We start from the raw sequence: 57,671 nt of genomic DNA on the forward strand, positions 1-57,671 counted from the left end.
CCGATCGCGACGACCGCGAACACGAACTGGCCGTTGTATTCGTTGAGAAACGCCTGGATCCCGGCAGGCAGGATGTTCGAGATGCCGAAATACCAGAACAGGATCTGCACGAGCATCGGCACGTTGCGGTGATACGCGACGAACGCGGCGACGAAGCGCTCCGCGATCCGGATATTCGTCATGCGAATCAACGTGAGGGTCAGCCCTATCACGAGCGACAGCAGCCACGCCGAGACGGCCATCATCAGCGTCAGCTCGATGCCGTGCAGAAACAGTGCGCCGTAGTCGCCTCGCAGCACTGCAGAAAGGTCAAAATGCAGCTTCATAGTCCGCGCCTCTGGAATGAATCCGGATCGTGGCGTACCGCAATGCCGGATCCGCCACCACTTCGTTGTTCAACGCGGCGGTCGGCATCGATGACCGCGTTGAATTCATACTAGCTCGCAAAAAAACCGGCTTGCAGACGCCTTTCGTCTGGTGCGATAAGTTTGGTCGATGACCTGCCGGCACGGCCGCCCGAGCCCCGCCCGGCGGCGCTGCGCGCCGTGTTCCCGTCGATCGGAAAGCCGCCTGTGCCGCGACGCCGCGGGGTAAACACCCACGCGCCGAACGCAGCTACGCCACCATGCGGCGACCGGTACAACAACGGCCGCTATCGACCGATGCGCGGCGCATCGGTCAACACCTGAGGATTGACGGGTGTCGGCGGCCGGCCGGCATGCGGCCCCGCTCCCAGCGCCGCAATCAGGTTGTCGACGGCGAGCGACGCCATCGCTCGCCGTGTCGCCACCGATGCGCTGCCGATATGCGGCGTCAGCACCACGTTCCGTTGCGCGAGCAGTGCCGGGCAGACGACGGGCTCGCCCTCGAACACATCGAGTCCCGCCGCGGCGATCGCGCCTTCGGCGAGCGCGGCGGCCAGTGCGCTGTCGTCGACCACGCCACCCCGTGCGATGTTCGTCAGCGTTGCCGTCGATTTCATCTGCCTGAGTTCGTGCGCGCCGATCGCATGATGGGAGGTCGACGAATACGGCACCACGACGATCAGGTGGTCGGATTCGCGCAGCAGCGCATCCTTGTCGACATGGCGCGCACGGCAACTCGCCTCCAGTTCCGGCGACAACCGCGAGCGGTTGTGATAGATCACCTTCATGCCGAAGCCCAGTGCGCCGCGACGCGCGATCGCCTGGCCGATGCGGCCCATGCCCAGTATCCCGAGCGTCGCGCCATGAACGTCTGCGCCGACGAACATGTCGTAGCGTCCCGTTTTCGTCCACGCGCCGCGGCGCAGGTAGTGCTCGGATTCGGTGATGCGCCGCGCGGTCGCCATCATCAGCGCGAAACCGAAATCCGCGGTCGTTTCGGTCAGCACGTCCGGTGTGTTGGTCACGATCACGCCGCGCGCGGAGCACGCATCGACGTCGATGTTGTTGTAGCCGACGCCGATGTTGCAGACCGCCTCGAGCCCGGGGCAGGCATCGAGCAGGGTCGCGTCGATCCGGTCGCTGCCCGCGGTGACGGCGCCGCGTTTCCCCTGCAGCCGGGCGATCAGTTCCGGTTGCGACCAGATCGTGTCGTCCGGGTTGTCGGTCACGTCGAAAGGCTCCCGCAAACGGTCGACGATGTCGGGAAACGACGCTCGGGTCACAAGAATCGACGCTCGCATGACAGCACTCCTTGCTGGATTTCGGTAAGGGTTGAATGAGTCGGGCCGTGCCGGCGTCCGAGGCCGCCCCGGTGCGCATCGCATCGCGAACGCCGTCGCCCGCGCTGCGCGTGCGGGGCGGCGTCAGCCGAACGTGCCGACTTCGTGGGTCACGGCCACGGAGATTTCGCGTATCGATTCGAACCACTGCCGCATCGGCGCGAAAATCTCGCGGTGCTCTCTCGCATAGGAACCCGGCGCGCGCGGCGCGGCGGGCTCGGCGTACTCGTATTCGGCCGTATCGTCTGTCCGCTCGGGAAATATTCGCGCGAGTACCGGCAGCACGGACGGCATGTCGAGGCCGATGATCGCGCGATGCAGATCGTCGGCCGTCACATCGGGACGCGGCGAAAATTCCGGAATTTCCGTCGCCTTCAACCAGACCAGCTGGATCAGCGCAAGCCGCAGCGCATGCAGCAGCATTTCGCGATCGCTCATGCGCGCGCGATTCGGCCATACGGCGCGCAGCGCCAGATCGTCGGCCAGCGCGCGGCGGAACATCGCCCGCGTCGCCGCGGACGCGCCGATCCGCTCCAGCATCGCGGCGACCGCGAGCATCGCGTCCCGCGCACCGCCATCCGCCGTGTGAAGCGCACGGTCGAGCCACGTGCCGGGATCGAGCAACGACGTCACGGCTCTCAGCACCTCGATGTCGGAGTGCGCGAACGCGGCTTCCGCGAGATCGAGCGCGCGCCTGAACCTGCGGCTGCGCCCGCGCATCTCCGCGAAGCCCTCCGGCTGCCGGGCGGCAGCGGCGCCCAGGCCGTGCACGGTGTTCGCGCACCAGCCGAGCTGCTGCAGGATCGCGTTGTTCGGGATCGCGCGCAGTTCGCTCGGGTGGCGAATCAGCGCGCGGAACGCGGCGCCGTCCGCTTGCCGCGCCGCGGGCCGCGAACCCGTGCGGTCGAGCAGCGCGGGACCGAACGTGCTCAGCATCGCCGTATAGCCGGCGTCGTCGACGAGCGCCGTCATCGTCGCGCGCACCGAACCGAAGAAATCGGCAGCGAAATCCGGATCGTCGTAGATCGGATCGTCGACCGGGCCGACCGCATGATGGAACGCATGCTCGGCGATCCGCGCGACCGTCGCGAGCGCCAGCGCCGGCGTGCCGAACAGCAGATAGCCGTCGCCGCCCTGGAATGCGCTCTCCTCCCGTACCTGCAAGCCCCCATCGTTCAACGCATGGCGCGACGCCGTCGGCGACAGGTATTTGAGGCGATCGGCCAGCGAGCCGGGATGCGCGCCGCGGCCGACGCTTTCGCCGTGCGTGTCGAACAGCACGACCTCGACGCCGTCCAGCCCGTGGCGCGCGAGCATGCCGGTTATCTTCATCCTCAGCCGCTCGATCAGGTAGCTCGCGGCAAGCTGACCGACATAGCGGCCCGAATCCGAATAGCCGAATTGCAGTGCCAGCCGTCCGTTCGATTTCACGTAGGCGCGATAATGCGGGCTGCGCAGCGCTTCATCGAGGACATGCGCGCCATGCTCGAGCGCCTCCTCGGTCTCGAACAGCGGGCTGATTTCGACGTGCCGCTCCACGCCGAACAGCCGTGCGAGCCACAACGCGACCAGCAGCGTGTATCCGCTCTCCGTCTCCGCGATCAGGAATCGAACCGGCGTCGCGCCGTCGATGTGCTTGACGAGCTGCGCGATCGTCATCATCGTCCGCGCGGCCGTCGCCTGCTCCGCGAGCAGCGCGCCGAAGTCGACCGGCAGCGGCCGCACCTTGTCCAGCTCGGCGTTGATCGCCGCCAGCATCGCGCGCCGGTGCAGCGGCGCATCGACGGAATCGGCGATATTGAGCCTTTGACGCGCGGCGTTATGAAGCTGCGCGGCGTTCAGCCGGAAATGCGTATGCGCGAGCGCAAGCCCGTGCGACGCGAGGCCCGCGCGCGACACGGCCAGCGCCAGCTGGTCGGAATCGGGCGCATCGGCGATCGCGTCGCGATAAAGCTCGTCCAGGGTTTCCGGATCCACCAGCGCGTCGTCGCGGTGCGCGACGAGCGCCTGTGCGAACCGGGATGTCTGGCGCGCATCGGCACCGTCCGGGCATGCTGCGATCTGGTGGTCCAGCACGTCGAGTGCCTTCGCGACACGTTCGGTCAGCTGCCGCGCGCTGTCGACGGCGGACGCCTGCCGATGAATGCGCGCGAGCTGCAGCCGCTTGATCCGCAGGCGAAATCGCAGCGTATCCCACCAACCGATATCGGTTCGCCCGTCGGTGTCGTAGCCGACCCAGGTCGACACGATCAACGGCCGCGGCACCAGCGCCAGCCAACGGTCGGGAAATGCCCGGCGCGCCGCCGACAGCAACGCGGCATTGAAGCGATCCAGCGCATCGCGGGCATGATCGATCGCCTGGACCGATTGCTCGAACTCCGCGTCGAGCGTGACCGTCCGCGGGCGATGCGACTCGAATCGCCGCGGCGTCGCGCCGCACGCGCGATCCGCGAGATGGCGCGCGACCTCCGGATTCAGCGCGAAGGTCGGATGCCCGGTGAATACCGCCGCATAGCGGGTGCGCTCGGCACGCGCGCGAAAGCCGTCCCAGTCGCTCGCGTCGCCCACGACACGACCGGCAATCGATTCGAGCGCCGCTTCGTTCGCGTCGACACCGACGCCGCCGACATACGCGGCGATCCGCGCCGCCCGATCCGAGAACGCGTGATCGCGCAGCTGTCTCACCAGCTCGAGCGTGTCTTCGCCGCCGATTCGCCCGTCGCCGATCGACTGCATGATCGCGCATGCGAGCGACAGCACCGGATTGGCGAACGGGTCGCCCGCCGAGCGTTCGCGCGTCGCGGCGGTCAGGGCAAGAAGCCGGTTCGCCAGCGCCGTGATGGCAACGCCTTCGCATGCTTCGCCGCGAGGTTCCATCGCTCAGCCAGCCATGTTCGCTTCGAACGCGTCGATCCACGAACGGTCGAAGCGGCCTTCCCTGATCGACTGGATCGTGTCGGCTTCCTTGCGCATTTGCGCGCGCGCCTTCTCGATCAGGTATTCGGCTTCGTCCTGCGGAAACGCGACGAGGCCGTCGTCGTCGCCGACGACGATATCGCCGGGATGGATCACCAGGCCATCGATCGACACGGGCACGTTGATCTCGCCGGGACCGGCCTTGTAGGGCCCCTTGTGCGTGACGCCTCGCGCGAACACCGGGAAATCCTTCTCGCGAATCGCCGCGACGTCGCGAATCGCGCCGTCGAGCACGAGCCCGGCCACGCCGATGCTCTCCGCATACATCGACATGATTTCGCCGAGCAGTGCCTGGGTGATGTCGCCGCCGCCGTCGACGACCAGCACGTCGCCCGGCCGGCAATACTCGAAGGCGCGGTGAATCGCGAGATTGTCGCCGCGGCGCACGCGGACCGTGACCGCGGTGCCGACCATCCCGCCCGATCGGTGATACGGGCGCAACGCGGCCGTGCCGACGATGCGCCGCATGTTGTCGCTGATCAGCGCGGCCGGAATGTCGCGCAGCGCGTCGATGATCGCAGGATCGGCCTGCGGTGCCGACGCGTTCTTTCGGGAACCGATACGTTGTTGCATGATGTGCTCTCCGTGCTTGTGGACGTGACCGAATCGATCCGCTTCATGCGTCGCGCTTGACCGTCGTGAGGCCGCCCGGCACCTGCAGGGTCGGGAGGATTTCCATGTTGCTGATGTTGACCGCGAGCGGCGCGGCGATCGCGAACGCGATCGCATCCGCGATGTCGGACGGCTGCGGCAGCTCGAAGCCTTCGATGAACTGCTTGCGCGCCGCTTCGATGTCGCCGCTCACGTGGCCGAAGATATCGGTCGCGACGCGTCCCGGGCAGATTTCCGTCACGCGCACGCGCCGGCCGGTCGCATCGACGCGAAGCTGTCGCGACAGCGCATGAATGGCCGCTTTCGTCGCGTGATAGATCGAGTTGCCGTTGAAGTTGTAGATCGCCGCGATCGAGCTGATGTTGACGATGTGCCCGCGGTCGCGCTCGACCATGCCCGGCATCGTGAGCCGCACGATATGCAGCACCGACTGCAGGTTGACTTCCACCTGCACGTCGATGTCGTCGACGTCGGCGTCGAGAATCGACCCCTTGCGCGATACCCCCGCGTTGTTCACGACGATGTCGAATTCGACGTCCTGCGTCAGCTTCGTGACCGCGTCCAGGTCACAGACGTCGATCGCATGCGGAATGCACCCCGTGCGTTTCGCGAGCGCGTCGAGCCGGTCCGCGCTGCGCGCCAGTGCATGGACCTCGAGCCCTTCGCGGCAGAAGCGCTCGACGATCGCGGCGCCCATCCCCGTCGAAGCGCCCGTGACGAGTGCGGTTTTGTAATCGGAAAACGGCATGGTTCACCTCTGTGGAATCGCGTTGCATCGGTATGCCGATCAACGCTGCTAACAATGTATTCGGCGCCGCATTCGCGCGCCAAGACGGATTCGATGTGGTGCGATAAGGCGGACTTATGACGGCGACGGGCGATCGACGAGCTTCGATACCGGCACGACGCGCCCGCCCGTCGCTTCGATCGCACCGCGCACGGTGCGCGCGAGTTCCACCGCGCCCGGCGTGTCGCCATGAAGCAGGATCGACCTCGCATTCATCCTGAGGGTGTTGCCCGCGATCGTGGTGACCGTGCCGTCCTCGAGCAGTTGCTGCACGCGCGCGAGCACCGCCGCCCGGTCCTTGATCACCGCGCCCGCGAGCTTGCGGGACACGAGCGCGCCCTGATCGTCGTAGGCGCGGTCGGCGAGGAAGGTATTCGCCGTGCGCACGCCGATCCGGTCGGCCGCGCGCTCGATCTCGGTGTTGGTCGACACGCTGATCACGAGATTCCGGTCGAACTCCGCAACCGCCCGCACCAGCGGCTCCGCGAGTTCATACGACGCGGCGGCCATGTTGCCGAGCGCGCCGTGAAAGCTCATGTGGGTCAGGCGGTGGCCCGCCGCGCGCGCGATCCCTTCGAGTGCGCCCATCTGGTACAGCACGTACTTCGCGAGTTCGAGCGGGTCCGCCTGGATCGGCCGCCGCCCGAACCCGAGCAGGTCGGGAAAGCCGACGTGCGCGCCCAGGTCGATTCCCTTCGCGCCTGCAAGGCGCACGGTCCGGTCCATGATCACCGGGTCGCCCGCGTGATAGCCGCACGCGATATTGATCGACGAGACGATATCGAACATCGCTTCGTCGTCGCCCATCCGATACGGGCCGAATCCTTCGCCGACATCCGCGTTCAGGTCAATTTCCATCATCTGCTCTCTCGATGCGTGGGAGGTGTGGCGGCGGCATGTCGGCCGCCAGTTCGAACAGCGGCGCCCCATACCCGACGAGGCCCCCCGGTTCCGCATGAATCGCCGAGATCACGCCGCCGCGCTCCGCGACGACCGGCCGGTACAACTCGGCGATCTGCAGCAGACCGACGACGTTCCCGGCTTCGACACGTTGGCCGATCGCGGCCTGCGGCGCCGTGCGGTCGGGATGCGTGGTCACGAAGATTCCGGTCGACGGCGACCTGACGATCGACGTCGGGCCGGCGGCCGGCGACGGCGTCCCGATCGCGCCCGCATCACCCGTCGGCGCCGCGGGTTCGAGCGTCAGGCGGACCGTCGATCCCGCAAGCCGGATCTCCGCGAACTCGATCTCGGCGGCGGCAAGCCACGACGAGATCTGGCGAAGGTCTTGAATGTCCACTTCGTTGTTGTTTGTCATGGGTCAGTATTTCGACGCACGGAACAGCCCGGCGAGATTGCGGACCTTGGCGAGATAGCGCTCCACCTCGTCCAGCGCGGCAACCGCTTCTTCGTAGGTGGTCCTGGCAAAGCGGATCCGCGTGCCGATCCGGGCTTGCGCGAGCCGCCACAAATCGGCTTCGATCACCGTGCCGATCTTCGGATAGCCGCCCGACGGCTGCGCGTCGCGCAGCTGGATGATCGGCTGGCCGCTGTGCGGCACCTGGATGACGCCCGGCACGATGCCGTGCGAGCGTTTCTCGATCGGCCGGCGGGCCGCGAGCGTCGGGCCGGCGAGCCGGTATCCGTATCGATCGCTCTGCGGCGTCACTTTCCAGCCTTCGCGCCAGAACGCGTCGAGCGAATCGGCTTCGTAGCACTCGTACTCGGCGGCCGGCAGCACCCTCACCACCGTGTCGCCGCCTTCGGCGGCCGGCGTGGCTGCGGGCGTCGGCAACAGGTACGCCGGCGGCACCGTGCCGAACCCGCCGTTCGCGGCGGACTGCAGCGGTGCACGCGCATCGAGCCCGATCGCGTGGAGCACGTCGCCTTTCTGCAACTGCCGTCCGTTGAATCCGCCGAACTCCCCGCGCAACTGCGTGCTCCGCGACCCGAGCACGCGGGGCACGTCGACGCCGCCCGCAAGCGACAGGTAGCAGCGCGTTCCCGACGCAGGGATGCCGATCGTCAGCACTTCGCCCCGCCTCGCCTCGATCGTCCACCACGGCAGAATCGGCCGCTCGTCGAGCCGGGCCGCGCAATCGGCGCCCGTAATCGCAAACGCCAGATCCTCGAGGAAGCGGACGCGAAACGGAAACATCGGGATTTCGATCGCGGCCGCGTCGTCGGGATTGCCGAGCAGCAGGTTGCCGATCGCGAGCGCGACCCGGTCCATCGCACCGGACGTGCCGACGCCGAATCGCAGGTAGCCCTCGCGCCCGCGGTCCTGCACCGTTGCCAACGCGGATGAAGACAAGATCTCGATCATCGGACAATCCTTTCGGCACGGAAACGAATCATGTCGCCGGGCGCGAGCGTGGCCGGCTGCTCGCGCGCGGGGTCGAAGAACGTCATCGCCGTGCGGCCGATCGTGTTCCACCCGCTGGGGCCGGCGGACGCCGATACGCCCGTCTGCACGCCGCCGATCGAGACGGCGCCGCCCGGCAGCCCGAGTACGGGCACCTTGCGCCGCGGCGTGGCGATCCGCGGATCCATGCCGCCGAGATAGCAGTAGCCCGGATGGCTGCCGAGCGCGTAGACGGTGTAAAGCGGCGCGCAATGGATCTCGACGACCTCGTCGACCGACAGGCCCGTATGCGCGACCACGTCCTCGAGATGCGGTCCGAACTCCCCGCCGTACTGCACCGCGAGCTCGACCACGTTGCCCGCGATGTCGAGTTCGCCGGCCGCATGCCATGCGTCGACCAGTTGCGCTTCCAGCGCGGCAGGGTCCGTCGGCGGATGCGTGAAGGTCAGCATCAGGTTGGTCACGCCGGGCACGGCCTCGCGCACGCCGGGCCACGCGCCGACCGTGCGCGCGAGCGTCCAGATGCGACGCTGCACCCGCAGGTCGAGCGCGCCCGGCGCCTCGAACAGCATCGCGGTGGTGCCGAGCAGACTGACGCGCAGCGTTTGTTCCGAATCGTCCTGTTTCATTGCGAGAGCTTTTCCTTCCGGCTCGGCACACGCGACTGCCGAATCGTCATGCAGGCCGGGCGGCGCAGGCTCGATGATTCGGGTCATACGGCCTCCCGCGCGGCGAGCCAGCGTTCCAGATGATGAATATCCACGCCGCCGTCGCCGAACGCCGGATCGTCCAGGATCGCGCGATGAAGCGGCACATTGGTCCGTATCCCTTCGATGCGCATCTCCGACAGCGCGACGCGCATCCGCGCAATCGCCTCGTCGCGGGTCGCGCCGTGCGTCACGACCTTCGCGATCAGCGAGTCGTAGTACGGCGGCACGACATGACCGGCGCTCAGGTGCGAATCCACGCGAATGCCGTTCCCGCCGGGCACTTCCCATTCGACGATCCGACCCGGACACGGGACGAAGGTGAACGGATCTTCCGCGTTGATCCGGCATTCGAGCGCGTGTCCGGCCGAGCGAAGGTCGGCTTGCGTCCACGTCAGCGCATGGCCTTGCGCGATGCGGATCTGCTCGCGCACGATGTCGATTCCGGTAATCGCCTCCGTCACCGGATGCTCGACTTGAAGCCGCGTGTTCATTTCGATGAAATAGAACCGGCCGTTCTCGAACAGGAACTCGAACGTCCCTGCGCCGCGATATCCGATCTGCCGGCACGCGTCCGCGCAACGTTCGCCCACCTCGCGAATCAGTCCCGGATCGATGTGAGGCGTGGGCGCCTCCTCGAGTACTTTCTGATGGCGCCGCTGCAGCGAACAGTCGCGCGACCCGAGCCACAGCGCCGTGCCATGCTGGTCGCAGAGCACCTGGATTTCCACGTGGCGCGGATGCTCGAGGAATTTCTCGACATAGAGCTCGGGCCTGCCGAACGCCCGCCGCGCTTCTTCGCGCGTCACGGCCACCGCATCGAGCAACTGGGCCGCGGCGTGCACGACACGCATGCCGCGACCGCCGCCGCCGCCCGACGCCTTCACGATCACGGGATAGCCGATCTCGGCCGCGATGTTCAGGATCTCGTCGGGATCGTCGGGCAGACTGCCGTCCGGGCCCGGCACGCAAGGCACGCCGGCCGCGCGCATCGCGCGTTTGGCCGTCACCTTGTCCCCCATGGTGCGAATCGATTCGGCCGTCGGCCCGATGAACGCCAGCCCGGCCGCCTCGACCTGTGCCGCGAAAGCCGCGTTTTCGGACAGGAAGCCGTAACCGGGGTGGATCGCCCCCGCGCCACTCACGCGAGCGGCGAGCAGGATTGCCTCCTGGTTCAGATAGCTGCGATCCGGCGCCGCCGGCCCGATACAGAGGGCCTGGTCCGCCAGACGAACGTAGCGCGCGCCGGCATCCGCCTCCGAATGAACGGCAACCGTCCGCAAGCCCAGCTCGCGGCACGCGCGCTGAATCCGCAGCGCGATTTCGCCTCGATTCGCAATCAGCACCTTATCGAACATGGTCGCCCCGCTCGTCGGTTCCGATGGCGCCGCGGCCGTTCGCCGCCCGGCTGTCAGGAAGGAAGCGCATCATCGTTCGATCCGGAACAGCGGCTGACCGGCTTCGACCTCGTCGCCGGAATTCACGAGCACCTCGGCTACCCGGCCCTCGTATTCCGATTCGATCGCGTGAAACACCTTCATCGCCTCGATCGTGCAAAGCACCTGGCCGGCCTGCACGCGATCGTCGTTGTTGACGAAGTCCGGATCGTTCGGCGACGGCCGAAGATGCGCGACGCCGAACATCGGCGCGCGCACGATGCACGGCTCGGCCCGCTGCATGTCGGGCGACGCGACCGGCAGCGGCGCCGCCTCCTGCTCGATGCGCGATTGCGGCCCGCGCACGGAAGCCGCGTCGCGCGCCGGCGCGGCGGCGGCATCGCCCCGGTTCCGCTTGACCAGCCTGACCTTGTCGTCGCCCTCGATCAATTCGAGTTCCAGGAGCGGCGAGTCCGCCAGCAGGTCGATCAGAGACTTAATCTTCTTGAGATCCATCGTTTGGCCCGTAGCCCGGTTGGCGAGCAACGGCGAACGGAGATTCGCCGCTGCGTACGTTGCGCGACGACGATCGCTGCGGCAGCTTCACCGGCTGCGCAGACCGCGTCGCGGCACGCCCCGTCGCCCCGCGCGCGGCGCCGGGCAACTGACGATGGATTCAATGTATCGGGCGCAGAAAAATTACGCCAAGACGGATTCGCTTTGTAGCGATAAGGCGAGCTTATGTATCCGCGGTATCCGCGTTCGGTTCCGAACGCGTGTCGAAAGCGAGATCGCCCGCGAGCTCGAGCAGGATGTCCTTGACTGCCGCGGCCGGCTCGGACAGCGGAAGATGGTCGGACAGGCAGACCGACAACGGGATCTTGATCACCGGCGACACGATGCGGCACTGGACGACGTCGCCGGCCGCCGCCACGACGCGCGCGGTGGAATCCGGCAGGATCGTCGCGCCGATCCCGGCCCCGACGGCCGCGGACAGCGTCGTGGCCGACTCGATCTCGGCGATCACGTTCGGAATCATCTGCATCCGCGCGAAGGCCTCGTCGACGTATTTGCGCAGATAGTTGTACGGGCGCGGCAGCAACAGCGGAACATCGCGCAGCGCGGTCACGTCGATTTCGCCTGCCGCGATGCCCATGCTGCGCGGCGCGACGAGGAACAGTTCCTCGTTCATCAGCAACTGGAACGACAGGCCGTGCACGGGCTTGTCGCCGTACAGCACCGCCATGTCCATGCGGCCGTTCATGATCAGCTCGCTCAGCGTCGTGCCGAAATTTTCGTTGATGTACAGCAGGATCGACGGATGGCGCGCGCGGACCGCGCGCAACAGCGGCAGCGACAACGCGGAGGCGCCGGTGCCGGGCGCGAGCCCGACCGAGACCTGGCCGGCCAGCGTCTGTCCCGCGCTCTTCACGTCGGCCTGCGCCTGCTCGAACTGGCGCAGGATGAGCTGCGCATGGCGGTAGAGCGTCGCGCCGGCCTCCGTCGGCGTCACGCCGCGCTTCGTGCGGACGAGAAGCTGCTGCTGGAATTCGTCTTCCAGCGTGATCAGCTGCTGGCTGAGTGCCGGCTGGGCGATGTGCAGCACCTCCGCCGCCTGCGTCAGGCTGCCGATGTCGACACTCTTCACGAAATACTTCAGGCGCCGCAGGTTCACGGTAATCGGGTCTTCAATGCATGGGTCGGCTAATGGTAGGACGAAGCCATCGGCCCGGAAAGTGGACAAAAACCCTACCGACCGCGGGCGGCGACACGAATCGCACCCGGGCATCGTCGGACGATTCGTCATAAGCGGATGCTCTCGCCCCAGCGGAAAGACATCTTGGCGCGCGCGTTTTCGCCCGCTTACTGTTAAGGCTACTCATATTTCGTTCAGGAGCCTAGAGTGAGTGCATCGCGCATCGCCGCCCGTGTTCAGCGCATCAAACCCTCGCCGAGCAGCGCGGCGGCCGACCGGGCCGCCGAATTGCGGCGCCAAGGCAAGGCCATCGTCAATCTCGTCGTCGGCGAACCCGACTTCGACACGCCCGCGCCTATCCGCCAGGCCGCCGTCGACGCGATGGAACGCGGCGAAACCCGCTACACGCCGACCGCCGGCACCCCCGCGCTGCGCGCCGCGATCGCCGCGAAACTCGAACGCGAAAACGGCCTCACCTACGATCCGAAGCAGATCATCGTGACCTGCGGCGCGAAACACGCGATCTTCAACGCGCTCGCGATCACGGTCGAAGCCGGCGACGAAGTGCTGATCCCCGCGCCTTACTGGGTGTCCTATCCCGACATGACGCTCGCGTGCGACGGCGTGCCCGTCGTCGTGCCGTGCACCGAAGCGCACGGCTTCAAGCTCACCGCGGCGGCGCTCGACGCCGCGATCACGCCGCGCACCAAGTGGCTGATCATCAATTCGCCGACCAATCCGACCGGCGCGGCGTATTCGGCAGACGAACTGCGCGCGCTCGCCGACGTGCTGCTGCGTCACCCCCACGTCCTCGTGATGATGGACGACATCTACGAGCACATTCGCTACACCGACGGCCGCACACCGCATCTGCTGACGGTCGAGCCGGCCCTCGCGTCGCGCACGCTGGTCGTCAACGGCGTGTCGAAGACCTACGCGATGACGGGCTGGCGCATCGGCTATGCGGCGGGCCCGGCCGACCTGATCGCCGCGATGGACACGCTGCAGTCGCAATCGACCAGCAATGCGTGCTCGATCAGCCAGGCCGCCGCGCTTGCGGCGCTCACCGGCGACCAGACCTTCGTCGCGCAATCGGTGGGTGTCTATCAGGATCGCCGCGATCATGCGCTCGCCGCGCTCAATGCGATTCCCGGCATCAGTTGCGGCGCGCCCGACGGCGCGTTCTACCTGTACGTCAATTGCGGCGGGCTGCTCGGCAAGACCACGCCGCTCGGCAAGCGGCTCGATACCGATTCGGACGTCGTTCTGTATCTGCTCGAGCATGCGGGCGTGGCAGTGGTCGCGGGAACGTCGTACGGCCTCTCGCCTTATTTCCGGATGTCGATCGCCACCAGCGTGGACACCATCGGCGAGGGCTGCCGAAAGATCGCCGAAGCGGTCGCCGCACTGAACTGAGGGATCGGCCGGACTCGCCGCTGCGCTTTCCGTCCGCATGACATAAAGGCATGCCGCGCCTCCGGACGCGGCAGCCGGAGCCGATATCGCTTTACTTTCACTGACAAGGGGATGCAGATGAACACCAGGATATTAGTTGCCCTAATCGGTTGCGGAATGCTCGTCACCGTGACGGCGCGCGCCCAGTCCAGCGTCACGCTGTACGGCATCATCGACGAAGCGGTCCGCTTCGACACGCACCAGAGCAAGACGGGCGGCAAGCTCTTCACGATGGGCAGCGGCGGCCAGATCCAGGGCAGCCGCTGGGGCCTCCAGGGCGCGGAGGATCTCGGCAACGGCATGAAGGCCATTTTCCAGCTCGAGTCCGGATTCACGCCGAATACCGGGATTTCCCAGCAGTCGACCCCGTCCGGCACCCAGCGGCTTTTCGGCCGGACCGCGATGGTCGGATTGAGCAGCCCCTACGGAACGATCTCGGGCGGGCGCCTCTATACGCTGGCCCACGAGATGGCCTGGTCGCACGACCTCTACGCGCTCTCCAACTACACGGGCACGCTGGGCTTCCAGGGCGCCGGGCTCACCGGCGGCGGCCGCCTCGACAATTCCGTGCGCTATACGTCTCCGACGATCGCCGGCTTCACCGCCAAGGCCTCCTATACGTTCGGCCAGACCGCGGGCGATATCCACCGCAACTCGTCCCCGGCCGTCAGCCTGTCGTACGATCGCGGCCCGCTGAGCGTCGGCGCCGCATACCAGATCGTCAACGACATCGGCGGGCTGACGCCGGCGTCGAGCGTATACGGCAGCACGTATTTCGGCGTCACGATTCCGGACAGCTCGCAGAAGATCTTCACGATCGGCGCGACGTATTCGTTCGCCCGCGCGAAGGTTTACGGCTCGTATATCTACAGCCACGTCTACCCGGCGGATTACCGCAACGATTCGTTTTCCGCCGCGGTCGACTACTTCATCACGCCGTTCCTGACGTTGAAGCTGCCCGTCTACGTGGACGTCGTCCATCACGCGGGACAGAGCGGCACCCGGATCACCGGCGGCCCGACACTCGATTACGCGCTGAGCAAGCGGACGGACGTGTATGTCGGCGTCGACTACAACCACCTGACCGGGGCGTGGACGACCCTCGCGGCGGCCTCCGGCTCGAACCAGCCGTTCTATGGCTACAACTCGCTGTTCGAGGCGGCGATCGGCTTGCGACACAAATTCTAACGATCGCGTCGAACCGGGCCGGCCCCATGCGGATCGGCTCCGTCCGTTCGCCCGACGCGTCGCGTCACGCGTGGGCGAGCGGCACGCGCCATTCAGGAGGTAGAACACATGAGAATCGGCATTCCCGCCGAAAGTGCGGCGGGTGAAGCGCGCGTCGCCGCCACGCCGGAAACCGTCAGGAAGCTCGCTGCCCGAGGGAACGAAGTGCTCGTTCAAGCCAGCGCCGGCGAACGGGCGAATTTCACGGATGACGCGTACGCGTCGTCCGGCGCGACGCTCGTCGATGCGCAGCGCGCACTGGAGGCCGAAGTCGTCCTGAAGGTCCAGGCGCCCACGGATACCGAGTTCGCGCTATTGCGAACAGGCGCCGTGCTGATCGGCATGCTCGATCCGTTCAATGCCGAACGTGCCGCGCGTCTGACGACCGCGGGCATTACCGCATTCGCGCTGGAGGCGATCCCCCGGACGACGCGCGCGCAGAGCATGGACGTGCTGTCGTCGCAGGCCAACATCGCCGGGTACAAGGCCGTGCTGATTGCGGCGGGGCTCTACCAGCGATTCTTCCCGATGCTGATGACGGCGGCAGGGACCGTCAAGGCCGCGCGCGTACTGATTCTCGGCGCGGGCGTGGCAGGCCTGCAGGCGATCGCGACGGCGAAGCGCATGGGCGCGGTGATCGAGGCGTCGGACGTGCGCCCGGCGGTCAAGGAACAGATCGAATCGCTCGGCGCCAAATTCCTCGACGTGCCGTTCGAAACGAACGAAGAGCGCGAGGCCGCCGAGGGAACCGGCGGTTATGCGCGTCCGATGCCCGCGTCGTGGCTCGCCCGCCAGAGCGCGCTGGTGCGCGAGCGCGCCAGCGCGGCCGATATCGTCATCGCGACCGCGTTGATTCCCGGCAGAACGGCGCCCACCTTGCTGCCGGAGGACATCGTCCGGGACATGAAGCCCGGTTCGGTCATCGTGGATCTCGCCGCCGGACGCGGCGCGGAGACAGACGGCCGGCGTGGCGGAAACTGCCCGCTCACCGAAACGGATCGCGTCGTCACGCGGCATGGCGTCCACATCGCGGGATTCACCAACTTGCCGGCCATGGTCGCATCCGACGCGTCGTCGCTCTACGCACGCAACGTGCTCGACTTCCTCAAGCTGATCATCGACGACGACGGCCGGCTCAGGATCGATACGACCGACGACATCGTGGCCGCCACGCTGCTCGGTCACGATGCTTCGCATCAGCAATCCGCCTAGAGGCCGCACGATGGAACTGATCAATCACACCACCCTCAATCTCATCATCTTCACGCTGGCGATCTACGTCGGCTACCACGTCGTGTGGAACGTCACGCCGGCACTGCATACGCCGCTGATGGCCGTCACGAACGCGATCTCGGCGATCGTCATCGTCGGCGCGATGCTGGCCACCGGGCTGACGGTCGGCGTACCCGGCAAGACGTTCGGCGCGGCAGCCGTCGCACTCGCCGCGGTCAACGTATTCGGCGGATTCCTGGTGACGCGGCGCATGCTCGAGATGTTCCGGAGGAAAGACAACCGCCGGCAAGGTTCCGGAGCAGCGCAATGAGCATGAACCTCGTCACCCTGCTGTATCTCGTCGCCTCCGTCTGCTTCATCCAGGCGCTCAAGGGTCTCTCCCATCCGCGAACCGCAAGACTGGGCAACGCGTTCGGCATGGCGGGCATGGCCATCGCGATCCTGACGACGATCGCGTTGATCGGCAAGCAGGCTGCCACGCTCGGGTCGAACCTGACGCTCGGGCTCGGCCTGCTGGCCGGCGCGCTCGCGATCGGCGGCATCGTCGGCGCGATCGTCGCTGCCCGCGTCGAAATGACCAAGATGCCCGAGCTCGTCGCGGCCATGCATTCGCTGATCGGCCTGGCCGCGGTGTGCATCGCGTACGCGGTGGTCTGCGAACCCTCCGCGTTCGGACTCGCCACGGACGGTCGCAGCATCCCCTACGGCAATCGCGTCGAACTGTTCATCGGCACCTTCATCGGCGCCATCACGTTCTCCGGCTCGGTCATCGCGTTCGGCAAGCTGGCCGGCAAATACCGGTTCCGGCTGTTCCAGGGCGCGCCGGTCGTCTATCCGTTCCAGCATGCGCTCAATCTGGCGCTCGCGATCGCGATGCTCGGCTTCGGCATCGCGTTCGTCGTCACGCAGTCGTGGCTGCCGTTCATCGCGATGACCGTGCTCGCATTCGTGCTCGGCGTGCTGATCATCATTCCGATCGGCGGCGCCGACATGCCGGTCGTCGTATCGATGCTGAATTCGTACTCGGGCTGGGCCGCGGCCGGCATCGGCTTTTCGCTGAACAATCCGATGCTGATCATTTCGGGTTCGCTGGTCGGTTCCTCTGGTGCGATCCTGTCGTACATCATGTGCCGCGCGATGAACCGTTCGTTCCTCAACGTGCTCCTCGGCGGATTCGGCACCGAAGCGGCGGCGCAAAGCGGTGCGAAGCAGGAGCAGCGGCCCGTCAAATCGGGTTCCGCGGACGACGCGGCGTTCCTGCTCGGCAACGCGGAATCGGTCGTCATCGTGCCGGGATACGGCCTCGCCGTCGCCCGCGCGCAGCACGCGCTCAAGGAACTCTCGGACAAGCTGGCCGGCAAGGGCATCGACGTCCGTTATGCGATCCATCCGGTGGCGGGACGGATGCCGGGCCATATGAACGTACTGCTGGCCGAGGCGGAAGTGCCTTACGAGCAGGTGTTCGAGATGGAGGACATCAACGCGGAATTCGGCCAGACCGATGTCGTGCTCGTGCTGGGCGCCAACGACGTGGTCAATCCTGCCGCCAGGAACGATCCGTCGTCGCCCATCGCAGGCATGCCGATTCTCGACGCATACAAGGCGCGCACGGTCATCGTGAACAAGCGATCGATGGCGTCGGGATACGCGGGCCTCGACAACGAGCTGTTCTACATGGACAAGACCATGATGGTGTTCTCCGATGCGAAGAAGGTCATCGAGAACATGACGAAAGCGCTGGACTAGCGTCATTCGCGGCACCTCTCGCGCCAGACGAAAATCGTCTTTGCGGACCCCGTCGGGCGCGCCTATCGTGGAGTCACCCTTTCCTCTTCAAAGCCGGAGACACCTTTCATGCAGGCACTCGTCATTCATGCCCCGCTCGATCTGCGGATCGAGGATGTTCCGACGCCGGAAGCCGGACCGGACCAGATGCTGATTCGCGTCCGCGCGGGCGGCATCTGCGGATCGGATCTGCATTACTACAATCATGGCGGATTCGGCACGGTTCGCATCAAGGAACCGATGGTGCTGGGCCATGAAGTATCCGGCGTCATCAGCCGGGTCGGCGCGAACGTTCGCGGTTTCTCGCCGGGCCAGCGTATCGCGATCAGCCCCAGCCGGCCGTGCGGATCGTGCGAATACTGCCAGCAAGGACTGCAAAACCATTGCATGGACATGCGCTACTACGGCAGCGCAATGCGTACGCCGCACGTCCAGGGCGCGTTCCGGCAGGAAGTCGTGATCGACAGCACGCAGGCGCATTGCGTCGCCGATAGCGTCAGCGATGCAGAAGCCGCGATGGCCGAACCGCTGTCGGTCGCGCTGCATGCGGTACGCCGCGCCGGGCCGCTGCTCGGCAAACGCGTGCTCGTCACCGGCTGCGGGCCGATCGGCTCGCTGATTGTCGCGGCTGCCCGTCGGGCGGGGGCCGCAACGATCGTCGCCACCGACGTCAACGCGGTGCCGCTCGACAGCGCCCGGCAGGTCGGCGCGGATATCACGGTCAACGTCGCCGCTGCCCCTTCCGGGCTCGAGCCGTTCTCGACCGGCAAAGGCACCTTCGACGTGCTGTTCGAGGCGAGCGGCAACGCGGCCGCGCTGCGCTCCGCATTCGACGTGCTGCGGCCGCGCGGAATCGTCGTTCAGGTCGGGCTCGGTGGCGATAGCGCGTTGCCGATGAACGTCATCGTCGCCAAGGAATTCGACCTGCGCGGGGCCTTTCGATTCCACGAGGAATTTGCGGTTGCCGTCGAACTGCTGAACAAGGGCCTCGTCGACGTCAAGCCGTTGATTTCCGATATCTTTCCGTATCAGGAATGCGTGAAGGCGTTTCAGACGGCCGGCGATCGCACGAAGGCGATGAAGGTGCTGGTTACCTTCGACTGACAACCCGTGGATGACCGGGTCATTCGGTTTGCGTACGTCGAATGGAGTCGATGCGACGAACGAATGACCCACTGCCGTCACGCACGCCGTTGTCGTTCAAGCGGCGCGAACGGGCTCGTCGATCCGCAACAGCCGGCCTGCATTGGCGATCGCGATGCACGTGCCGACGTTGTGCAGGATCGCGGCCCACACTGCGCCGAGCACGCCGGTCGCGGCCGGCGCGATCACCGCGAGCGTCCACGCGAGTCCGATCGCCGCATTGGTGGTCGCCGTGCGCCGGCAGTGCCGGCCAACGCGGATGCAGGTCGGAATCCGCCGCCGTCGTGCTGCGGGGCGAGTGTGCATCCTTTGATTCATGCCTTCGCCGATCGCGGCATGACGGCCGCGAAGTCGTACATCGCAAACGTTGCGAGCAAATCGAAAATGCGCGTCGAAACCGATCCGCTGCCGCCCGCCGGCGCCTGGAGCGCGGCAGCGCCGAAAGCGGAATGGCCCGGTTCGGCGGAGAACACGCCACGCGGGCGTCAGCGCGCCACGCCACCGCCGGCGTGGCGCGCTGACGCCCGGATCAGATCGGCGAAGTCGGCGCGACGGATTTCAGCGTCGTGAACGCAGCGCTGCAGTCGTACGGCGTGGACGTGCCCGGCGTACCCGTGACCGTCACGTCGTTCGCGCTCGACGTGACGATCGAGCCGGAGAAGCTCACGGCGCCCGGCCCGAGCACATAGTGCGTCGCGGCGTCTTTCTCGAACGTCGGCTGCGTGCCGTCGAACACGACGTTGTTCAGCGCGATGCCGAGCGGAAAGTGCTGCCCGTTCGCTTCATAGCCGGAGAACGTGACCCTTCCGCCGCCGAATTTCGCACTGCCGACGTCGTGAAAGTCCTGGACCGTGATGTTCGTGAAATCCGGATACAGCGTGCCGGTCGACGAACTGTAGAACGGATCGAACACGAGCGGCCGCGCGACGTTCCGCATGCAGACCTGCCGGAAGCGCACGTTGGTCACCAGGCCGCCGCGCGACGAATCGGACTTGATCCGCAGGCCGTTGCCGTTCGGGCTGTCGAACCCGTCCATCGTCAGGTCGCGCACATCCACGTCCGACACGCCGGCATTCGTCTCGCTGCCGATCGACATGCCGTGGCCATAGTAGAAATGATTGTGCGCGATCGTCAGTTGCTTCACGCCCGGCGATGCGCTCGACTTCACGGCGACATGATCGTCGCCGGTGCTGATGTACGAGAACGCGAGCAGCACCTGGCTCGACTGCCCCGGATCGAACCCGTCGGTGTTCTTCGCCGTGTCGGGCGTGAAACAGGTAGCGGGCGTCGCCTCGCCGGGCTGCGTACCGCTCGGGCACGCGTAGCCGCTCTTCGTATAGACCGCGCTCGGCGTGACGATCTTGATTCCCCACGCGGTCACGCCGGTCACGCCGTTCGTCACCACGTGGAAGTTCGGCGAATTCTGCAGCGTGATCCGGTACAGCGTGAAGTTGCTGCCGCCTTTCACTTCGAGCAGCCGCGGGTTCTGCTGGTTCAGACCTTGCGTCTTGTTCTGGTACGCGACGTCCCACCATGTGCGCAGGCCCGCATTCGGCCCGCTCGTCAGCAGGCTGCCGCCGCGCCCGTCGATCACGCCGTCGCCGACGATCGCCGCGTTCGCCGTGCCGGACGCGCTGATGAACGGGTTGCACGATTTCTTGCTGCTCGAGGTGGCGGTGCCGCACGTGCCGACTCCGTTGTCGTACAGCGCGGGATTGCGCGACGCGAACAGCGTGACGCCCTTGTCGAGCCACAGCGTCACGCCCGATTTCAGCGTCAGCGGCCCGCTGATGAACGCTGTCTGGCCGTTTGCACCGGCTGTCAAATGCACGGCGGAGCCGGCCGCGCATTGCGCGATCGCGTTCTGGATCCGCGTCGTATCGTGCTCGGTATTCGACGCGGTCGAGTCGAGCGCGTCGACCGAGCCGCCGACCGGCGTGAGCTGCGCCGCGACCGTGCCGCATACGCTCGTCGGCAGTGCCGGTTCGCTGACGGTGCCCCACTGCGTACCGACCGTCGTCGCGGCCGTGGCCGACACTGCCATCACGCCCGCGCCGGCCAGCGCCGCAAGTGAAGCCAACCTCACCGCGCGTCGCGCGAATCGATCGTCAAGGACTGCGATCCTGCTCGTCATCGTGTTGTTCTCCGGTTTTTCGTACGTCGAGCGACGCCGACGTTGCCGCGCCGGCATGGGGTTGTACCGGCCCGCGAGCCGGCCTTTAAGCCGGCATGCAATGCACGGAACGCCATTATGTTGTCGGTTGTGTGACAACAACACGAATAGCGGGCCGGTATCGATCGGCACACATGAGGCGTCTCCTGAGCGCAGGCCGGCGACGATAATATCTCGCAAACGTATCAATCACCATTTATTTCGATTTTATTAGCATGTTAATCAATCAATTCGTGACAATTACTATCCGATCGACAAGTTGTTTCGTGACAACTTTTTATTTCGTCATGGTGATGCTTCCGCTACACTCGGCGTCGTTATGCGATGACTGATTTCAATGGCGCTCAAGATCGCGTCCGGCGAATGGTCGCCCCGCTCGCCCGCGGTGCCCGTGAGCGGGTCTCGCCAAGGAACGAAGCAACCATGAACGACACGCAATTTCGGTCCGGATCCGGTGCAGGCCTCTCCCGGCGCACCTTCCTCTACAGCATCGGTGCGCTCGCGCTGTCGGCGTGCGGCGGCACGGAAGCGACCGGGAACGCCACCGGCATCGCAGCCGCCGCGGCGGGCAACCGTGCACTCGCACGCGTTGCGACGGGTACCGCGGCCGTCGCAACGCGTGAAGCGTTCGCGCATCCGGGATTGCTGCACACGCAAGCCGATTTCGACCGGATCGCACGGAAGGTATCGGCCGCCGCGTCGCCCTGGCTCGACGGCTGGAACAGGCTGATCGCGAACGGTCACGCGCAATTGTCGTGGTCGCCGCGACCGCAGGCCGTCGTGACGCGCGGCGGCACCGGCACGCAGAACTACCCGGTGCTGTACAAGGACATCGCAGCCGCCTATGCGTGCGCGCTGCGCTGGAAGATCTCCGGCAATACCGCCTATGCGGACAAGGCCGTGCAGATCATGAATGCGTGGTCGTCGACGCTGCAAAGTCTCGCCGGGGACTCGAACGTCGATCTGGCAGCCGGCATCTACGGCTACGAATTCGCCAACGCCGGCGAAATCATGCGCACCTATCCCGGCTGGGCGACGGCCGACTTCGCCGCGTTCCGGACGATGATGGCCGACAAGTTCTACCCGATCAACGCCGACTTCCTGAATCGCCACAACAACACGGACATCACGCATTACTGGGCCAACTGGGATCTGTGCAACCTCGCGTCGATCATGGCGATCGGCGTGCTGTGCGACGATCACGCGAAATTCGACGACGCGGTCAACTATTTCATCGCCGGGCCCGGCAACGGCGCGCTCGCGCAAGCCGTCTACTACGTGCACCCGGGCCATCTCGGCCAATGGCAGGAATCGGGCCGCGACCAGGGGCACAACACGCTCGGCATCGCGCTCGCCGGCGCGATCTGCGAAATGGCGTGGAACCAGGGCATCGACCTGTACGGCCACGACAACAACCGTTTCCTCGCGGGCGCGGAGTATGTCGCAAAGGCGAATCTCGTACAGCCGGACGGCACGTTTCTTCCGGTGCCGTACGTGCCGTACGCGAACGCCGACGTCACGCAAGCGCAATTCTCGACCGCGAGCCAGGGGACGATCCGTCCGTGCTGGGCGCTGGTCTACAACCATTACGTGAGCCGCAAGGGGCTGGCGGCGCCCTGGTCGACGAAGTTCGCGCTCGCGATCCAGCCCGAAGGCGGTGGCGGCAATTACGGCGAAGCGAGCGGCGGCTACGATCAGCTCGGCTACGGCACGCTCACATGCACGCGCGATCCCGTCGCGCCCGCCAGCGCGCCGAGCGGCCTGACCGCATGGCCGGGCGCCGGGCAGGTCGTGCTGTCGTGGTGGGGCACCGCGAATGCGGCAAGCTACAACGTGAAGCGCGCGTCCGTGCCGGGCGGCCCCTACACGACCATCGCGAGCGGCATCGTCGATCCGCCGACGTACACGGACAGCCCGGCGACGGGCACCTGGTACTACGTGATCAGCGCACAGACCGCATCGGGCGAAACCGCGAATTCGGCGGAAGCCGCCGCAGCGACGGCACTGCAGCTGCATACGCTGCTGACGTTCGACGAGACGGGCGGCACGGCCGCTGCGGACACGTCCGGCAACGGTCATGCGGGTACGCTCGCAGGCGGCGCTTCGCACGGGCCCGGGAAAAACGGCAACGCCGTGTCGCTCGACGGTTCGACCGGCTACGTTGCGTTGCCGAACGACATCGTCGCCGACGTGTCGGATTTCACGATCGCGGCGTGGGTGAACTGGAACGGCGGACAGACGTGGGCGCGCCTGTTCGATTTCGGTTCGGGCACCGGACGCTATCTGTTCGTCACGCCGAGGAGCCATGGCGGGACGATGCGCTTTGCGATCACGACCAACGGCGGGCACGGCGAACGCGCGATCGACGGCAACGCTGCGCTGCCGGCCGGACAATGGGCACACGTGGCCGTCACGCTGGCGGCAACGACGGCGACGCTCTATCTGAACGGCAATGCGATCGGCTCGGCGAACGACGTGATATTCGCGCCATGGCGGATCGGACCGACCGCACAGAACTGGATCGGACGTTCGCAGTATCCGGGCGATCCGTTCTTCAACGGCTCGATCGACGAATTCCGCATCTATCGCGGCGCGATGTCGGCCGGCCAGGTGAAGGCGCTTGCGCAGCAAGCGTGATGCGCGCCGGGGCGCGGGCTTTTCGTCCCGTCGGTTTCGGAACAGCAGTGCGCGGTGCATGCCGCGAGAGACCGATACGGACTTCAAGCGGATTCTTGCCGCAACAAGACCGCGCCCTGCGCCGGAAGAGCCGGCATGCGCAGGCCAGCCAAGTAACGGACCGGCAACGTTTGCGTTGCCCACCGACGCCGTGTTCGCTTAGGAAAGCAGATCAAACGTCGCCGACCCGGCATCCTGCTTCCGCGCGCAGAACGACGCGCAACAAATCCTTAACCATCGCGTCACGATCGGCCACCACAATTCGCCATCTTCGATCATCAGGATGGAGTCTTGCATGTTTGCATCACGAAGCCGTCTCCCGCTGCATGTCGCGGCCCTGTCGACCGCGATCGTCCTGGCCGCCTGCGGCGGCGGCGACGATGTCGTCGCAACGAACGCGACGAACGCCGCGGTCCCGGCGCCGCCGGCCGATCCCGGCTTCGTCGACAGCGCGCCCGTGCCGAGCGTGCCCGCGTTGGTCGACAACGTCGCGACCAACCAGCGCGGCGACGCTCGCTATGCAACGCTGTCGACCAACGCTGCGGTGCGCGTGGTGAGCCGCTTCCTCGACCTGTGGCAGCCGTCGACGATGCTCGTCGATGCGGGCGTAACCGCGCCGGCCAACGGCGCGTTTCCGGCCATCTCGCCTTCCACCTGCTCGGGCCTGCCCGGCAACGGCACGCCGTGCGGCACGAGCCTGAACGACGCGGTGCTGGCGGCGAACGTGCAATACGTGGTCAACGCAACGACCGTGCGCACGCCGCAGCAAGCCGACGCCGCCTACTACGACGACCGGCGCGGCAAGGGCTACAGCGTGACGGACGGCATGGGGCCGCTCACCGCGGCATGGCGCACCGCTGCCCGGCAGACGACCAGCATCACCAGCGTGCCGGCCGACGCCACGACCGTCCTCTATAACGACACCGGCAACAATGTCGGCGTCGGCAGCAACGGCAACGCGAGTTTCGGGAAAGTCGTCGACCTGCTCAACGAGATGGGCAACAACGCGTCGACCGAACCCGCGAAGCGCTTCTACAAGTATGCGCGGCCGTATCGCTGGAGCTCGAGCGTCGTCGTCGCGCCGACGCTCGTGCCAGCGGAAAGCACGACGCCGGCGACCGACGGCGGCTTCATCAGCGGTCACCAGGCCGAAGCGATGCGCGACGCCGTGACGATGGCGTGGCTCGTACCAGAACGCTTCCAGGAAATGGTCGGCCGCGGTCTCGAACTCGGCGAGAACCGGATCCTCGCCGGCATGCACTCGCCGCTCGACGTGATCGGCGGCCGCATGCTCGCGCTGGCCGTCAGCGCGGCCAACCTCGCCGCGTACGCGAGCGACGCGCAGGCCGCGTACAACCAGGCGCACCAGACGCTGCAGCAGCTCACCGGCACGACCGATGCGACCTTCCCGGCATTCGCGCGCTCGGGCACGACGGCGACCGACCGGTTCGCCGACTACGCGACGAACAAGGCGGCCTTCACGCGCCGCATGACGTACGGCTTCGGCGCGATCGACGCGACCGGTGCGCCGCCGGTCGTGCCGAAGGGCGCGGAGATCCTGCTGCAGACGCGCTTCCCGTACCTGGGCGCCGACCAGCGGCGCGTCGTGCTCAAGACCACCGAATTGCCGTCCGGCTACCCGGTGATGGACGATGCGGAAGGCTGGGGCCGGCTGAACCTGTTCGCCGCCGCCGACGGCTATGGCGCGTTCAACGGCAACGTGACCGTCGCGATGGACGCGTCGAAGGGCGGCCTCAACGCCGCCGACCTGTGGCGCAACGATATCGCGGGCGCCGGCAAGCTGACGCTGCAAGGCAGCGGCACGCTGACGCTGGCGGGCAACAACAGCTACACGGGCGGCACGCAGATCAGCGGCGGCACGCTCGCCGCCGCTTCCACGACGGCGTTCGGCAACGGCGACGTGTATGTCGGCGCCGGCGGCGGCATCCGGATCGCGGCCGGCGCACCCGTCACGATCGCGACCCGCTACACGCAGCTCGACAACACGACGCTCGAACTCGATATCGACGGCAACGGCGGCGGGCGCCTGCGCGTGGGCGGCGCGTTCACCGTCGCGGGCGGCACGCTGCGCGTGAAGTTCGTGAACGGTTATGCACCGAAAACCGGCGATACCATCGCGCTGATCGACGCGGCAGCCGGCGCCGCAAAATTCTCGACGGTGACGGTCGACGGGTTCAAGGCAACGCCGGTCTATACGGCGTCGGGTGTGTCGATCACGCTGTCGGCAGCGTAGCCGGCATGCGGCAATGACGACGGCCGGTGCGGCGACGCCCGGCCGCGTGGATCACCCGGATGTCGTCGACGACCGGCGACGGCGCGGCATCGATCCGCACGGCCGCCGCCGGGAAACGCGGATGAAATACCGTGCCGGTCTCGCGCGCGTCGCATGAAGCCGGGAATGCGCGCCCTGTCGCGCCTCGCCAGATAGTAGGCAACGCACGCGTTCTTTGCGCGCGCGGCAGCGGGTGCGCTACGCTCGATCCGGCCTCGCATCGAGGCTGAAATTTAAGCGCTTAAACATTTCGAAGACGACGATCCCGTGCCCAACGGGGTCCATCACATGGAGGATGACGATGAACAGACGATCGATGTTGCGCTGGAGCGTTTCAACCGCGGCGCTCGCGTGCGTCGACCTGGCCGGCCCGCTGCCGGCCTTCGCGCAACGCGCCGCGCGCGGCGCGGCGGCGAGCCAGTTCGCGATGGGTGCCGACGTATCGACGCTGCCGGAACTCGAAGCCCATGGCGCGACCTTCTTCGACCACGGCGGTGCCCCGCGCGACTGCCTGAAGATCCTGCGCGCGCATGGCGTCGACGCGATCCGCATCAAGGTCTGGAACGATCCCGGCAACCCGGACTTCTTCCCCGCCAACCAGAGCGCCGCGGCCGGCTACAACGATGCGGCGCACGCCATTGCGCTCGCGCGACGCGCGGCCGCGCTCGGGATGCGCATCCTGATCGACTTCCACTACAGCGACTGGTGGGCCGATCCGGGCAAGCAATACCCGCCGCATGCGTGGGCCGGCAAGAACCTGGCCGACACCTGCGCGCTGCTGTCCGCGTACACGACCGACGTGCTGCGCCGGCTTGCACGCGCGGGCGTGCGGCCCGAGTGGGTGCAGATCGGCAACGAGATCACGGGCGGCATGCTGTGGCCGCTCGGCCGATACGATCAGTGGGACAACCTCGCGCAATTGCTGAAGGCGGGCCGCGACGCGGTGAAGGCCGTCGATCCGCGCATCAAGGTGATGCTGCACATCGACAGCGGCGGCGACAACGGGAAGAGCCGCTGGTGGTTCGACAGCGCGACGCAGCGCGGCGTCGCGTTCGACGTGATCGGCCTGTCGTACTACCCGCAATGGCAAGGCGCGCTCGACGATCTGCGCAACAACGCGAACGATCTCGCGGTGCGCTACGACAAGGAGCTGATCGTCGTGGAGACCGCGTATCCGTGGACCACGAGCGACGGCGATTCGGAGCCGAACGCGATGACGAACACCGGATCGACGACATTCCCGCCGTCGCCGGCCGGTCAGGCGCAGTTCTTCGCGGCCGTGGTCGACATCGTGAAGGGCGTGCCCGGCAATCGCGGCACGGGCGTGTTCTGGTGGGAACCGGAATGGATCCCGACGCCGGGCGTCGGCTGGAAGCTCGGCGCGGGCGATCAGTGGGACAACAACACACTGTTCGACTTCCACGGCCGCGCGCTGTCGTCGCTCGACGCATTCCGGCGACGCTGACCTGCCGCAACGCTGGCGCGCGCCGCGCGTCAGTGCGGCGCATCGAAGCGGCTGCGCGGCCGCTTCGATGCACCTGCCGCGCCTGACGCTCGTGTCACGCCGGCCTGCGGATCGCGCGCATCGTACCCGAGCAGCACGAGCGCCACGACGGCGAGCGCGCCGCAACCCGCGAACGTCGCACGATAGCCGAACAGGCCGACGAACGCGCCCGACAGGATGCCCGACACGATCGAGCCGACGCGCGCCGTACTGAAGAACATCGCGGTCGCGGTGCCGGGACGGGTCGGCATCAGGTCGCACACGCGCGTCATGCCGAGGCACGACGTGATCGCGACCACGCACGCGCTCAACAGTTGCAGCGGCAGGATCGCATCGACGCGCGTCACCGCCGCGAGCCCGACGAAGTACACCACATGCACGGCCGCGCAGCCCGTCAGCCAGCGCGCCTTGTTCAGCCGCGCCGAGCGGATGCCGAGCCACAGCATCATCGGGATCTCGAACAACGCGGCGAGGCCGAGCGCGGCCGACACGTTCGTCGGCGCGCCGCCCAGCCCGCGCACGATATACAGCGGCAGCACGATCATCGTCGCGTTCGCCGCGAGCCCGATCAGCATGAGCGCGGCAAGCGTGCGCAGCACGACCGCACGCGGCGCAACCACGGCCGGTGCCGCATCGACCGACGGCACCGGATCGTCGCCGGGCGCGCTCGTCGCGGCGGACCTGCCCGCATCGGCCGCCGCCGGCCGGCGCGCGGGTTCCGGAATGCGCGCGACGATCATCGCGCACGCGACAAAGCCGGCGGCTGCCGCGAGAAACAGCCCGGTGAAGCCCGTCCGCGCGAGTATCAGCGCACCGAGCGCGGGGCCGAACACCCATGCGACCGACAGCATCGTGCGCAGTGCGGCCGAGGCCAGCTCGCGCTGCGCGTCGCTGTCGACCGGCAGCACCGCGCGTGCGAACGAGAAAATCTGCGACAGCGACACGGCGCCCGCGCCGAGCAGGATCGTGCCGGCCGCGATCACGGGCATGGGCCCGCGCAGCACGCACAGCAACGCGAACCCGAGCGCGGCGGCCGCGAGCGACACGACGAGCAGCGGCCGGTGCCGGTCGCGGCGATCGGACCAGCGACCGGCCCACGTGCTCGCGACGACGCCGCTCGCCGCGATCAGCGTCATGAACACGCCCGCGAGAAACGGCGACATCGCGGCCGCCTCGACGCCGAACAGCGACAGGTACGGCGCGGTAAACGACATCGCAATGCCAAGCATCAGCGCCGCGGCCGACAGAGGAACGAAATGCGCAATCCCGGCCAGGCCCGCGAAACGTGACTGCAGCGACTGCAGCGACCGCGGCGATCGCATCGCGTCAGTCCGGCTCGACCCATGCGGCCACGTCGAGCGCGCCGAGTTCCGGGCCGCCAAGCACGAATCGCGCGCCGGCCGGCGCGGGCAGCGGGCACGGCGCGTCGCCGTAGTTCAGTGCGAACACGACGCGCCCGCGCCGGCGCAGCCTCAGCCCGTCGGGCAGCGCCGCCACGGGCAAGCCGGCGTCGCGCGCGCAGCGGCCGACGATCGCCCGCAATAGCGCACGATCGAAGCAGGCGGTCGCCATCGTCACGTGAGCGCGCCGCACCAGCGCCGGCACGCCGTCGTCGAACGTCGCGAGCACGTCGATGCCGGGCGCCGCGTCCAGGTCGACGTGATCGCGCCATTTCACCGCGTGGCCGTCGACGCCGTCGAACGCGACACGTGGCGCGAGCGACGGCCGCAACGATTCGACCTGCGCGATCCGCATCGGCAGCACGTCACGCAGCTTGCCGGGCGCCAGGCCCGGCACGATCGAGAAATCGGCCGTGCGCGAGCCCGTGCGCGGTCCGAACACCCAGTGCGTGCCACCGCGCGCGACCTGCTCGGCAACGCGGTCCGGGACGACCGGCAGCGTCGGCGCGACGACCAGCGCATAACGCGACACGTCGGCATCGGCCGCGATAATGTCGACGTCGAGCCCCAGTTCGCGCAGTGCGCGATACCAGTCGAACGCGTGCTGTTGATAATCGAAGTCGGCGCCATGCGGCTGGATCCGGATCATCCAGTCGGCCTCGTAGTCGAACAGCAGCGCGACGCGCGCCGGCTCGGCCGCGCCGTCGACGAGCGTGCGGTCGAACGCCGCAAGCTCGCGGGCGACACGCGCCACTTCATGGCCGCCCGCCGACAGCCGGTCGTCGGGCGCATTCAGGCCCGAATGCAGTTGCTCCTGCGCGTGCGGATACTGCCGCCAGCGGAAATACGACACGAGCTCCGCGCCGTGCGCGAACGCTTCCCACGTCCACAGCCGCACCGCGCCGGCATGCGGCACCGGGTTGTGCGGACCCCAGTTGACGGGCCCCGCCTGTTGCTCCATCACCCACATCCGGCCGTTGCCGACGCCGCGATACAGATCGTGCGAGAACGCCGACACGTCCGGATGACCGGTGCGGGCCCAGCGATGCTTGTCCTGCTCGTCGAGCGGCAGCACTTCGGTGCGCGGCACCGGATAGCTGTCCCACGCGGCGACATCCAGGCCCGCGCGCGCGAACGCGTAGTGATCGAATTCGGTGAAAAAGCCCATGAAGTTGTGCAGCACGTCGCGCCCCGGCGCATGCGCACGGATCGCATCGACCTGCGCCGCGTGAAAGCGCGCGACCTCGTCGGACTGAAAGCGCCGGAAGTCGAGCACGTGAGCCGGATTCGCGTCGGTCGGCGTCTGGCGCGGCAGTTCGATCTCGTCGAAGCCGCGATATTCCATGCTCCAGAACACGTTGCCCCACGCGCGGTTCAACGCGCCGACGTCGCCGTAGCGCGCGGCGAGCCATGCACGAAAACCGGCCAGCGCCGCGCGCGTATAGCTCGGCAGCGTGTCGTGGCAGCCGAGTTCGTTGTCGGTCTGCCACGCGATCACGGCCGGATGCGTGCCGTAGCGCCGCGCCATCGCGTCGACGATCCGCACGCAGTGTTCGCGATAGACGGGGCTCGTGATGTCGTAGTGGCGGCGCGAACCGAACTGCCGGACGGCGCCGTCCGCGCCGATCGGCAGGATCTCCGGATGACGGTCGACGAGCCATTTCGGCGGCGCCGCGGTCGGCGTGCCGAGCACGAGCTTCAGGTGCTGGCGCGCGAGCGTGTCGATCGCTTCGTCGAGCCAGGCCCAGTCGTAGCGGCCGGGCTCCGGCTCCATCCGGCTCCACGCGAATTCGGCGATCCGCACGCGCGTCAGGCCGAGTTCGGCCATTCGCCGCGCGTCGCGGTCCCATTGTTCGCGCGGCCAGTGTTCGGGGTAGTAGCAAACGCCGAGGTGCATCGTGGATTCCTTGCAGGAAGAGGAAGGATTGGACGGATTCAGCCTTTCGTCGCGCCGAACGTGAGCCCCGCGACGAAGTGCTTCTGCATCGCGAAGAACATCGCGACCGACGGCAGCGCGGCGAGCACCGACCCGGCCGACACGAGGTTCCATGCGGTGGTCCACTGCCCCTTGAGCGCGGCGACGCCGACGGTGATCGGCGCCGCGTCGTCGCCTTGCGTGAGGCACAGCGCCCAGAAGTAGTCGTTCCACACGAACGTGAACACGAGGATCGCCAGCGCCGCGAGCGCCGGCCGCACGAGCGGCAGCACGACGCGCCAGTAGATCGCCCACTCGGACGCGCCCTCGACGCGCGCGGCTTCGATCAGCTCGAACGGCAACTCGCGGATGAAGTTGCGCAGGAACAGCGTGCAGAACCCGGTCTGAAACGCGGTATGGAACAGCACGAGCGCCCACACCGTGTTGTAGAGCCCGATACCGAGCATGATCTGGCGCACCGGAATCATCAGGATCTGGATCGGCACGAAATTGCCGGCGACGAACAGCCCGAGCAGCACGACGTTGCCGCGAAACCGGTAGTTCGCGAGCGCATGGCCCGCGAGCGACGCGAGCAGGATCGACGCGGCGACCGACGGCAGCGTGATCAGGATGCTGTTCGCGAAGTAGTGGAGCATCGGCGTCTGCGTGAGCGCCATGCCGTAGTTGTCGACGAAGGCGAACTGCTTCGGCCAGCCCCAGTAATGGCCGGCCATGACCTCGTCGGTCGAGCGAACCGACGTGACGAGCACCGCGAGCAGCGGCACGAGCCACAGCACGAGCGCGCATGGCAGCGACAGGCGATACAGCCGGCGGGAATGACGTCCCCAGCGGGACACGGGCATCGGATACATGTTGGCGATCCTTACGATTCGACGCGCACCAGCTTGCGCAGCTGCCACACGATATAGACGAGCATGATCGCGAACAGCACCACCGCGATCGCGGCCGAATAACCTTCGCGGTAGTACTTGATCGCCTGGTCGACCATGAAGTACGCGAGCACGGTCGAGCTGTCGAACGGCCCGCCGCCCGTCATCACGGAGATCAGGTCGAAGCTGCGCAGCGCGCCGATCACGGTCAGCACCACCGCCATGAAGGTCGCGGGGCGCAACTGCGGCAGGATCACGTGCCACAGCAGCGTGACGCCGCGCGCGCCTTCCATGCGCGCGGCCTCGACGATTTCGCCGTTGATGCCGGTGAGCCCGGTCAGGTAGAGGATCATGCAGAACGGGATCTGCGGCCACAGCGCCGCGACGATCACGCCGTAGGTCGCATAGCGCGGATCGCCGAGCACGGGAATGCCGTGCCCGACGACGAGCTTGAGCAGCCCGAACGTCGGGTCGTAGAACCACGAGAACACGAGGCCGACGACGACGCCCGGCAGCACGAACGGCGCGAAGAACAGCGACTTCACGAGCCGGATTCCGAACACGTTCTGGTTCAGGTACAGCGCGAGCGCGAGGCCGAGCGGCGGCGCGGCGAGAAACAGCGCGAGCCAGACCAGGTTGTTCTTCAGCGCGACGTAGAACGTGTCGGACTGCAGCAGTTCGCGATAGTTGTCGAGCCCCGCATAGGTCATCGGCGTCATCCCGTCCCAGTGATGGAAGCTCAGCCAGATGCTGCTGACGATCGGATACAGCACGAACACGGTGAAGAGCGCGAACCCCGGCAGCACGAACAGCAGCGCGGCACGGTTGCGCCGGCGCGCGAGCGACGCGCGCGCATGCCGCTGCGGGCCGGTGTCGCCACGCGCGGCGCCTTCGGACAGGCTGGTTGACATGATGTGACCTTCGACGAAACGAACCTGACGGTTACGACGGAGCGCCGGGCCGGGCGGCCCGGCCGAACGGCGCGCTACTTCCGGTAGATGCGCTTGCGGGTCTGTTCGAGGCGCTGCAGGATCGCGTCGAGTTGCGTCGGGTCGGACAGGAACTGCTGCATCGCCTTCATCCCTTCGTCGGCCATTTCCTTCGTCATGTCGCGGTCGTAGAACTGCGCGATGCCGCCCGGCGTCGTCGCGAGCGTGTGGAAACCGATCTTCGAGATCGGGTCCTGCGGCTCGGGCGCCTTGTTGTTCGACGGCAACTGCCCCATCCCCTTCGCAAACTCGCCGTTGATCGCGGGTTGCCCCATGAACGCGAGCAGGCGGCGCGCGTCCGTCTTGTTGTGCGCCTTTGCCGGAACGACCATCACGTTGACCGGGCCGTCCTCCGCGAGCGGCACCGACGCGTCGATCGCCGGGAAGCGGAAAAAGCCGATCGGATTGCGCGACGCGCCCAGCAGGCCCGCCGAATACCAGGTGCCCATCAGCGTCATCGCGGCCTGCCCGTTGACGATCAGCGGGCTCAGCGAATCGACGTCGTAGGACAGCGCGTTGTCGATGAAATACTTGTCGTCGATCAGCTTTTTCCAGGCCGCATACACGGCGCGCACGCGCGGATCGGTATAAGCGACGTCGCCCGCCATCAGCTTCTGGTGGAACGCGTAGCCGTTGATCCGCAGGTCGAGGTAGTCGAACCATGCGGCAAGCGTCCATGCGTCGCGCGCGGCCACCGCGATCGGCGCAATGCCCGCCGCCTTCAACTTGCGGCATGCGTCGAGAAACTGCGCCCAGTCGGCCGGCTCGCCATGAATGCCCGCCTTCTCGAACAGATCCTTGCGGTAGAACAGGCCATACGCGTCATAGCCGAGCGGCAAGCTGTAGACCTTGCCGCCGTAGGTCGACGATTGCTTCACGGCCGCATACGTGTCGTTCCAGCCGTTCTTCTGCCAGTCCGGCGCAAGATCCTCGATCAGCCCGCGCTTCGCGAAATACGCGAGGCGTTCTCCGTTGTTCCAGCTCAGCACGTCGGGCGGATCGGTCGCGAGCCAGCCCGACATCTGCACCTTGTACGCCTCCTCGCCGACGTAGCTGACCTTCAGGTCGATGTCCGGATTCGCGTTGCGGAACTGGTCGAATACCGCTTGCCACGTCGCGCGCTGGTTGCCGCGCGCGGCTACGTTCACCTTCAGCGTGCCCGCGTCGGCCGTCCCCGCGGCGAACGCGGCGGCAGTCGTCAGGGCAAGCAGCAGTCGGCTCGCACGAAATCTCATCGTTGTCTCCTGGTATTGGTGTGATGGGTGCCGCGTCGCACGCGGCGGATCGGCGATGCGCGGCTACGCGAACGCCGCTTCGGCATGGACGGCCGGCAACGCGATGCCGGCATCGTCGAACAGGTGGCAGCACGACGGCGGCACGCGCAACGCATGGCGCTCGCCGCGCCGCAACGCGGCCTGGCCCGGCAGTTTCGCAAGCAGCGGGACGCCGCCGGGCTGGTCGAGATGCACGTACGCGGCTTCGCCCAACTGCTCGACGAGCGCGACGTCGCGAACGATCGACGGCACGTCGGCATCGCCGGACGGCGCGAGCGCCAGATGCTCGGGACGAATTCCCAACGTCACGCGCGCGCCGCTGCCGACGTGGCGCGGCAACGGACGATCGCGCAAGGTCAGCGTTTCGCCGGTGCCGTCCAGGCGCAGGCGACAGCCGCGCGCATCGCTCGATTCGACGGCCGCCGGCAGGAAATTCATCCGCGGCGAGCCGATGAAGCCCGCGACGAAGCGGTTGGCCGGCCGGTGATACAGCTCGAGCGGCGCACCGGCCTGCGCGATGCTGCCGAAGCGCGCGACGTCGTCGCCCGCGTGCAGCAGCACGATCCGGTCGGCCAGCGTCATCGCCTCGATCTGGTCGTGTGTGACGTAGACGGAGCTCGACTGCGTGAAGCGCGCATGCAGGCGCGCGATCTCGACACGCGTCTGGCCGCGCAGCGTCGCGTCGAGATTCGACAGCGGCTCGTCGAACAGGAACACGCGCGGCTCGCGCACGATCGCGCGGCCGATCGCGACGCGCTGCCGCTGGCCGCCCGACAGCGCCTTCGGCTTGCGCTCGAGCAGCGCGTCGAGCTGCAGCACGCGCGCGACCTCGGTCACGCGGCGGCGGATCTCGTCCTTCGGCACGCCGGCGATGCGCAATCCGAAACCGATGTTGTCGAACACGGTCATGTGCGGAAACAGCGCATAGCTCTGGAACACCATCGCGACGCCGCGCTCGGCGGGTGGCGTGTCGTTCATTCGGGCCCCCCCGATCCGCAGTTCGCCTTCGCTCACGTCCTCGAGCCCGGCGATCATCCGCAACAGCGTGGACTTGCCGCAGCCCGACGGACCGAGAAACACGCAGAATTCGTGCGATGCGATCTCGAGGTTCACGTTGCGCAGCACCGGCGCATGGTCGCCGTAGCGCTTCGAGACGTCCTTCAATGAAATGGCGGTCATCGCGCTCTCCTCTCCTGAATCACGCGCGTCGAATCGAGAAATTTAAACGCTTAAATTTTGATGGCGCAATGAGCCCGGTTCGCCGTACCATGTCGTCTCCTTCATCTGATGTGTCGAGAAATTAGCGTATCGCCTGTCCCTGCGCAACTTGTGGGACGCACTCCCAGAATATGAGCAAACACACCCCTGCTTCGCACGCCCCGCACGGCGCCGTCCGACCGGCCGGAGGCCGTGCATGGTGACGCTCGCGGAAGTCGCGCGACGCGCGAACGTCACCGCGGCCACGGTTTCGAACGTGCTGCGCAATCCGCAGAAGGTGAAGCCGGCGACCGTCGAGCGCGTGATGGTGGCGATTCGCGAACTCGGCTATCGACCGAATCTCACCGCGCGTGCGCTCGCCGAGGGCCGCACGTCGACGCTCGCGCTGATGCTGTCGAACATCACGAACCCGTTCTATCCGGAGTTCGTGCTGGCCGCCGAGCGCGAGGCACGCAAGCGCGGCCATTACCTGCTGGTGTCCAATACCGACGACGACCCGGCGATCACCCGCAACTACCTCGAGCGGATCGCCGGTACGCTTGCGGCCGGTGCGATCGTGATGAACACCGATCTCGCCGAAGCCGAACTCGCCGACATCGCGCGCCACGGCGCGTCGATCGTGCTGTGCATGTGGGAGCACGTGCATGCGTCGCGCGCGCTGCCGTGCGTGACCGTCGATTTCGCCGCGGCGGGCGCGCTGGCCGCCGCGCATCTGTCCGGGCTGCGGCATCGCGCATTCGGCGCACTCGTCGGCAAGGGTTCGGGCGGTCCGCAGTCGATGCGGCTGCGCGGCTTTACCGACGAACTCGCGGCTCGCGGCCATCCGCCGGACGCGGTAACGACCGTGTCCTCACACGATTCGATCGAGGGCGGCTACGAGGCGGCCGCCGCGCTGCTGCGCGCGAAGCCCGATCTCACCGCGCTGTTCGCGACCAACGACCTGATGGCGATCGGCGCGATGCAGGCGGCGGCCGATCTTGGCCTGCGCGTGCCGGCCGATCTTTCGATCGTCGGCATGACCGATATCCAGCTCGCCCATCAGTTCCGCCCTGCGCTGACGACGGTCCGGTTCCCGACGTCGCTGATCGCCGCGCGCGCGATCGCGCTGACACTCGACATGATCGACGGGATCGAGCCGGCCGCGGCCGTGCATACCGTCGGCACGCCGGAGCTCGTCGTGCGGGAGTCGACCGGCACGGCGCAGGGTTGATTCGTGCTGGTGGCCGATTCGGCCCGATCATGGCGCGACGCGCCGCCGGCGTCGGCCCCGTGTTGTCGTGCTGGTGATGTCGGTTGCACGCGAGTCGGTATGCACCGGCCGATGGCGCCGTTCGCGAGCGCAGCGATCATACCGGTCGAACGTGGCACGGTCTTTAAAAAAATGCGTGGGCGTTCGCTGGTGGGCAGTCTTTGGTTGGATCGCCGGGGACGGGGCCGGCACGATGGAGCGTCACAGACCGTCGACTTCGCGGAAGCGGTAACCGGAGACGGTCCGTGCCTGAACGGGCTCGCCGCACGGAGGTGCGCCGGCCGTGCCTGCGGGTAGCATCGACCACGCCGGTTAATGAGGCGCCGGTCTCACGGCCATGCGCTCACGGGTGGCGCGCCCGCCTCCTCCCGATGCTCAACGACCGTCGTCCGATGCGTCGGTCGTCGCCGTGCGCGCCAACGCGTCCATTTGTGCGGCGTCGAACCAGCGCGGATCGTCATAGCCTGCCAGTTCGCGCGCGACGGCCGCCGGCAGCCGCGCTTCGCCGCCGTCTTCCCGTACCGTCCACGCATGGCCGTCACGAAAGCCGATCGCAAGCCATTCGTCGCGAACGCCGACCGTGCTGACGCTCTCGTAGCGCGCCTCGCAGCGTTCGACGCCGCCCAGATCAACGATGCCCCAATGCTCGCCACGCCGAAAGCGCAGCAGCGCACCGACCGACAATACGGCGAGTTCGTCGACCATGCCGGGCGCCAGAAGCGCGTTGCCACGCTCGTCGACGAGCGCACACTGCTCGACGCCGTCGGCACCGGCCTGCCGCGTAAGATAACGGAACGTCTTGCTGCCGTCGGCACGGTGCGCTTCTTCGACGTCTACCTGCGTCGGCGGCAAGCGGCCGAGCCGCACCAGGCGGCGCGTATAAACGTCCGGCACCGCATCGCCGGCACGCGTGGCGAAGATCACACCGACCGCGTGGTCGATCTCGCCGAATTCGGGCGGCAACCGCCACTGTCCGGACGGGTCGACGACGCCCCATGACGCGCCTTCGCGCGCCGCCCAGCAACACTCACCGAAATGGAGCAAGGCCGCCAGATCGTCGAATCGGCAAGGCACGACCTCCACGCCGTTGCGATCGACGACTCCGAATCGGCCCTGGCGGCTGACCCGCGCGAAGTCGCCGTGCCAGAACGCCCACACCGCGTCGTACTGCACGGGTGTAATCTCCCGCCCGGTCGTGTCGACGTGGCCATACCGGTCGCCCCGCCTGACGATCGCGACATCCGTCCACGCATCGAATTCGCCGATCTCGTCATAGCGCGCCGGCGCGAGCACCTCGCCGGTCACCGCCATCACGCCCCACCGCCCGTCCTGCTCGAACACCAGCGCCTCGTCGTAGATGCTCGACGTCAGCGGCTCCCAGCCGTAATCGTAATGCGGCTGATTGAGCAGCTCGCGGAAGGTCGCCACGTCCTCGAAGGCCAGACCTTCGCACGCATCGAGCAGCACGGGATCGTCCGCGTCGATCGCCGCACGGATCCGTGCGTTGTCGCGTTCGATGCGTGCGAGCAGCGACTGCGCCTGTTGCACGTGCGTGTCGCCGGACAGATTGAACACGTCCCACGCATCGAGATGGAAATAGCGATGCACGGCCCGGTTGTCGAGAAACGCGAACATCTTCCGCTTCGCGTCGCGAAACGCGTCGAAATCGTCGATCAGGCGGTCGGCGTGACGCTCCAGGAACACGTAAAGCCGCGCCAGCAACGCCTTTCCGCCCGCGGCGTCGGCATACAGGCCGTCGTCGCCGCCAGTATCGTTGCAGCGGTTGCGCGCGAGAAACGGCGACGACGACAGCAATGGGCTCAGCACGGTCGGAAAGTCGTAGTTCCATTCGACCATGCCCAGATGCGCCGTGCCGTTGCGGCCGACGTCGTCTACGTTGTACAGATACAGCCGATGCGCCATCGGGTTTCCTTGAGCAAAATGGGCGTCGATCTGCAGCGTCGGCTTCCCTTCGGAGGGGTTACCGGGCAGCCGGCTGCGGATATCCGAACCTGCTAGGGTACAACGTTCGACGCGGAGTCGAGCGACGGATACGTGACCCAACCGGCGTCGGAAAATCATACTTACCGGTACGCCGATTCGGGCAGGGATCGAGAGACCGATTCGAGCCGTGGCAGGCTCATGGCGATCATTCCGCGCGTCGCGCGCCACCGCGTTCGCCCGGTCGATTTCGCCGGGCGATGTTCGCGGCGTCAGGTTCTCACGCAGACCGTGCAGCGGATGAACCGCGCGCGCTTTTCCAGGCTTCGCATGCGCATGGTTTTCAGCCCTGCCGTTTCCTCCCTCAACCCCGCACGCGCCGCATCCTGAGCGTCGCCGACGGCGACTCGCCGAACGCCCGCTTGTACTCGATCGCGAAGCGCCCGAGGTGCGCGAAGCCCCATTTCAGCGCGATCTCGGTGACCGACGCGAGCCCCGGCGTATCGTCGGCCAGCAATTCCTCGCGCACATGTTGCAGCCGCAACTGCCGCACGAAGCCCATCGGCGTGATCCCGTGGCGATTGCGGAAGCCGGCGAACAGCGTGCTCGGGCTGACACCGGCGAGCTCGGCGAGCCGTTCGATCGTCAGCGGCTCGTCGAGATGCGCACGGACGTATTCCTCGACACGCCGCACGTAGAACGGCGCGAGCGCCACCGGCAGGTGCCGCGCGCCGTTACGCGTGCTGTTCGGGTGGCCGTGCAGCAGCAGGTTGAGCAACGTCGATTCGAGCTGCTCGAACGCGAGCGGGTAACGCAGCGGATGCGCATCCGTCGCGATCGCGCCGGCGAGGATCGGCAGCATCTGGGCCAGACACGTCCCCTGCGACGACGACAGGCTGAATTCCGGTTCGAATTCGACCGGCGCGCGCCGGTCGTCGCCGAAATGCCGCTGCGCGTGGCGCTCCATCACCTCGCGCTCGATGCGCAGGATCACTTGCGGGCACGCATCGCCCCACCGCATCTTGAGCGACAGCGTCGGCGAGATCAGCGACGCGGTGCCCGGCGACGACACGAAACGCGTCGAGCCGCATTCGATCTCGGCGTCGCCGCGCAGCGGAATCTGCAACAGGAAGAAGTGTTCGAGCGGCCCGGGCTCGATGCTGACCCCGCCGCCATAATCGAGCAGGTTCAACGACAGGTTGCCCCAGCGCGCATGATGCATGCAGCTGTGCAGCGCGCGCGACTGGCCGGTCGGCGTGAGCCGGTGCGGCTTGAACACATCGGCGACGCGTGCGCGCACCTCGTCGACATCGTCCGACTGCAGCATCAGGTTGCCGTGATTGAAACAGGCGGCGTCGTCAAGCCAGCCGGTTTCGGAAATTTGCGCCATCGAAGTTCTCCCGTCATGCTCGATCGCACTCGCGCCGTGCATGCGTTCCCGGTATTGGGGAATCCCGTTGCACGATCCGGATAGCGCCCGGAGTATCCGGACAGTCCGGCCATCGGAACACGCGAGTCCCGCGCAAACGACGCAAGAATCGGACCGTTCGCGCATCGTAGAAAACTGTGCGGGGCTTCCGCATCCGCACATACCCGCAGTCAGCCGCGCACCCGCCCAGGCGCGGCGGCCGGATCGTCAGGTTTCCGGAGTTCGCGGATACCGGCCGAAGAAAGCGGATAGAAGCGCGCGTTTCGTCCGCCAATACTGGGCCTGTCACGGACACGAACAGCATGGAGGGACGCATGAAAGGACGTTACATCGAGATTCCGTCGCCGGACGGCGGGACGTTTCGCGGATACCTGAGCACGCCGGCCGGCGGCACGGGGCCGGGCATCGTGCTGTGTCACGAGATCTTCGGCGCGAACGCGACCATGCGGGAAACGGCCGACTATTACGCGGAGGAAGGTTACACGGTGCTCGTGCCCGACCTGTTCTGGCGCCAGTCTCCGGGGATCGAGCTCGGCCACGCCGCGGCCGATGTCGAGCGCGCGATGGCCCTGTATCGCGAGTTCGACGAGGACAAGGGCGTCGAGGACATCGGCGCCGCGCTGGGCGTGCTCACGCAACGGCCGGAATGCACGGGCGAAGCCGGCGTGCTCGGCTACTGCCTCGGCGGCAAGCTCGCGTATCTCGCCGCGTGCCGGCTGCCGGGCGTGGCCGCGGCGGTCAGCTATTACGGCGTGGGTATCGAGCACGCGCTGGACGAGGCTGCGCGCCTGCGCGGGCGGCTCGTGCTGCAGATCGCGGGGCTGGACCGCTTCTGCCCGCCCGACGCGCAGCAGCGCATCGCCGAAGCGCTGTCCGGGCGCGACGGCGTCGAAGTGTATGTCTATCCGGGCGTCGATCACGCGTTCGCGCGCATCGGCGGCGATCATTTCGACAAGGCCGCCGCGATCATGGCACATCAGCGCGCGATCGCCGCCTTCCGCGGCGCGCTCGGCCCGCACTACGATCTCTCCGCGCTGTGGGAGACCCATCTCCGGCACGAATTCGACACGCGCAATGTCGACGCGACGATGGCCACGATGGTCGCCGAGCCTTATGTCAACCATATTCCGACGCTGACGGGCGGCGTCGGCTACGACGAGCTCAAGCGTTTCTACACGCATCACTTCGTGCATGCGAATCCGCCCGACACGACGATCACGCCGATCTCGCGCACGGTCGGCGCGAGCCAGATCGTCGACGAACTGCTGTTCTGCTTCACGCACACCACCGAGATTGACTGGATGCTGCCGGGCGTCGCGCCGACCGGCAAGCGCGTCGAGATCCCGCTCGTCGCGATCGTGAAGTTTCGCGGCGACAAGCTCTATCACGAACACATCTACTGGGACCAGGCGAGCGTGCTCGTGCAGGTCGGCCTGCTCGATCCGGCCGGCCTGCCGGTCGCGGGCGTCGAAACGGCCCGCAAGCTGCTCGACGAGACCGTGCCGTCGAACGGCCTGATGCCCCGCTGGCAGGACAGCGAACCGTCGACGGGTGCGCGTTGACGCGGCCCTTCCCTCACCCAACGATTCCGGGAGATACCCCATGACTGCCCTGGCTGGCAAAGTCGCGATCGTCACCGGCGGCGCCACGCTGATCGGCGCCGCGGTCGCGCAGGACCTGACCCGCGCCGGCGCGTGCGTCGCGATACTCGATCTCGATACGGAGAACGGCGCGCGCGTCGCCGATGCGCTCGGCGAACGCGCCATGTTCGTCGCGATCGACATCACCGACGACCGCGCGATCGAGCGTGCGGTGTCGGCGATCGCCGAACGGTTCGGCGCGATCGACGTGCTCGTCAACCTCGCGTGCAGCTACGTCGACAACGGCATCCACGCGACCCGCAACGACTGGCTCGCGGCGATGGACGTGAACGTCGTGTCGGCGGCGATGCTGGCGAAGGCCGTTCATCCGCACATGGTGCGGCGCGGCGGCGGCGCGATCGTGAACTTCAGTTCGATCTCGGCCCAATGCGCGCAAACCGGCCGCTGGCTGTATCCGACGTCCAAGGCGGCGATCCGCCAGCTCACGCGCAGCATGGCGATGGATCTCGCGCCCGATCGCATTCGCGTCAACTCGGTGTCGCCGGGATGGACGTGGTCGCGCGTGATGGACGAGATGACGCGCGGCGATCGCGCGAAAACCGATCGCGTCGCCGCGCCGTTTCATCTGCTCGGCCGGGTCGGCAATCCGTCGGAAGTCGCGCAGGTCGTGACGTTCCTGTGCAGCGACGCGGCGAGCTTCGTGACGGGCGCCGACTACGCGGTGGACGGCGGCTATTCGGCGATGGGCCCCGAGCAGGCGGTGCCGGCCATTCCGCGCCTGGCGGAATGACCGCCCGCCGCCACTCCCCGCAATCAATCCGGCCGGAATCCGGCCACCCAAGGACACGCTCATGAGACGCATCGCTATCGTCGGCGCCGGCCAGTCCGGCCTGCAACTCGCCTTCGCCCTGCTCGACCAGGGCTACCACGTCACGCTCGCGACCAATCGCGACGCGGAACAGATCCGCACCGGCAAGGTCATGTCGAGCCAGTGCATGTTCCATACCGCGCTGCAGATCGAGCGCGATCTCGGCCTGAACGCATGGGAAGAAGCGTGCCCGTCCGTCGAAGGCATCGGCATCGCGGTGCCGCACCCGGACGGCAACGGCCGCAAGGCGATCGACTGGTCGTCGCGGCTGACCCGCTATGCGCAGTCCGTCGACCAGCGCGTGAAAATGGCCGACTGGCTCGACGGCATTCGGCGCCGCGGCGCGGACGTGCGCATCTGCGACGTCGGCGTGCCCGAACTCGAGGAACTGGCACGCAGCCACGATCTCGTGCTGCTCGCGGCCGGCAAGGGCGAAATCGTCAACCTGCTCGGCCGCGACGACGCGCGCAGCGCGTTCGACCGCCCGCAACGCGCGCTCGCCCTCACCTACGTGAAAGGGATGGCGCCGAGCCAGCCGTATTCGCGCGTGCGCTTCAACCTGTTGCCCGGTATCGGCGAATACTTCGTGTTCCCCGCACTGACTACCACGGGCCCGTGCGAAATCATGGTGTTCGAGGGCATTCCGGGCGGCCCGCTCGACTGCTGGGCCGACGTGAAGACGCCCGAGCAGCACCTCGACAGGAGCCTGTCGTTCCTGCAGCAGTATGTGCCTTGGGAATTCGAGCGCTGCCGCGACGTCGAGCTCACCGATCCGAACGGCACGCTGTCCGGGCGCTTTACGCCGACGGTGCGCAAGCCGTTCTTCCGGCTGCCGTCGGGCCGCACCGTCTTCGGGATGGCCGATGCGGTGGTGGTCAACGATCCGATCACGGGCCAGGGATCGAACAACGCCGCGAAATGCGCGAACGCGTATTTCGACGCGATCGTCGCGCGCGATGCCGCGCCGTTCGGCGAGGACTGGATGCAGCAGACGTTCGAAGGCTACTGGGCCTACGCGCAGCATGTCGTGCGCTGGACCAACTCGCTGCTCACGCCGCCGCCGCCGCACATTCTCGAACTGCTCGGCGCGGCCGGTCAGTCGCCATCGCTCGCCGCCGCGATCGTCGACGGCTTCGACGATCCGCGCCGGTTCTCGCCGTGGTGGTTCGAGCCGTCGGCCTGCGCGGCGCTGATTCGCGAACACAGCGCGCGTGCGGAGTGACCGACATGGAAACGACCGTACCCGGCACTCCGGCCATCGATCCGATGCAGTTGCGCGCCGCCTTCGGGCAGTTTCCGACCGGCGTCACCGTGATCACCACGTGCGCGGCCGACGGACGCAAGGTGGGCCTCACCGCCAATTCGTTCTCGTCGCTGTCGCTGGATCCGCCGCTCGTGCTGTGGAGCCTTCGAAAGGTCGCGCCGAGCCGACCGGATTTCGTCGCGGCTACCCATTTCGCGATCAACATCCTCGCGCACGACCAGATCGACCTGTCGCGCCGCTTCGCGACGCCCAGTGCCGACAAGTTCGACGGCGTGCTTCACGTGGATTCGGACAGCGGCGGCGTGCCCTGCCTCGAAGGCGCCAGCGCGCGCTTCGTGTGCCGCAACGTCGGCCATTACGAAGGCGGCGATCACCTGCTCTTCATCGGCCGGATCGAGCAGTTCGACGCGATCGGCAAGGCGCCGCTCGTGTTCCATGCGGGCCAGTATCGTGCAATCTCCGATCACCCCGATCTTTTGTGCACCATTTGATTAGTTATACAAACAGATATCCAGGAGGTGGTGAACATGAAATTCGGCTCTCGCCTGCTCGTCGTCGCAGGCCTCGCGATCGCCGGCATGACCGGTCACGCGCCGGCCCACGCGACCGACCTGCCGTCGGTCAACCTCGGCATGACCAGTTTCCTCGACGGGATGCCGCCGGCCGGCTCGGGCTGGTACGGCACGCAGTACTTGCAGTACTACACGGCCGGCCGCGTCAACGACAACGCCGGCAACAAGGTCGGCCTGCCGAAGCAGGACATCGACCTGTTCGCGGGCTTGAGCCAGCTCGTCTACCAGTCGCCGCTGACGTTCGCCGGGATGCATCCGGGCCTCGACGTGATCCTGCCGTGGATCGCGTCCGCACGTACCGACGACGGCATCGGCAACGTCGCGCTGAATGCGCGTGCCGGTTTCGGCGATCTGCTGATCGGCCCGTTCATCCAGTTCGACCCGGTGATGGGCGCGCAGGGCCCGCGCTTCGCGCAGCGCGTGGAATTCCAGTTCATCGCGCCGACCGGCGCGTACGATCCGTCGCGTGCGATCAACCCGGGCAGTCATTTCTGGTCGTTCGACCCGTACTGGGCGGCGACGCTGTGGCTGACGCCGAAATGGACCGTGTCGTGGCGCCTGCACTATCTGTGGAACGCGACCAACCATCAGCCGGCCACGTCGCCCGGCCCCGACGTGACGTCGACCCAGGCCGGCCAGGCGATCCATGCGAACTTCGCGACCGAGTATGAAGTGCGCCCCGGCCTGCGGCTGGGACTCAACGGCTACTGGCTGCGCCAGACCACCGACATGAAGGAAAACGGGCAGGACGTGCCCGGTACGCGCGAGGCCGTGCTGGCGATCGGCCCGGGCGCCATGGTCAGCTTCTCGCCGCAGGATCACCTGCTGTTCAACGCGTATTTCGAGGTCCATGCGCGCAACCGGCCACAGGGGACCCGGATGGTGCTGCGTTATGTGCATCACTTCCTGTGATGCGGCAGTTCGCCGACATCCAGCGGCTCGCACCTGCGACGAAAGGGCGGCCGAAGCGCCGCGCACCGGGCAGCTGTTCGTGCCGTCATTCAATTTCGATGTCGAACGCTGCGCGTGGCGGCTATGCCGGCAACCTTCAGGGTTAGCAGTAGGGGGCAGCCGATGAGGGCGGTGGACTACGGCTTGTTCCATGGCCGACCATGGGTCCAGGATGCGTTGACGCCGCTATGGTCAACCTGTCTCGCGGCACCGCCTGGGGAGGGAGCCTCCATGAAGCCGGTTGCCGTGCCGGCCGACGCGTCGGTCAGGGCCGGCACGCAAAATCGATATCGATGCACGCGAAGCAGCACGTGTCCGCCGCTCACTGCGCAATGCTGACGAACGTCGGCAACAGCACGCGATAGACGTGAATCATGGCCGGCCCGAGCAGCACCATCATCAGCGCCGGAAAGATGCAGAAGATCAGCGGGAACAGCAGCTTCAGCGCGATCTTCGCGGCACGCTCCTCCGCGCGCATCCGCCGCCGCGTGCGCAGCATGTCCGACAGCACGCGCAGCGATTCGCTGATGCTCGTGCCGAAGCGGTCGGCCTGGATCAGCATCGCGCAGAACGACTCGATGTCCTCGACGCCGGTGCGCAGCGCGAGATTGCGCAGCGCCGTCTCCTTCGTGAAGCCGGAACGCATCTCGAGCAGCAGCAGGTCGAGTTCGCTCGCGACCACCTCGCTGCTGAACCGCAGCTCCTCGCTCACCTTCATCAGCGCCGCGTCGAGCCCGAGCCCCGCTTCGACGCACACCGTCAGCAGGTCGAGCGCGTCCGGAAAATCCTCGAAGATCTTCTGCTGGCGCACCTTGACCCGTTGCGACAGCACGATGTTCGGGATGTAGTAGCCGATCCCGGCGAGCGTCACGAGGATGACCGACAACAGCGCGCGTTCGTCGCCGAGCTCGGTCGTGATCAGCGCCAGCAGCGCCATGCACGGCAACGCGAGCGCGAGCACCGTCTTCGCGGCGAAATACAGCGCGGCCGCGCTCTGGTTGCGCCATCCGGCATTCATGAGCCGGATCCGCAGCGGCGAATTCTCCCAGCCCTCCTTCGGCACCGACAGCCTCGAGATCGGGGTGGACAGCTCGACCAGCTTCGCGACCCAGCGCGACGTCAGGTCGTCGCCGTCGCCCGGGCCCGCGACGGCACCCGCACTTGCACCGGCCCCGCCGGCCTGCTGGAGCCGGCGCTGGATGTTGCGCGGCGCGAACAGCAGCATCGCGACGAGCACGCCGCCGGCCACGAAGATGAACAAGCCGCCCAGCATCACGGCCTGGACCACGCTCAGGTTTTGCATGACAGCCTCGCAACGGTTCGTTATTCGACTCGCGCGTCAGACGCGAATCCGGACAATGCGGCGGATCCAGAACATGCCGCACAGCATCGACACCAGCATCGTGCCGACCATCCTGATCCCCGCCGGATCCTCCCATAGCACGGACAGGAACTCGCGATTCACCAGCGCCATCACCGCGGCGGTGCCGAACGGCAGCAGCCCGAGAATCCACGCCGACAGCCGCCCTTCCGCCGACAGCACGCGCACCTTGTCGAACAGCTTGAAGCGCTCGCGGATCAACCCTGCGATGCTGTCGAGCAGCTCGGCCAGGTTGCCGCCGGTCTCGCGCTGGATCAGCACAGCGATCACGAAGTAGCGCAGGTCCTGCACCGGCACGCGCGTCGCGAGGTTCATCAGCGCGTCGTGCAGCGACACGCCGTAGTTGACCTCGTCGAACGTGACGCGGAATTCGCCACCCATCGGATCGGGAAACTCTTCGCCGACCATCCCGAGCGCGCCCGTGAACGAATGACCGGAACGCAGCGCGCGCGCGATCATGTCGCAGATGTCCGGCAACTGCCGCTCGAGCTTGAGCATCCGGCGCGCACGGCGGCGCATCACGTACATCGTCGGCATGCACGCGGCAAACAGCGCGACCGGTAGCGCGGCGAGCTGCGGCAACGTGCCGATGCTCAGCGCAAGCCACGCGAATGCCGCGAACACCGCGCTGAGCACGATCAGCTTCGGCAGCGTCCAGTCGAGGCCCGATTGCAGGATCACGAGATCGAGCGCGTGCACGCGCGGCACGCGCAGCAGCAGCCGGTCGAACGGCTTCGAATCGTCGAGCATCCGCTTCTTCAGGATCGACAGCCGCTCCTGCGGCACGTTGCCGCCGGCCGACATCGCGCGAATGCGCGATTCGATCCGGCGCGCGGCGGCGCCGTGCCGCGCGTTCCACCATTGATAGGCGCCTTCGATCGCGAGCACGACCGCGACGAAGGTGAGAATCACAAAACCGTAAAAGATCGTGTTCATGAAGCCTCCCCGGGAGCAAGCGGCGACAGGCCGTCAGTTCGTCTCGTAGCGCTGGGACGGGTCGTAGAGCGAATCCGGCAGGTTGATGCCGAACGCCTGCAGCCGCTCGACGAACTTCGGCCGTACGCCGGTCGCGCAGAAGTGGCCGCGTACCGTGCCGTCGCGATCCACGCCCGTGCGCTTGAACGTGAAGATCTCCTGCATGTTGATGATGTCGCCTTCCATCCCGGTCAGCTCCTGGATGCTGACGATCTTGCGCTTGCCGTCCGTCAGCCGCGCCGCCTGCACGACCACCGAGATCGCCGACGCGATCTGCTGGCGCATCGTCTTCGGCGGCAGCGACAGGCCGGAGACGCTGATCATGTTCTCGAGCCGCGTCAGCGCGTCGCGCGGCGTGTTCGCGTGGATCGTCGCGAGCGAGCCTTCGTGGCCGGTGTTCATCGCGTTGAGCATGTCGAGCGCTTCGGCGCCGCGCACTTCGCCGAGGATGATCCGGTCGGGACGCATCCGCAGCGCGTTGCGCACGAGCGTGCGCTGCGTGATCTCGCCCTTGCCCTCGATGTTCGGCGGGCGCGTTTCGAGCCGCAGCACGTGCGGCTGCTGGAGCTGCAGCTCGGCGGCGTCCTCGATCGTCACGATCCGCTCGTTGCGCGGAATGAAGCCGGACAGGATGTTGAGCAGCGTCGTCTTGCCGCTGCCCGTGCCGCCCGACACGAGCACGTTCACCTTCGCGCGCGACAGCGCGTCTAGCAGCTCGGCCATCGGCGGCGTCAGGCTGTGGAAGCGCACCAGGTCGTCCATCTTCAGCGGGTTGACCGCGAAGCGCCGAATCGACATCAGCGGCCCGTCGATCGCCGACGGCGGGATGATCGCGTTCACGCGCGAGCCGTCCGGCAGCCGCGCATCGACCATCGGGCTCGATTCGTCGATGCGGCGCCCGACGCGCGACACGATCTTCTCGATCACCTTCATCAGGTGCGCGTCGTCGTAGAACGTCACGTCGGTCAGTTCGAGCTGGCCGCAGCGCTCGACATAGACCTGCCGGTACGTGTTCACCAGGATGTCGGAGATGCCGGGGTCGCGCAGCAGCGCTTCGAGCGGGCCGAAACCGAACATCTCGTCGTACACGTCGATCGCGAGCTGCCGCCGCTCGATGTCGTTCGCCGGCACCCGCTCGTCATCGAGGATGCGCGCGATCAGTGCGGAGATTTCCTGCCGGACCTGATCCTGCGGCATCCGCGACAGGCGTTCCAGCTCGACGCGTTCGAGCACGGCCGCGTGAATGTCGCGGCGCAGCTTCTGGTATGCGTCGCGTACCGACGAATGCGTCGGGCCGGCCGATTCGCCGCCCGCCACCAGCGGCTGGGCCCGGTGCAAGGACATCTGTTCGCGCAATGACATGATGGTTCCCCGAAATAGTTACATGGACTTGAGCTTCGGCGTGGCCTTGCGGCCGAACAGCCGGGACATCAACGGTTCGCTTCGCGCCGCGCGGTGTCCCGCGCGCACTTCGCCGTCGACGAGTTGTTTGGCGCAACCCTGCAACGCACGCGCGACCGCGGTGCCGCGCGCGAGCCGCGACACCGGATGCCCCTGGTTGATCGCTTCGAGCACGGTGTCGGCATCGTCGGGAATCGTGCAGGCGGCCTGCAGGCCGAGTACTTCCTCGAGCGCGGTGCGGGTCCGGTCGCTCGCGCGCGTCGCGCGGTTCACGACGAGACGCATCTGGTCGGTCGAGTAGCCGAGCGACACGAGGATCTCCAGCAGCCGGCGGCCGGCGCGCACGTGCGGCATCGCGGGCTGCAGCACGATCTGGATCTGGTCGCTGCGGTCCAGCGCGACCATCGACAGCGGATTGATGCCGACGCCGACGTCGAAGATCACGAAGTCGTAGCGCGGCGCGGCGACGCCGAGGATCCATTCGAGCGCATCCTCGCGCATCTCGGCGGCCTTGACCGGATCGCCGGCGCCCGCGAGCACGTGGAAGTTCTCGGTCACGTGCGCGACGCTCGCGTCGAGAAACGCGCTGTCGAGCCGCTCGATCTGCGCGCAAAGCTGCGGCAGCGTCGACGGCGGGGTTTCGTCGCTGACGAGGAACGCCGCATCGGCGAATTGCTGGTTCAGGTCGATCAGCAGCACGCGGCGCTTGAAGCCCTCGGCGATCTCGAACGCGACGTTGCTGGCGACGAAGCTCGTGCCGGCCCCGCCCTTGCACGACATGAACGACACGACCCGCGTATCGTCGACGTCGCTCCGCGTGCTTTGCGCGGCGGCACGCTCGAGCGCGTTGCCGAGCGCCTGCCGATCGAGCGGCCACTGCAGCACGTCGCGAGCGCCCGCGCGCATCGCGTCGAGCAGCAAGCGCGGCGACGCGTCCGCCGTCACGAGGATGCAGGTCAGGCTCGCGTGAGCGCGGCAGATCCGCTCGATCGCGGACAGCTCCGACGGGTCGAGCGACGTGCCGTCGACCAGCAGGATGTCGAATGCGTCGAGCCCGTCGGTGCGATGCTCGATCTGCGACGGTCGGCCGGTCGCGCGCGTCGCGCGATAGCGTCCGCAGTCGGCCGCGAGGCGCGCGATCTGCGTGAGCCGCACGGTATCGTCGGAAGCTACGAGGATATTGATCATGTTGTGTGCCTCGTCTGTTCGATCAATTGCAAGCGGTGCCGCCGGTCGCGGAGGTCAGGCTTTCGCGCGGCAGCGTGGTCGTGAACGGCGGCATCGTGACCGTGACGTTCACGAACGGGATCATCGTCTTGACCGTGACGTTCGTGACGCTCACGGTCACGAACGAGCAGGTGTTCACGTCGCAGCTCGCCGGCGTATAGCTGACCGACACGTTCGCGTCCGACAGCAGCGGCAGCAAGGACTTCACGCGCTTCACGACACCTGCCGCGTTCACGTCGCAGACCACCGCCGTGCGCGCGCCGAGGCGCACGGCCTCGCTCGCGGTGTTCCAGTAGAACAGCACGCGGCCGAATTCGAAGATGCCGATCAGCAGCATGATCAGCACCGATGCGATAAGCGCGAACTCGACGATCGCCGAGCCGCGTTGGGCGCGCCGGCGCGACAACGGAAAATGGCGCGCGCTCATGACACTTGCCTCATCACGGTGATGATGTTGCCGAACGTGATCGACTTCAGCCCCGGGTACGCGGGAATCGGCTGGTACTTGTAGCCCGTGACCTTCACTTCGACGAGGTTGATCGCGCCTGCCGGCGTGCCGCTCGCCGCGTTGTTGTTCGCGTCGTAGGTCGGCAGGTTCGCGAACTGCGCCGGGTCGGACGCGTCGCTGCAACCGGTCGTATGCTGCGCATCGCAAATGGTCACCATCGAGGTCGTGAGCCCCGGCACCAGCTCGGTGCCGGACGCGCCGCAGGTCGTGCTGCCGTAGACGACGAGGCACTGCGCCGCCGACACCGGATACGCGCTGTCGGTCGGCAGCCAGATCGACAGGTAGCGCGCCGCGTCGCGCGTCGCCTTGGTCAGCGTCTCGTACTGGTAGATCGCGCGGCCGAACTCGGCCACGCCGGTCGCGAGCATGATCATCGGCATCAGCACGAGCGCGAACTCGACGGCAACGGCGCCGCGGGTGCGCGAACGGCGAAACGGGGGCCTTTTCATGATCGCCTCTCCCTATTGAACGAGCATCGGCACCTGGACCCCGGACGCGCTGCCGTCGCCGGGCAAGCCGTGCGTCGCGCACGGATTGTTGCCGGAGACGGACGAACCGAGGTATTCGAGGTGGGCTATGACCCCGCCGCTGCCGGGGCTGAACGGCACAGGATCGAGCATCAGCACGCAATCCCATTGCGTGACGTGCACCTTGCCGCTGCTTCCGCTCAGCGTCGAGCAGTCGCCTTCCGGCGCGAGCGCGACGCGGCGATCGCCGCCGTTGCTCTGGTAGTTGCTCGCCGTCACGGTGCCGTTGGTGGAGATCCCGCTGCCCGCCGGCGGCGCGCCGTCGCCCTGGTAGGGCTTGTAGTTCGTGCGATCGGTCACGAACTGCGTGTACGCGTCACCCTTGATGCCCGCCGTTCCGGGCGGCCCGTAGTTCGGGCCGACATACGCGTAGCCGGTGAAGTCGGGCTGGCCGCTCGAGCCGTTCGCGCCGTTCGTATAGATGCCGAAGCGCGTATTCCAGGCGCGCAGCGACGCCGACTTCAGGCCGGTGCTGCCGAGGTCGGGCGGACTCTTGATATTGCAGGTGTTGCCCGACAGCTCGCCCGCGATGGTCGGTTCGTTCGTCGAGCCGTCGAGCGCCGCCCAGCCGAAGTTGCCGGGCCCGTAGGTCGAACCGGACGGCGACGTGATCCAGTCGCCGACCTTGTAGGACGGCGCGCCCGTCGCGCGGCACACGAACACCGGAATCGCGCAGGTCGTCTGCCCGCCGCCGACCGTCGCGATCGCGCTCGCCGACACTTCCGCCGCGTTCGCGAGCTTGGTGCCCGGCAGCACGTTCAGCACCTCGATGAACCAGTGCGCGATGTTGCTCAACGTCGCGGTGCACTGCACGTACTTGATGTTCGCCGGCGTCGTGACCGAGTTCTTCGTCAGGAACGGGTTGGACAGCGAGTCGCTGAACGTGACGTTCGAATTCGTCGACATCTGCACCGAGTTTTTCTGAAAGAACACGAAATTCAGGTGGCCGGCGGCGATGCCGTTCGCCTCGGCAACGGACAGGCTGATGGCCGAGGTCAAGTCGCGCGCAGCCGACAGCGCGCACGCATCGGCGCTGTTCTGCAGTTCGCTGCGCGTGACGTACAGCTTGCCGAGGTCCAGCGCGAGACCGACGAACCCGATCATCACCGCCAGTGCGAGACCGACGATGATCGCGACGGCGCCGCGCTGGCGATGCAGGCCGCGACGCGTGACTTTCGGATAGCGAGCTGCGCTGGACATGGCGTTCTCCCTGAGCGTGCTGTCGTTACTGGCTGGCCTTGCCGATGCCGATGACGAATGCATTGGCTGGCGGCTGGAGCTGCTTGAACGATTTGTCGTAGTTGTCGAGCGCGGCCGCGGCGGCGCCGCCGTCGACCCCCGACGCCGATGCCGTGTGTTCGGCGGCATGCGGGTCGATGATCTGGGCCTGCATCACGGTGCGAACCGAGTCGCCGAAGCGGCTGTCCCACACCGGGCTCGACGACATGCAGCCGGCAAGCGCGAACGCGAGCGGTGCGGCAAGCGCCGCGCGGCGCACGAATACGAGGTAGGCGGATTTCATGAGCTTCCCCTGAATGGTTTCAACGATCGGTGGACTGGGGTTCCGAGCGCGCGACCTGCGCCCGGGCAACCGCGGGCACCCGGTGCTTCGGTCGCGCCGCCTGCGTCGCCGGCGTGTCGGGGCCGGCCGCCGCGAGACGCGCGGCGGCGGCTTCGATACGCGCGATGCGGGCCGCGTTTGCCGCATTTGCCGTGTCGGGCCGCGGCGCGATTGCCGCCACCGGTGCGGGCGTCTTCTGCGGTTCGGCCGGCACCGGCGGCTGCGCGTCCGTGCCTTGCGGCGCGCGCGGCGCGGGCAGTGCGGCGGCCTGACCGGCCGGGGCTTCCGATTGCGGTGCCGGAGCCGGCGCCGGTGCCTGGGCCGGTGCCTGCGGTGCAACCGCCGCGCCGCTCGCGGGTTGTGCACCCGGCTTGCGGACCCCGCCGCGCCCTTCCATGTTGCCCGTCGCATAAACGTCGGCTTCGTTCGGCTTCGAGAAGCTGTCGGTCGGCAGCGGCACGTCCGCGGTCTGCAGTGGCTTCACCAGATGCGGCGTGATCAGGAAGATCAGCTCGGTGCGATCCTGCTGGAACGACGTGCTGCGGAACAGCGCGCCGAGCACCGGCACTTCGCCGACACCCGGGATCGCCTTCAGCGCGCCGCTCGCGTTGTCCTTGATCAGCCCGCCGATCGCGAACGATTCGCCGTCGCTCATCTGGACCGTCGTCGAAGCACGCCGCGTCGTGATCAGCGGCAGGATCGACGTGCCGCCGATGTTGGACGCGCTCAGCGTGACGCCCGTCTGCGACAGCTCCGACACTTCCGGTGCGACCTTCAGGCTGATCCGGCCGTTCGCCAGCACCGTCGGCGTGAACTTCAGCGCGACGCCGAACTCCTCTTCCTGCAGCGTGATCGACGAAATGCCGTTGCCGCTGCTTTGCGGGATCGGGATGAAGATCTTGCCGCCGGCGAGGAACGTCGCTTCCTGGCCGCTGATCGTCACGAGGTTCGGCTCCGCGAGGATCTTGACGAGGTTGTCGGTGTTCTGCGCATCGGCCGTGATGTTGAACGGCTTGTTGTTCGCCTTGCTGAAGGCGACCGCGCTCGAGACGCCCGCGAGCAGGCTGCTGACCAGCGCGCCGCTCCACGAGCCGAACCCGCCCTGGATGTTGAGCGCGCTGCCCATCTGGTTGATCAGCGTCTTCGACACCTCGGCCACCTTCACCTCGAGCATCACCTGCTGCGGCGACGTGACGCTCAGCATGTTCAGCACGCCGCCGCCCGGCTTGCCGCCCGCAGCGGGGTCGCCGGCGCTGTCGCCGTAGGCGTGCGCGATCTGCACGGCCTGCTGCGCGGCCTGCGAGCTCGACACGCTGCCCGCCAGCACGATCGTGCCGGCGGCGGTCGACACATGGATGTCGCGCTCGCTCGGCATCAGCTGCAGCAACGATGCCTGCAGGCCACCGGCATCCGCGCCGACCGCGACGTCGATCACGCGGCATGTGCCGCTCCTGCCCTGCACGATCATGTTGGTCGTGCCGACCGACAGCCCGAGGATGTACAGCGTCTGCGGCGACACCATCGTCGCCTGCGCGACGGCCGGGTTGCCGATCGTCCGATTGCGGACGGGCTCCGGCATCGGCACCAGCAGCGACTTGCCGAGCGGCACGCTGATGCTGGTCGACTCGCGCACGGCACCGATGCAGTTCGGCCCGCGCAGCGGCCCAGCCGTTGCGGCAGCCGCGGCGACCGGTACCGGCGCCATGCTGATCGTCATCTGCATCGGCCCCTTGCCGACCGCGGCCGGCGCGCTGGCGCCGCCCTTCGTCAGCACGCCCGCTTCAATCCCTTCCTGGGCCAGTGCGCCATAGACGGTCAGCCATCCTGAACAGAGGATCGCGGCCATCATCGTGCCCCGTGCGACGCGCGTCCGCAGTGGGCCGGTACCTGTGCATTGCGGTTTGATCTTCATTTCGTCTGATCCCCCGAGAGACCGGCGCCGTGCCGGTTGTCGACTTCCAAGGCCGTCGTGCCCTGCTGGCGGCCGATCTGTTTATGTGGCTGTATTGATCTGTTTCAGAAACATTCGACGCTGCCCTTCACGCCCGCCAGCACGCCGACGCAGTCGCGCCGTACTTCCGGCGCCGCATGCGACGCGACGTGCACGCGCACCGTCCGCACGCGGGCGGGCGCCGGCGCCGCTTCGGGCACGGGTTCCTTGCCGAGCAACGTCAGCTTGGTCGCGCCGTCCGTGTTCAGCGTCTTCTGGTCGACCTGGTTGCGCAGCACGAGCGACAGCGTGCCGACGCTGCGCGCGAGGTCGAGCCGTTCGGCCTGGTCGGGCGTGACTTCCAGCGTCACCGCGTTGACGACCTTCGGTGCGGTGTCGTCGCGGCTGACCTGCTGCGCGACGGCGAGCACGAGGATGTGCTCGAGCACGATCTTGGAGATGCTCTGCCCGTCGGTCTTGCCCTGCTGCTCCTGCGTGTTGACGATCACGTCGACGTAGTTGCCCGGCAGCGCGAAACCCGCGACGCCGACCACGTCGTTCACGCGCACCGTGATCGCGCGGCTGCCGTCGGCGATCACCGCCGACAGCCCGCCCTTCGTGCCGACCGGCGCGAGCTTCGACTCGATCACCGGCTCGCCGCGCGACAGGCTGGTACGCACGACGCGTCCTTCGAGCCCCTTCGTATCGGTGAACGCGCCGGTCGGCACGCTGCCCGACGGCCAGCTCACCATGTGGATCTGGTTCGGCCCGAGCGGTTCGCCCAGGTTCAGGTCGATGGCGGCAACCGCGACCGGCGTCACCGAGCTCGTGGATGTCTGCACCAGCCAGTGGGACGCGAACACGACCGCGGCAAGACCCGCGACCATCGCGACGACCAGCATCATGAGCGCTCGACTGTTTTTCATGGCAATGCTCCTCGACGATTCGTGAATGAAACGGCTCAACCGGTGATGAACGTACGGCCACCGCGCTCGATGGGCGGCGGATGGCTGCCGTCCCGTTCGGGCGCTGCGCCGAAATAGCTCGCCCACGCGTCGTACAGCGCGTCGTGCGTCACCTCGGGCGGGTCGCCGCGGTAACGCGCGCCGGCGGCCACGAGGCGCAGCAGGTCCGCCGGAAAGCACGCGAGAAACGCCTTGCCGGTCGGCAGATGCAGCCGGTGCAGCAGGAAGTCGAACGCATCGCTCGCCGATACGAGACCGAGCGATGCGCAGGCCGCGTTGTATACGGCGCGGTAGTCGTCGATCGACAGCGCGCCGACGTGAAGCTTCGAGCCGAGGCGGCGCAGGAACGCGTCGTCGCAGAACTGTTCCGGCGCGAAGTTGCTCGAGAACACCGGCCACACGTCGAACGGCAGCACGAAGCGGTTGCCGGATTCGAGCGTCATGAAATCGACGCCGCGATCGAGCGGGCGCAGCCAGCGATTGAGCAGGTCGCGCGGCTCGACGCGCTGCCGGCCGAGATCGTCAATGACGTACATGCCCATGTTCGCCTTCATGTGCGGCGGCGCCTGGTAGAAACCGGCGGCCTCGTCGCGGCGAAGATCGAGCTCGTCGAGCGTCAGTTCGCCGCCGGACATCACGACCGGCCGCTTGCACAGGCGCCAGCGGCGATCGACCGACTGGCCGCCGGCAGGCGATTCCGCGTCGACGTGCACGAGCGGGTCATAGATCTGGATCACTTCGCCGGCCACGCAGATCGCGTGCGGCACCGGCACGCGGCCGTGCATCAGCGCGCCGAGCCGCTCGGCGAGGAAGGTCTTGCCGCTGCCGGCCGGGCCGTAGATCAGCAGCGGACGGCCCGCGTTCAGCGCCGCGGCCGCCGCGTCGAGGACCGCGGTGTCGATCACGATGCCTTCGAACGCGGCCCACACGTCGCTCTGGCCGATGTGCAGCTTGCGCACCGAATGCACGCTCACGCATTCGAGATACGCGTCGAGCGTGACCGGCGCGGGCCCGCTGTAGCCGCTGCGCGCGCGTTCCTCGAACGCGAGCACGCGGCCCGCGTCGGTCAGGCGGAACGTCACGTCGAGATCGGTTGCGCCGCGATGAGTGAGCTCGACGAGATGCTCGCGCACCAGGAACGCGAAGACATCGTCGAGCACCGCGAGCGGCAGGCAGTGCCGCTCGACCAGGTCGCCGTACGACGGGCGGCCGAGCATCAGCGTCGACTTCAGCACGAGCCCGGCGACGAACGTCATGCTCAGCCCGGTTTCGTCGAGCGAACGCGGCGCCGCCGGCAACTGCGTGCCCTTCTTCGTATTGGCTTCCCGCGACGGCAACGGATCGGGCAGGTGGGACACCTGCGCGTCGCGTCTCGGTTCGGTGTGGTCCGTATTCATGTTCGTTTCGTCCTCGTTGCGGGCTCGTCGCGCTAGGCGCACGACGCGAACAGCATGCCCAGCGTGCCGGCCGCGATCGCCACGCCGTACGGCAGCGTGCCGACCGACGCGATTTCCGCGGGGCCGTCGGCTGCCCCTGCGCGCGCCCTTTGCGAACGGCGCGCGATCAGCGCGCGGACGTTCGCCCACATCTGGCGCATCCGCCCGCGCAACAGCGCGAACGCGATGGCACCGATCCCGCCGGCCACGAAGGTCGCCAACACGATGTAAAACGTCATTTCCGCGCCGACCCATGCGCCGATCGCGAGCATCAGCTTCACGTCGCCGGCCGCCATCCCGCGCAACAGGTAGAACGGCAGCAGCAGGCCGAAGCCGGTCGCGGCGCCTGCGAGCCATCCGAGTGCGCCTGCCAGGACGCCGTGCAGCATGCACTGGGCGACCAGCGCACCGGCGAGCCCGACCGCGACGAGGCGGTTCGGAATGCGGCGGGTCGCGATATCCGTGCTGGCCGCGGCGACCGCGAGC

Annotated in this window: 49 protein-coding genes (2 of these 49 running past the window's edge); 15 read left to right on the plus strand and 34 right to left on the minus strand. The window is 67.3% G+C overall.

The features are described 5' to 3' along the window. The 12 genes from JYG32_RS35840 to nac all read right to left on the minus strand — a co-directional run. Positions 1 to 326: the 5' end (the start) of an amino acid ABC transporter permease gene (locus JYG32_RS35840; RefSeq protein ID WP_174380132.1), read on the minus strand. 376 nt of this gene lie to the left of the window's left edge; 326 of the gene's 702 nt are visible here — the first part of the coding sequence; the start codon lies at positions 324 to 326; the stop codon falls past the left edge of the window. Positions 327 to 652: 326 nt separating this feature from the next. Beyond that, positions 653 to 1,666: a 2-hydroxyacid dehydrogenase gene (locus JYG32_RS35845; protein WP_174380131.1), complete on the minus strand. Its 1,014-nt coding sequence runs from the start codon at positions 1,664 to 1,666 to the stop codon at positions 653 to 655. Between the two features lie 123 nt (positions 1,667 to 1,789). Beyond that, a complete protein-coding gene (locus JYG32_RS35850) occupies positions 1,790 to 4,582 on the minus strand; it encodes a phosphoenolpyruvate carboxylase (RefSeq protein ID WP_213268262.1) in 2,793 nt (930 codons plus the stop codon). A gap of 3 nt (positions 4,583 to 4,585) precedes the next feature. Continuing rightward, the gene (locus tag JYG32_RS35855; RefSeq protein WP_174380129.1) at positions 4,586 to 5,254 is read right to left on the minus strand and encodes an RraA family protein; all 669 of its coding nucleotides are present in this window, start codon (positions 5,252 to 5,254) and stop codon (positions 4,586 to 4,588) included. 43 nt (positions 5,255 to 5,297) lie between these two features. Beyond that, a complete protein-coding gene (locus JYG32_RS35860) occupies positions 5,298 to 6,041 on the minus strand; it encodes an SDR family oxidoreductase (protein WP_174380128.1) in 744 nt (247 codons plus the stop codon). A 114-nt stretch (positions 6,042 to 6,155) separates the two neighbouring features. Beyond that, positions 6,156 to 6,938 (minus strand): LamB/YcsF family protein, encoded by a 783-nt coding sequence (locus JYG32_RS35865; RefSeq protein WP_213268305.1) that lies wholly within the window; start codon positions 6,936 to 6,938, stop codon positions 6,156 to 6,158. Continuing rightward, positions 6,928 to 7,398: an acetyl-CoA carboxylase biotin carboxyl carrier protein gene (locus tag JYG32_RS35870; protein ID WP_213268263.1), complete on the minus strand. Its 471-nt coding sequence runs from the start codon at positions 7,396 to 7,398 to the stop codon at positions 6,928 to 6,930. Before JYG32_RS35870 ends, JYG32_RS35865 begins: the two co-directional genes overlap by 11 nt. A 3-nt stretch (positions 7,399 to 7,401) precedes the next feature. Then, positions 7,402 to 8,406 carry a biotin-dependent carboxyltransferase family protein gene (locus tag JYG32_RS35875; RefSeq protein WP_124646088.1) on the minus strand — a complete coding sequence of 335 codons (1,005 nt, stop codon included), beginning with the start codon at positions 8,404 to 8,406 and terminating at the stop codon, positions 7,402 to 7,404. Then, positions 8,403 to 9,074, minus strand: a complete 672-nt coding sequence (gene pxpB / locus JYG32_RS35880; protein WP_213268264.1) for a 5-oxoprolinase subunit PxpB — start codon at positions 9,072 to 9,074, stop codon at positions 8,403 to 8,405. The genes JYG32_RS35875 and pxpB overlap by 4 nt, the downstream gene beginning before the upstream one ends. A gap of 83 nt (positions 9,075 to 9,157) precedes the next feature. Beyond that, on the minus strand, positions 9,158 to 10,510 hold the full coding sequence (gene accC, locus JYG32_RS35885; protein ID WP_213268265.1) for an acetyl-CoA carboxylase biotin carboxylase subunit: 1,353 nt from the start codon (positions 10,508 to 10,510) through the stop codon (positions 9,158 to 9,160). A 69-nt stretch (positions 10,511 to 10,579) separates the two neighbouring features. Then, positions 10,580 to 11,044: an acetyl-CoA carboxylase biotin carboxyl carrier protein gene (locus JYG32_RS35890; protein WP_213268266.1), complete on the minus strand. Its 465-nt coding sequence runs from the start codon at positions 11,042 to 11,044 to the stop codon at positions 10,580 to 10,582. A gap of 223 nt (positions 11,045 to 11,267) precedes the next feature. Beyond that, entirely contained in the window at positions 11,268 to 12,203 is a 936-nt protein-coding gene (nac, locus tag JYG32_RS35895) for a nitrogen assimilation transcriptional regulator NAC (protein ID WP_124646112.1), read from the minus strand. 228 nt (positions 12,204 to 12,431) lie between these two features. Here nac and JYG32_RS35900 point away from each other — a divergent pair, with 228 nt between their 5' ends. The 6 genes from JYG32_RS35900 to JYG32_RS35925 all read left to right on the plus strand — a co-directional run bounded on the left by JYG32_RS35900 (position 12,432) and on the right by JYG32_RS35925 (position 19,028). Further along, positions 12,432 to 13,640: an aspartate transaminase gene (locus tag JYG32_RS35900; RefSeq protein WP_213268267.1), complete on the plus strand. Its 1,209-nt coding sequence runs from the start codon at positions 12,432 to 12,434 to the stop codon at positions 13,638 to 13,640. Positions 13,641 to 13,796: 156 nt separating this feature from the next. Beyond that, positions 13,797 to 14,867 (plus strand): porin, encoded by a 1,071-nt coding sequence (locus JYG32_RS35905; protein ID WP_249744978.1) that lies wholly within the window; start codon positions 13,797 to 13,799, stop codon positions 14,865 to 14,867. A 108-nt stretch (positions 14,868 to 14,975) separates the two neighbouring features. After that, complete coding sequence (locus tag JYG32_RS35910; protein ID WP_213268268.1) at positions 14,976 to 16,118, plus strand: Re/Si-specific NAD(P)(+) transhydrogenase subunit alpha; 1,143 nt, start codon at positions 14,976 to 14,978, stop codon at positions 16,116 to 16,118. A 10-nt stretch (positions 16,119 to 16,128) separates the two neighbouring features. Continuing rightward, on the plus strand, positions 16,129 to 16,449 hold the full coding sequence (locus JYG32_RS35915; RefSeq protein WP_213268269.1) for an NAD(P) transhydrogenase subunit alpha: 321 nt from the start codon (positions 16,129 to 16,131) through the stop codon (positions 16,447 to 16,449). Then, complete coding sequence (locus JYG32_RS35920; RefSeq protein ID WP_213268270.1) at positions 16,446 to 17,885, plus strand: NAD(P)(+) transhydrogenase (Re/Si-specific) subunit beta; 1,440 nt, start codon at positions 16,446 to 16,448, stop codon at positions 17,883 to 17,885. Before JYG32_RS35915 ends, JYG32_RS35920 begins: the two co-directional genes overlap by 4 nt. Before the next feature lie 108 nt (positions 17,886 to 17,993). Then, complete coding sequence (locus JYG32_RS35925; RefSeq protein ID WP_174380118.1) at positions 17,994 to 19,028, plus strand: L-idonate 5-dehydrogenase; 1,035 nt, start codon at positions 17,994 to 17,996, stop codon at positions 19,026 to 19,028. A 96-nt stretch (positions 19,029 to 19,124) separates the two neighbouring features. Here the strand turns inward: JYG32_RS35925 and JYG32_RS35930 are convergent, their stop codons facing one another. Together JYG32_RS35930 and JYG32_RS35935 are read right to left on the minus strand one after the other, a co-directional pair. Then, the gene (locus JYG32_RS35930) at positions 19,125 to 19,373 is read right to left on the minus strand and encodes a hypothetical protein (protein ID WP_249744979.1); all 249 of its coding nucleotides are present in this window, start codon (positions 19,371 to 19,373) and stop codon (positions 19,125 to 19,127) included. Between the two features lie 223 nt (positions 19,374 to 19,596). Further along, positions 19,597 to 21,153: a glycoside hydrolase family 28 protein gene (locus JYG32_RS35935; RefSeq protein WP_433960890.1), complete on the minus strand. Its 1,557-nt coding sequence runs from the start codon at positions 21,151 to 21,153 to the stop codon at positions 19,597 to 19,599. Positions 21,154 to 21,663: 510 nt separating this feature from the next. On the opposite strand from JYG32_RS35935, the gene JYG32_RS35940 reads away from it, so the two are divergent. From JYG32_RS35940 to JYG32_RS35950, 3 genes are all read left to right on the plus strand, one after another. Continuing rightward, entirely contained in the window at positions 21,664 to 23,877 is a 2,214-nt protein-coding gene (locus JYG32_RS35940; RefSeq protein ID WP_213268272.1) for a LamG-like jellyroll fold domain-containing protein, read from the plus strand. A gap of 334 nt (positions 23,878 to 24,211) precedes the next feature. Continuing rightward, positions 24,212 to 26,170 (plus strand): phosphatase PAP2 family protein, encoded by a 1,959-nt coding sequence (locus tag JYG32_RS35945; protein ID WP_213268273.1) that lies wholly within the window; start codon positions 24,212 to 24,214, stop codon positions 26,168 to 26,170. Positions 26,171 to 26,510: 340 nt separating this feature from the next. Further along, positions 26,511 to 27,674 (plus strand): glycoside hydrolase family 53 protein, encoded by a 1,164-nt coding sequence (locus tag JYG32_RS35950; protein WP_213267540.1) that lies wholly within the window; start codon positions 26,511 to 26,513, stop codon positions 27,672 to 27,674. A 29-nt stretch (positions 27,675 to 27,703) separates the two neighbouring features. Here JYG32_RS35950 and JYG32_RS35955 read toward each other — a convergent pair whose 3' ends face one another. The 6 genes from JYG32_RS35955 to JYG32_RS35980 all read right to left on the minus strand — a co-directional run bounded on the left by JYG32_RS35955 (position 27,704) and on the right by JYG32_RS35980 (position 35,360). Continuing rightward, entirely contained in the window at positions 27,704 to 29,035 is a 1,332-nt protein-coding gene (locus JYG32_RS35955) for a sugar efflux transporter (protein ID WP_213267541.1), read from the minus strand. 4 nt (positions 29,036 to 29,039) lie between these two features. Further along, on the minus strand, positions 29,040 to 31,010 hold the full coding sequence (locus tag JYG32_RS35960) for a beta-galactosidase (protein WP_213267542.1): 1,971 nt from the start codon (positions 31,008 to 31,010) through the stop codon (positions 29,040 to 29,042). Positions 31,011 to 31,048: 38 nt separating this feature from the next. Beyond that, positions 31,049 to 31,900, minus strand: a complete 852-nt coding sequence (locus JYG32_RS35965; RefSeq protein WP_213267543.1) for a carbohydrate ABC transporter permease — start codon at positions 31,898 to 31,900, stop codon at positions 31,049 to 31,051. A gap of 11 nt (positions 31,901 to 31,911) precedes the next feature. After that, positions 31,912 to 32,829 carry a carbohydrate ABC transporter permease gene (locus tag JYG32_RS35970; protein WP_213267544.1) on the minus strand — a complete coding sequence of 306 codons (918 nt, stop codon included), beginning with the start codon at positions 32,827 to 32,829 and terminating at the stop codon, positions 31,912 to 31,914. A 74-nt stretch (positions 32,830 to 32,903) separates the two neighbouring features. Further along, complete coding sequence (locus JYG32_RS35975) at positions 32,904 to 34,142, minus strand: ABC transporter substrate-binding protein (protein ID WP_213267545.1); 1,239 nt, start codon at positions 34,140 to 34,142, stop codon at positions 32,904 to 32,906. Between the two features lie 63 nt (positions 34,143 to 34,205). Beyond that, entirely contained in the window at positions 34,206 to 35,360 is a 1,155-nt protein-coding gene (locus JYG32_RS35980) for an ABC transporter ATP-binding protein (protein ID WP_213267546.1), read from the minus strand. Positions 35,361 to 35,595: 235 nt separating this feature from the next. Here JYG32_RS35980 and JYG32_RS35985 point away from each other — a divergent pair, with 235 nt between their 5' ends. After that, positions 35,596 to 36,609, plus strand: coding sequence for a LacI family DNA-binding transcriptional regulator (locus JYG32_RS35985; RefSeq protein ID WP_213267547.1), 1,014 nt, complete (start codon positions 35,596 to 35,598; stop codon positions 36,607 to 36,609). A 414-nt stretch (positions 36,610 to 37,023) separates the two neighbouring features. Here the strand turns inward: JYG32_RS35985 and JYG32_RS35990 are convergent, their stop codons facing one another. Beyond that, positions 37,024 to 38,571 carry a WG repeat-containing protein gene (locus tag JYG32_RS35990; protein WP_213267548.1) on the minus strand — a complete coding sequence of 516 codons (1,548 nt, stop codon included), beginning with the start codon at positions 38,569 to 38,571 and terminating at the stop codon, positions 37,024 to 37,026. A 382-nt stretch (positions 38,572 to 38,953) separates the two neighbouring features. Beyond that, positions 38,954 to 39,979: an AraC family transcriptional regulator gene (locus JYG32_RS35995; RefSeq protein WP_213267549.1), complete on the minus strand. Its 1,026-nt coding sequence runs from the start codon at positions 39,977 to 39,979 to the stop codon at positions 38,954 to 38,956. 353 nt (positions 39,980 to 40,332) lie between these two features. Between JYG32_RS35995 and JYG32_RS36000 the strand changes: the two genes are divergently transcribed. The 5 genes from JYG32_RS36000 to JYG32_RS36020 all read left to right on the plus strand — a co-directional run bounded on the left by JYG32_RS36000 (position 40,333) and on the right by JYG32_RS36020 (position 45,235). After that, entirely contained in the window at positions 40,333 to 41,580 is a 1,248-nt protein-coding gene (locus tag JYG32_RS36000) for a dienelactone hydrolase family protein (protein WP_213267550.1), read from the plus strand. A gap of 40 nt (positions 41,581 to 41,620) precedes the next feature. Beyond that, positions 41,621 to 42,409 (plus strand): SDR family oxidoreductase, encoded by a 789-nt coding sequence (locus tag JYG32_RS36005; protein WP_213267551.1) that lies wholly within the window; start codon positions 41,621 to 41,623, stop codon positions 42,407 to 42,409. A gap of 61 nt (positions 42,410 to 42,470) precedes the next feature. Continuing rightward, on the plus strand, positions 42,471 to 43,709 hold the full coding sequence (locus JYG32_RS36010; protein WP_213267552.1) for a styrene monooxygenase/indole monooxygenase family protein: 1,239 nt from the start codon (positions 42,471 to 42,473) through the stop codon (positions 43,707 to 43,709). A gap of 5 nt (positions 43,710 to 43,714) precedes the next feature. After that, entirely contained in the window at positions 43,715 to 44,242 is a 528-nt protein-coding gene (locus tag JYG32_RS36015) for a flavin reductase family protein (protein ID WP_213267553.1), read from the plus strand. Between the two features lie 36 nt (positions 44,243 to 44,278). Beyond that, complete coding sequence (locus JYG32_RS36020; RefSeq protein WP_213267554.1) at positions 44,279 to 45,235, plus strand: SphA family protein; 957 nt, start codon at positions 44,279 to 44,281, stop codon at positions 45,233 to 45,235. Between the two features lie 361 nt (positions 45,236 to 45,596). Here JYG32_RS36020 and JYG32_RS36025 read toward each other — a convergent pair whose 3' ends face one another. The 12 genes from JYG32_RS36025 to JYG32_RS36080 all read right to left on the minus strand — a co-directional run. Then, positions 45,597 to 46,577: a type II secretion system F family protein gene (locus JYG32_RS36025; RefSeq protein ID WP_213267555.1), complete on the minus strand. Its 981-nt coding sequence runs from the start codon at positions 46,575 to 46,577 to the stop codon at positions 45,597 to 45,599. A 36-nt stretch (positions 46,578 to 46,613) separates the two neighbouring features. Beyond that, entirely contained in the window at positions 46,614 to 47,591 is a 978-nt protein-coding gene (locus tag JYG32_RS36030; RefSeq protein ID WP_213267556.1) for a type II secretion system F family protein, read from the minus strand. 33 nt (positions 47,592 to 47,624) lie between these two features. Next, positions 47,625 to 48,992, minus strand: coding sequence for a CpaF family protein (locus JYG32_RS36035; protein ID WP_213267557.1), 1,368 nt, complete (start codon positions 48,990 to 48,992; stop codon positions 47,625 to 47,627). Between the two features lie 18 nt (positions 48,993 to 49,010). Then, complete coding sequence (locus JYG32_RS36040) at positions 49,011 to 50,219, minus strand: AAA family ATPase (protein WP_213267558.1); 1,209 nt, start codon at positions 50,217 to 50,219, stop codon at positions 49,011 to 49,013. Between the two features lie 22 nt (positions 50,220 to 50,241). Further along, positions 50,242 to 50,685, minus strand: a complete 444-nt coding sequence (locus JYG32_RS36045; protein ID WP_213267559.1) for a TadE/TadG family type IV pilus assembly protein — start codon at positions 50,683 to 50,685, stop codon at positions 50,242 to 50,244. Continuing rightward, entirely contained in the window at positions 50,682 to 51,215 is a 534-nt protein-coding gene (locus JYG32_RS36050; protein WP_213267560.1) for a TadE/TadG family type IV pilus assembly protein, read from the minus strand. Before JYG32_RS36050 ends, JYG32_RS36045 begins: the two co-directional genes overlap by 4 nt. A gap of 12 nt (positions 51,216 to 51,227) precedes the next feature. Continuing rightward, complete coding sequence (locus JYG32_RS36055; protein WP_213267561.1) at positions 51,228 to 52,493, minus strand: pilus assembly protein TadG-related protein; 1,266 nt, start codon at positions 52,491 to 52,493, stop codon at positions 51,228 to 51,230. Between the two features lie 25 nt (positions 52,494 to 52,518). Beyond that, the gene (locus JYG32_RS36060; protein ID WP_213267562.1) at positions 52,519 to 52,815 is read right to left on the minus strand and encodes a hypothetical protein; all 297 of its coding nucleotides are present in this window, start codon (positions 52,813 to 52,815) and stop codon (positions 52,519 to 52,521) included. A 19-nt stretch (positions 52,816 to 52,834) separates the two neighbouring features. Beyond that, positions 52,835 to 54,766, minus strand: a complete 1,932-nt coding sequence (locus JYG32_RS36065) for a type II and III secretion system protein family protein (protein ID WP_213267563.1) — start codon at positions 54,764 to 54,766, stop codon at positions 52,835 to 52,837. Between the two features lie 104 nt (positions 54,767 to 54,870). Beyond that, a complete protein-coding gene (gene cpaB, locus JYG32_RS36070) occupies positions 54,871 to 55,710 on the minus strand; it encodes a Flp pilus assembly protein CpaB (RefSeq protein WP_174383639.1) in 840 nt (279 codons plus the stop codon). Between the two features lie 35 nt (positions 55,711 to 55,745). Further along, on the minus strand, positions 55,746 to 57,146 hold the full coding sequence (locus tag JYG32_RS36075) for an ATP-binding protein (protein WP_213267564.1): 1,401 nt from the start codon (positions 57,144 to 57,146) through the stop codon (positions 55,746 to 55,748). A gap of 32 nt (positions 57,147 to 57,178) precedes the next feature. After that, positions 57,179 to 57,671 carry the 3' portion of an A24 family peptidase gene (locus JYG32_RS36080; protein WP_213267565.1) on the minus strand. Its footprint extends 47 nt past the window's final position, so 493 of the gene's 540 nt are visible here — the last part of the coding sequence; its start codon lies beyond the right edge, outside the window; the stop codon is at positions 57,179 to 57,181.

This window comes from Burkholderia pyrrocinia, from assembly GCF_018417535.1.
Classification (GTDB): domain Bacteria; phylum Pseudomonadota; class Gammaproteobacteria; order Burkholderiales; family Burkholderiaceae; genus Burkholderia; species Burkholderia pyrrocinia_E.

Bases quoted from the DNA above. Each gene is read 5' to 3' on its own strand.
- JYG32_RS36060 (WP_213267562.1), bottom strand. From the start codon at position 52,815: ATGAAATCCGCCTACCTCGTATTCGTGCGCCGCGCGGCGCTTGCCGCA.
- JYG32_RS35940 (WP_213268272.1), top strand. From the start codon at position 21,664: ATGAACGACACGCAATTTCGGTCCGGATCCGGTGCAGGCCTCTCCCGG.
- JYG32_RS35920 (WP_213268270.1), top strand. From the start codon at position 16,446: ATGAGCATGAACCTCGTCACCCTGCTGTATCTCGTCGCCTCCGTCTGC.
- JYG32_RS35860 (WP_174380128.1), bottom strand. From the start codon at position 6,041: ATGCCGTTTTCCGATTACAAAACCGCACTCGTCACGGGCGCTTCGACG.
- JYG32_RS35980 (WP_213267546.1), bottom strand. From the start codon at position 35,360: ATGACCGCCATTTCATTGAAGGACGTCTCGAAGCGCTACGGCGACCAT.
- JYG32_RS36015 (WP_213267553.1), top strand. From the start codon at position 43,715: ATGGAAACGACCGTACCCGGCACTCCGGCCATCGATCCGATGCAGTTG.
- JYG32_RS36020 (WP_213267554.1), top strand. From the start codon at position 44,279: ATGAAATTCGGCTCTCGCCTGCTCGTCGTCGCAGGCCTCGCGATCGCC.
- JYG32_RS36010 (WP_213267552.1), top strand. From the start codon at position 42,471: ATGAGACGCATCGCTATCGTCGGCGCCGGCCAGTCCGGCCTGCAACTC.
- JYG32_RS36065 (WP_213267563.1), bottom strand. From the start codon at position 54,766: ATGAAGATCAAACCGCAATGCACAGGTACCGGCCCACTGCGGACGCGC.
- cpaB (WP_174383639.1), bottom strand. From the start codon at position 55,710: ATGAAAAACAGTCGAGCGCTCATGATGCTGGTCGTCGCGATGGTCGCG.
- JYG32_RS35870 (WP_213268263.1), bottom strand. From the start codon at position 7,398: ATGACAAACAACAACGAAGTGGACATTCAAGACCTTCGCCAGATCTCG.
- JYG32_RS35890 (WP_213268266.1), bottom strand. From the start codon at position 11,044: ATGGATCTCAAGAAGATTAAGTCTCTGATCGACCTGCTGGCGGACTCG.
- JYG32_RS35865 (WP_213268305.1), bottom strand. From the start codon at position 6,938: ATGGAAATTGACCTGAACGCGGATGTCGGCGAAGGATTCGGCCCGTAT.
- JYG32_RS36055 (WP_213267561.1), bottom strand. From the start codon at position 52,493: ATGTCCAGCGCAGCTCGCTATCCGAAAGTCACGCGTCGCGGCCTGCAT.
- JYG32_RS35855 (WP_174380129.1), bottom strand. From the start codon at position 5,254: ATGCAACAACGTATCGGTTCCCGAAAGAACGCGTCGGCACCGCAGGCC.
- JYG32_RS35850 (WP_213268262.1), bottom strand. From the start codon at position 4,582: ATGGAACCTCGCGGCGAAGCATGCGAAGGCGTTGCCATCACGGCGCTG.
- JYG32_RS36050 (WP_213267560.1), bottom strand. From the start codon at position 51,215: ATGAAAAGGCCCCCGTTTCGCCGTTCGCGCACCCGCGGCGCCGTTGCC.
- JYG32_RS36025 (WP_213267555.1), bottom strand. From the start codon at position 46,577: ATGCAAAACCTGAGCGTGGTCCAGGCCGTGATGCTGGGCGGCTTGTTC.
- JYG32_RS36030 (WP_213267556.1), bottom strand. From the start codon at position 47,591: ATGAACACGATCTTTTACGGTTTTGTGATTCTCACCTTCGTCGCGGTC.
- JYG32_RS35945 (WP_213268273.1), top strand. From the start codon at position 24,212: ATGTTTGCATCACGAAGCCGTCTCCCGCTGCATGTCGCGGCCCTGTCG.
- JYG32_RS35910 (WP_213268268.1), top strand. From the start codon at position 14,976: ATGAGAATCGGCATTCCCGCCGAAAGTGCGGCGGGTGAAGCGCGCGTC.
- JYG32_RS36040 (WP_213267558.1), bottom strand. From the start codon at position 50,219: ATGATCAATATCCTCGTAGCTTCCGACGATACCGTGCGGCTCACGCAG.
- pxpB (WP_213268264.1), bottom strand. From the start codon at position 9,074: ATGAAACAGGACGATTCGGAACAAACGCTGCGCGTCAGTCTGCTCGGC.
- JYG32_RS35875 (WP_124646088.1), bottom strand. From the start codon at position 8,406: ATGATCGAGATCTTGTCTTCATCCGCGTTGGCAACGGTGCAGGACCGC.
- JYG32_RS35950 (WP_213267540.1), top strand. From the start codon at position 26,511: ATGAACAGACGATCGATGTTGCGCTGGAGCGTTTCAACCGCGGCGCTC.
- JYG32_RS35965 (WP_213267543.1), bottom strand. From the start codon at position 31,900: ATGTATCCGATGCCCGTGTCCCGCTGGGGACGTCATTCCCGCCGGCTG.
- JYG32_RS35845 (WP_174380131.1), bottom strand. From the start codon at position 1,666: ATGCGAGCGTCGATTCTTGTGACCCGAGCGTCGTTTCCCGACATCGTC.
- JYG32_RS35915 (WP_213268269.1), top strand. From the start codon at position 16,129: ATGGAACTGATCAATCACACCACCCTCAATCTCATCATCTTCACGCTG.
- JYG32_RS36035 (WP_213267557.1), bottom strand. From the start codon at position 48,992: ATGTCATTGCGCGAACAGATGTCCTTGCACCGGGCCCAGCCGCTGGTG.
- JYG32_RS35925 (WP_174380118.1), top strand. From the start codon at position 17,994: ATGCAGGCACTCGTCATTCATGCCCCGCTCGATCTGCGGATCGAGGAT.
- JYG32_RS35930 (WP_249744979.1), bottom strand. From the start codon at position 19,373: ATGCACACTCGCCCCGCAGCACGACGGCGGCGGATTCCGACCTGCATC.
- JYG32_RS35990 (WP_213267548.1), bottom strand. From the start codon at position 38,571: ATGGCGCATCGGCTGTATCTGTACAACGTAGACGACGTCGGCCGCAAC.
- JYG32_RS35970 (WP_213267544.1), bottom strand. From the start codon at position 32,829: ATGTCAACCAGCCTGTCCGAAGGCGCCGCGCGTGGCGACACCGGCCCG.
- JYG32_RS36000 (WP_213267550.1), top strand. From the start codon at position 40,333: ATGAAAGGACGTTACATCGAGATTCCGTCGCCGGACGGCGGGACGTTT.
- JYG32_RS35975 (WP_213267545.1), bottom strand. From the start codon at position 34,142: ATGAGATTTCGTGCGAGCCGACTGCTGCTTGCCCTGACGACTGCCGCC.
- JYG32_RS35960 (WP_213267542.1), bottom strand. From the start codon at position 31,010: ATGCACCTCGGCGTTTGCTACTACCCCGAACACTGGCCGCGCGAACAA.
- JYG32_RS35995 (WP_213267549.1), bottom strand. From the start codon at position 39,979: ATGGCGCAAATTTCCGAAACCGGCTGGCTTGACGACGCCGCCTGTTTC.
- JYG32_RS36005 (WP_213267551.1), top strand. From the start codon at position 41,621: ATGACTGCCCTGGCTGGCAAAGTCGCGATCGTCACCGGCGGCGCCACG.
- JYG32_RS36045 (WP_213267559.1), bottom strand. From the start codon at position 50,685: ATGAGCGCGCGCCATTTTCCGTTGTCGCGCCGGCGCGCCCAACGCGGC.
- accC (WP_213268265.1), bottom strand. From the start codon at position 10,510: ATGTTCGATAAGGTGCTGATTGCGAATCGAGGCGAAATCGCGCTGCGG.
- JYG32_RS35985 (WP_213267547.1), top strand. From the start codon at position 35,596: ATGGTGACGCTCGCGGAAGTCGCGCGACGCGCGAACGTCACCGCGGCC.
- JYG32_RS35905 (WP_249744978.1), top strand. From the start codon at position 13,797: ATGCTCGTCACCGTGACGGCGCGCGCCCAGTCCAGCGTCACGCTGTAC.
- JYG32_RS35955 (WP_213267541.1), bottom strand. From the start codon at position 29,035: ATGCGATCGCCGCGGTCGCTGCAGTCGCTGCAGTCACGTTTCGCGGGC.
- JYG32_RS36075 (WP_213267564.1), bottom strand. From the start codon at position 57,146: ATGAATACGGACCACACCGAACCGAGACGCGACGCGCAGGTGTCCCAC.